This window comes from Luteimicrobium sp. NPDC057192, from assembly GCF_042670205.1.
GTDB lineage: Bacteria > Actinomycetota > Actinomycetes > Actinomycetales > Cellulomonadaceae > Luteimicrobium.
Genome location: NZ_JBHUWD010000001.1, coordinates 1 through 54860 on the forward strand (window position 1 = coordinate 1; position 54860 = coordinate 54860).

Genomic DNA, 54860 nt, shown 5'->3' on the forward strand with positions numbered 1-54860 from the left:
GGGGCTCCTCCTCCCGCCCGACGACGCCGCTCCGGCCCGCGACGCGCACGTCCCGCGCGCCGTGGCAGGGTGGGCGGGTGCGCTACGTCGTCGTCGGAGCGGGCGCGATCGGTGGCACGATCGCCGCGCGCCTCGCCCAGCACTCGCCCACCCGTCCGCCCCTCGTCGTCGCGCGCGGTGCGCACGCCGACGCGATCGAACGCTCCGGCCTGCGGCTGCGCTCCCCCGACGACGACGTCACCGTCCGCGTCGACCTCGCCCGCACCCCCGCCGAGGCCCGCCTGCGCACCGACGACGTGCTCGTCCTCGCGACCAAGACCCATCAGGCGACGGCCGCCCTCCAGGCCTGGGTCGACGCGCCGGTGCACCCCGCGGACGACGCCCCGGACGCCGCGCCCGTCGGCACCGCGGGCGAGCTGCTCCCCGTCGTCACGACGACCAACGGCGTCGCGGCCGAACGCATGGCGCTGCGCCTCTTCCGCCGGGTCGTCGGCGCGTGCGTGTGGCTCCCCGCCACCCACCTCGACCCCGGCGAGGTCGCGGTGCGCATCGCCCCGCAGTCGGGGACCTTCATCCTCGGCTCGTACCCGCCCGGGCCGCCGCCCGACGACGTCGCCCCCGTCCTCGACGCGCTCACCCGGGACTGGACCGCGGCGACGTTCGGGATCCACGTCGTCGACGACGTCATGCGTTGGAAGCACCGCAAGCTCCTGCAGAACCTCGCGAACGCGCTCCAGGCGCTGCTCGGGGCGGACGGCGCGATCGGGCCCATCGGCCCGCTCGCGTCGCGGCTGGTCGCGGAGGCGGAGGACGTGTACCTCGCGTCGGGCATCACGTGGGCGACCGAGGCCGAGGAGGACGCGTGGCGCGGGACCGTCTTCGACGTGCGCCCCGTCCCTGGACTGCCGGGCGTCGTCGGGGGCTCGTCGTGGCAGTCCGTCGCGCGGGGCGACGGGTCGATCGAGACCGACTACCTCAACGGCGAGATCGTCCTGCTCGCGCGCCTCGCCGGCGTCGACGCGCCGCTCAACGCCGCCGTCCAGCGGCTCGCGCGACAGGCCGCCGTCGCGCGCCGACCGCCCGGCTCGACGTCGGTCGACGAGCTCGTGCGCGCCCTCGACCGCGCCGAAGCGGGCGCGGGCCGATGACTTCCGGCTGCCCCGCCGGTCTCCACCTGCGACGACGACGGAAGGACAGCAGCACATGGGAACCGTGACCTGCGGGATGGCGGTGTCGCTCGACGGGTACGTCGCGGCGCCGGACCAGAGCCTCGAGAGCCCGATCGGCGTGAACGGCGTCGAGAAGCTCATGAAGCCGTGGATGTTCGACGAGGCCGGGCAGCACGACGCAGAGATCGCGTCCTTGACGAGCGCGGGCGCGTACGTGATGGGGCGCAACATGTACGGGCCGGTCCGCGGCGGCTGGGACGACGACGAGCGCTTCGCCGACTGGCGCGGCTGGTGGGGCGAGGAACCGCCGTACCACGCACCGGTGTTCGTGCTGACGCACCACCCGCACGAGAGCATCGAGATGGAGGGCGGGACGACCTTCCACTTCGTCACGGAAGGCATCGAGGCCGCGCTGCAGCGGGCCCAGTGCGCGGCCAGCGACCGGCCCGTCGACGTGTCGGGCGGGGGGTCGACCGTCAACCAGTTCCTCGCGGCGGGTCTGATCGACGAGCTCTGGCTGCACCTCGTGCCGCGCACGCTCGGTGGCGGCACGCGGCTCTTCGAGGACGTCGGCCCGCTCGAGCTCGAGCTCCTCGAGTCGCGCGTGACGCCGTCGGTGAGCCACCTGCGGTACCGCGTGCTCCGCTGAGCCAACCGGCCGCGAGATACCGAGTCCCGACCGAGATACCGATGCAGACGCGGTATCTCGGGCGTCTCTCGGTATCTCGACGCGACCGGCGGTGGGCGCGGGGTCTAGCGTCGGTCGGGTGACGTCCAAGCATCCCGCTCTCGACGAGCCGGAGCCGTTCGCGGACGACCGCGAGCTCCTCCTCGGCTGGCTCGCGTTCCATCGCGACGCCCTCGCGCGCAGCTGCGCCGACCTCACGCCCGACCAGCTCGTCGAGCAGTCCGTGCCGCCGTCGGACCTCTCGCTGCTGGGCCTCGTCCGGCACCTGACCGAGATGGAGCACTGGTACCTCGAGGGCACGCTCGGACCGGTGGCCATCGAGCCGCTCTACTGCCCCGAGGACGACCCGGACGGCGACATCCTCGGCATCGATGCGTCGATGGTCGAACCGTCCCTGGCCCGCTGGCGCGAGCAGCAGGCGACCGTCGATGCGCTCCTCGCCCGGCACAGCCTGGATGACCCGACGCGCACCGGCACCCGGTCCGTCCGGTGGTGCGTCGTCAAGGTGCTGGGCGAGTACGCCCGCCACAACGGCCACGCCGATCTCCTGCGCGAGAGGATCGACGGAGCCGTCGGCGAGTAGGCCTCAGCCGGCGGCGTCGAACTCCGCCCGAGCCTCGTCGACCTCAGCGAGGTGCTCGTCGGACCAGCCGGCGAGCGCCGCGAACACGGGGGCGAGGCTCGCGCCGAGCGGGCTGATCTCGTACTCGACGCGGGGCGGGATCTCCGCGTGGTAGGTCCGCACCACGAGTCCGTCGCGCTCCATCTGGCGGAGCCGCTGCGTGAGCACCTTGGGGGTGATGGTGCCGATGCTGCGCTGCAGCTCGACGAAGCGCTGACGTCCGAAGGTGTCGAGCGCCCAGAGGATCGGGGTCGTCCAGCGCGAGAAGACGAGGTCCACGACGGGGCTGATCGGGCACCCACCCGGGGGTGCGGCCGGCGGGGCGGGTGCCGGTGTGGGTGCGGCCGGCGGGGCGGGTGCCGGTGTGGGTGCGGTCGGCGAGGTGCTCACGGGTCCTCCCAGGAGAGTCACTATCCTCTAGGTACCTACTATCTTCACGATGCTAGCGTCTCGGGCGTCGCCCCGGAAACCCGGAGTGACCAGCCCAGACGGAGGTAGGACCATGGCACGCATCGCAGTCACCGGGGCGACGGGCAACGTCGGCGCCGCGCTCGTCCGGCTCCTCGCGGACGGCGGCCACGAGGTCGCCGCGATCTCACGACACCAGCGCCCGACCGCCGAGCCCGCGGACGACACCGTCCGCTCCTTCGTTGCGGATCTCGCCGACCCCGCCTCGCTCACGAAGGCTCTCGACGGCGTCGACGCGCTCTTCCTGCTCGTCGCGGGCGACGACGCGCACGGGGTCCTCGACGTCGCGAAGCGTTCGGGCGTCGGGCACGTCGTCCTGCTCTCCTCGCAGGGCGCGCGGACCCGCCCACGGAGCTACCCGCACCCGGTCGCGTTCGAGGACGCGGTGCGCACGTCCGGCCTCGGCTGGACGATCCTGCGGCCGAGCGGGTTCGCCACCAACGCGTTCCAGTGGGTCCCCGGCGTCCGGTCCGCGCGGACTGTCGAGGCGCCGTTCGTGGACGTCGCGCTCCCGGTGGTCGACCCGGCCGACCTCGCGGCGGTCGTGGCGCGCGTCCTCTCGGACGTCGTCGGAGGCGCGGGGGCGCACGACGGAGCCGCCTACACCCTGACCGGTCCGGCAGCGATCTCGCCGCGCGACCAGGCCGCGGCGATCGGTCTCGCGATCGGCGACGCCGTCCGCGTCGTGGAGCTGGACCGGGACGAGGCGCTCGCACGTATGTCGGCCGTCATGCCGCCGGCGGTCGCGGACGCCACCCTCGACCTCCTCGGCCGTCCCACCGCCGACGAGGCCGCCGTCAGCACCGACGTCGGACGGCTGCTCGGCCGCCCGGCGTCGTCGTTCGCGGAGTGGGCGACCCGGAACGCCCCGGCCTTCCGCTGACCCTTCACGAGATACCGAGATTCGCTCGAGATACCGAGGCAGACTCGGCATCTCGGGCGGATCTCGGTATGTCGGCGGGTGGGTTCGCGACCCACGCACGATGATGGGGCGCATGGCTGCACGCACGGCGTCCCGCTGGTCCCTGTGGTCGCAGGACAGCGTCCTGTCGATCGCCTCCCGCGGCTCCGTCCTGTCGATCGGGTCCGTCGGGTCGTGCGCGTCGGTCGCGTCGGTGGGGTCGTTCGCGTCGTCGTCCTCGATCGGCTCGGCGATGTCGTTCCTGTCGATCGGGTCGTTCCAGTCGTCCGCGTCGGTGCTGTCCGGGCAGTCGAACCGGTCGATCCTGTCGTGGCGGTCGATCCTCGCGGTCATGGGCCGACGTGAGCAGGGCGCGCTCCGCGGGACCTCGGGCGTCGTCGTCGCCGGGATCGCCGTCACGACGGCGGCCACGCTGGCCGCCGTCCTCGTCCCCCTGCTCCGGCGCACCGCGGGGCCGGCGCGTCCCGGCCGCCGCTTCGACCCGGAGGCCCACGCGCTGCGATGAGCCCGCCGCCTCCGCCGGGTCTCATCCTGTACGGCCGCCCGTCCGGGTGGTACGACGAAGGAGCGGCCGCGACCAGGAGGTCCTCATGTCCGAGTCCGACGCGGGCCGGCTGTTCGTCGGCGGGCTGCCCGCCGCCTACGAGCAGCTCCTCGTCCCGCTGTTCTTCGAGCCCTACGCGGACGACCTCGTCGCGCGCGCGAACGCCCGGCGCCCGTCGGCCGTCCTCGAGCTCGCGGCCGGCACGGGCGTCGTGACGCGACGCCTCGCCGCTGCGCTGCCCGCCGGTTGCACGCTCGTCGCGACCGACCTCAACGCCGGGATGATCGACGTCGCGCGGGGCCTCGCACCCACCCGCCCCGACGGCGCGCCGCCCGTGGACTGGCGGGTCGCCGACGCACAGGACCTCCCCTTCCCCGACGGCTCGTTCGACTTGGTCCTGTGCCAGTTCGGGGTGATGTTCTTCCCGGACCGCGTCGCGTCGTACGCCGAGGCGGCGCGGGTCCTCCGGCCCGGCGGCGCCTACCTGCTGAGCGCCTGGGGGCCGGTCGGGGCGAACGCCGTCGCGCAGGCCGTCGACGAGGCCTATCGGCGGGTCCTGCCCGACGCCGACCCGAACGTCATCACACGCGTCGCCCACGGGTACCACGACGCCGACCGGCTCCGGCAGGACCTCGAGGCCGGAGGGTTCGTGGTCGACGCCGTCGAGACGCTCCGGTTCGAGGGCACAGCCCCCTCGCCGCAGGCCGCCGCCATCACGATCCCCCGCGGCTCGCCGCTGCGCGCCCAGCTCGAGCCCTACGGCACGCAGGTCCGGGAGGACGTCGAGGCGGCGGCGACCGCGCTCCTCGCGGAGCGGTTCGGCGACGGTCCGCTCCGCGCCCCGATGACCGCCCTCGTCGCGACCGCGTCGCGCCCCTGACCCTCCCCCGAACCGAGCCGACGAACGGATCGACACCATGGCCCGCCTGCGGTACCTCATGCTGATGTCCCTCGACGGCTACGCGGTGGACGCCCACGGCCGCTTCGACTGGGCCGCCCCCGACGAGGAGGTCCACCAGGCGGTGAACGACACGAGCCGCGACGTCGGGACCTACCTGTACGGGCGGCGCATGTACGAGACGATGGCGGTCTGGCAGACGATGGCCCCCGACGAGCCGGCGCCCGGCGAGCCCGAGGAGGACTCGGCCGCCGTCCGCGACTTCGCCCGCCTGTGGCGCGCCGCCGACAAGGTCGTCTACTCGGCCTCGCTCGACGACGTCGCCACCCCGCGCACGGACCTCGTCGACCGCTTCGACCCCGGCGAGGTGCGGGCGCTCGTCGACGCGGCCGAACGGGACGTCGCGGTCAGCGGCCCGACCCTCGCGGCCACGGCGTTCGCGGCCGGCCTCGTCGACGCGGTGCAGCTCTTCGTGGTGCCGGTGAGCGTCGGCGGCGGGCTGCCCGCCCTGCCCCCTGACCAGCGCGTCGACCTGCGCCTGACGGGGACGCGGCGGTTCGCGTCGGGCGTCGTGCAGCTCGATCACGACGTCGTCCGCGCCTGATCCCCGCCTGGTCCGAGGGGAAATCCGGGCCACGCCTCGCGCCGTCGTGAGGCACACTGGACGGGCCGGTCGCACCGCGACCGAGGACACCGACGGACGAGGAGCGAGCGGATGCAGGGCGTCACCGCAGGTTGCGGGGTGGCCGCGACGGCCTGCTCGGGCAGTCTCCCGGCCCGCCCCGTGCGCTGACCTCCGGCCGTCTCGGCCACCCGGTCACGGGCGCACGACGCGGGCCGTGTCGTCGCCCTCTTGCGCTCCCGCCGCCCGGACTCCGCGGGCCGGTGAGGTGAGCGCTGCCGCCCGACCGGAAAGCCACTTCCATGCACCCTCTGACCGAGAAGCAGATCCGCGCGTCCTTCGTGAACGCGTCGCGCCGCGAGGCCACCCAGGCCACGCTTCCCGAGCTGGCCGCCCTCGACTGGGACCGCCTCGACTACCTGGGCTGGGTCGACCGCAAGGCGCCGCTGCTCGCGTATGCCGTCGTCCCGGGCACCGCGCCCGACGACGACGCCCCCACCGGTGTGCTGCTGCGCGCCACCGACCCGGCGCTGCGGACCCGGCGTAGCGGCGTCTGCGCGTGGTGCGAGGACGTCGTCCACACCGACGACGTCTCGCTCTACGTCGCGCGGCGCGCCGGCGCCGCGGGGCGCCGCGGCAACACCGTCGGCACGCTGCTCTGCACGGAGTTCCTGTGCTCGCGCAACGTGCGCCGCCGTCCGACGCTCGCCGAGACGGGCCGCGACGACGCCGATCTCCGCGCCGCGGTGATCGAGCGACGGATCCAGGGCTTGCGCGAGCGCTCGGCGCGGTTCGTGGCCGAGGTGCTCCGCACCGCGTGATCGACCGGCACGGCCGCCGGGGACGTCACCGGCGGCCGTGTCGCGGTGCAGGTCAAGCGGTTGCTCGCTAGCGTGCTGCTGTGGACGACAGCGACGCGACGGGCCCCGCCGAGGCACCCGAGGAGCGCCGCGCGCGGCTGCGCGAGACCATCACCGTGATCGTGCTGTCGGTCACGGCGATCCTCACGGCGTGGAGCGGGTTCGAGGCGAGCAAGTGGGGCGGCGCGATGTCGATCGCGTTCTCGCAGGCGTCGTCGGCGCGGATCGAGGCGTCGCGCGACGCGTCCGAGGCGAGCGCCGCGAAGCAGATCGACGTGTCGACGTTCGCCCTGTTCGTGCAGGCCTACTCCACGGGCAACACCCAGCTCGAGACCTTTGCCGAGAACCGGATGGCGGACCGCTTCAAGCCGGCGTTCCAGGAGTGGCTCGCGGCGAAGCCGCTCAAGAACCCGGACGCCCCGAAGACGCCCTTCGAGCTGCCGTCTTACGTCCCGCCCGGGCAGAAGGAGGCGGTCGCCGCGGACAAGCGCGCGGACGTGCTCTTCCAGGTCGCGCTCCGCAACAACCAGCGCGGCGACAACTACACGATCCTCACCGTCCTGTTCGCCCTGGTCCTGTTCTTCGCGGCTTTCTCGGGACGGTTCAAGGCCGTCCGCACCCAGTGGACGATGCTCGGCGGTGCGCTCGTGCTGCTGACCGTCGGCGTGGTCCTGCTGGCCTCGTACCCGAAGCTCGTGTAGCCGTCCCGTCCAGATAGACAGGCTTGACTGGACAGTTAAGCCTGTCGAGTTCTACGGTGGACCCATGCCCACCGAGAACCTCCCCACGCCCGCGCGCACCGCGGCGGACGACGCCGCGCGCACCGCGCGCGAGCTGCGCTCCGCCGTCGGGCAGCTGCGCAGGCGACTGCTCGAGACGGCGGACAACCACCAGCTCACCCCCTCGCAGACCACGCTGCTCAGCCGCCTCGGCAAGCACGGCCCCGCGACGGCGAGCGCGCTCGCGACCGCAGAGCGCGTGCGGCCGCAGTCGGTCGCCGCGACGCTCGGCGTCCTCGAGGAGCGCGGCTACGTGGTCCGCACCCCCGACCCCGACGACGGCCGCCGTCAGGTCGTCTCGCTCACCCCCGCCGGCCAGGAGGTCTTCGAGGGGCGCCGTCAGGCCGGCCACGAGTGGCTCACCCGGGCCCTGAGCGACCGGCTCGACGCCGACGAGCGCCGCACCCTCGCCGAGGCCATCGCCCTCATGGAGAGACTGACCCGCTCGTGACCTCCCTGCTCCACCGCGCCCCGCACGCACACGTCGCTCCCGCGGATCGCTTCGACCGCCGGCTCATCGCGCCGATGATCCTGGGGTCGATCCTCAACCCCATCAACTCGTCGATGCTGGCCGTCGCGCTCGTGCCGATCGCGACCGCGTTCGGCGTGGCCTCGTCGCAGACGGCGTGGCTCGTGACCGCGCTCTACCTCGCGACGGCCGTCGGGCAGCCGGTGGTCGGGCGGCTCATCGACATGTTCGGCCCGCGCACCCTGTTCCTCGCCGGGACCGGCCTCGTGGGCGTCGCGGGGATCCTCGGCGCCGTCGCGCCGAACCTCGGCGTGCTGATCCTCGCGCGCGTGCTGCTCGGGTTCGGCACGTGCGCCGGCTACCCGGCGTCGATGTACCTCATCCGCACCGAGGCCCGGCGCACCGGGCACGCGAGCCCCAACGGCGTCCTGTCCGCGCTCACGATCTCCAACCAGGTGATCGCCGTGATCGGCCCGACGCTCGGCGGGTTCCTCGTCTCGGGCGCCGGGTGGCGCTCGGTGTTCACGGTCAACATCCCACTGTCGGCCGCGTGCGTCGTGCTGGGTGCGCTCTGGCTCCCCCGCGGGCTCGGTTCCGCCGACGACGGCGCACCCGCCGCTCCCGGCCGCCGCGGTTCCGGCGGGATCGACCTCCCCGGGATGGTGCTCTTCTCGGGCGCGCTCGTCGCGCTCATGTTCTTCGTGATGGCGCCGCACGTCTCCGACGCGTGGCTGCTCGGCGTGGCCGCCGTCGTCGGGGCGGGCTTCGCGTGGCGCGAGCTGCGCACGGCCGTGCCCTTCGTCGACCTGCGGGTGCTCGGGGGCAACGTCCCCCAGCTCGCGACGTACGCCCGGCAGTTCCTCGCCGCGACCGTCCAGTACTCGCTGCTCTACGGGTTCACGCAGTGGCTCGAGGCGGGCCGCGGGCTCAGCGCGTCGCAGGCCGGGCTGTTGCTCATGCCCATGTTCGCGTCGGCGATCGTCGTCACGGCGATCACAGGCCGGCGAAGCGCGGTGCGCGGCAAGCTCGTCGCGGGCGGCATCTTCCAGGTGCTCGTGTGCGGCGCGCTCCTCCTCGTGGCGGGCGACACCCCGATCTGGTTCCTCGTCGCCATCGGGCTCGTGTTCGGCCTGCCGCAGGGGCTCAACGGCCTCGCCAACCAGAACGCCCTCTACCACCAGGCCGAGCCCGCCCGGATGGCGTCCGCCGCCGGGCTCCTGCGCACCTTCGCCTACGTGGGCGCGCTCGCGTCGTCGGCCGCGACCGCCGCGTTCTTCGGCGAGCGAGCGACCACGGGCGGCCTGCACGACCTCGCCTGGTTCACGCTCGGCTGCGGCGTCGTGTTCCTCGTCCTGACGCTCGTCGACCGGTCGCTCGCCCGCATCGGGCGCGCGACGACGAGCGCGGCCTCCTGATCTTTCCCGCTGTCACACCCGCTCCACCGAAAGGCATCACCCGCATGTCCGTCTCCACGCTCGACCCGAAGTCCGCGCTCGTCGTCATCGACCTGCAGAACGGGATCGCGTCCATGTCGACGCAGCCGCACGCGTCCGACGACATCATCGACCGCACCGTCCGCCTCGCCGAGGCCTTCCGCGCCCGCGACCTGCCCGTCGTCCTGGTCCGCGTCAGCTTCTCCGGGCCCGACGCCGTCCCCGGCCGGACCGAGGTCGCGCGCAACGCCGGCCCCGCCGCCCCCCGCGCCGAGGGCTGGGACCAGATCGTCGACGTGCTCGCGCCCCTCGCCGACGCCGTCGTCACCAAGCACAACTGGGGCGCGTTCCACGGCACCGACCTCGACGTCCAGCTGCGCCGCCGCGGCGTCACGCAGATCGTCCTCACGGGCATCGCCACGAGCATCGGCGTCGAGTCGACCGCGCGCGCCGCGCACGAGCACGGCTACCACGTCGCGCTCGTGACGGACGCGATGGGCGACGCCTCGGCCGAGGCGCACGCCAACAGCGTCGCGCGCATCTTCCCGCGCCTCGGCGAGACCGGGACGACCGACGAGGTGCTCAGGCTCCTCGGCTGAGCGTGCGGCCGCTCAGCGGCCCGCGAGGATGTCGTCGGCGTTGTCGGCGATCCAGCCCATGAGCGGGAGCAGGAGCGCGACGAGCTCTCGGCCCCGGTCGGTGAGCGAGTAGTCGACGCGCGGCGGGACGCTCGGGGTCACGGCACGGTCCACGACGCCGTCGGCCTCGAGCGTCCGCAGCGTCTGCGCGAGCATCTTCTCGCTGATGCCCTCGACGACGCGGCGCAGCTCGCCCCAGCGCATCGAGCGCTCCGACAGGGCGACCAGGAGCAGGACGCCCCACCGGCTGGTCACGTGGTCGAGGACGATCCGGCTGGGGCACGCGGCAGCGAGCTTGCCATCCGTGAGGAGCCGGTCCAGGACGCTGACCTCGTTGCTTACCGTCACGTCTGTACCTTACGCCAAAGTGGGTACCGGAATCCGGGAAGGTGCCCACGGCAGCGGCGGTTGCTCCGGACGAGACACCCACCCACCGAGAGGAACGTCATGTCGATCGTCGTCACCGGAGCCACCGGCCACCTGGGCCGCCTCGCCGTCGAAGGGCTCGTCGCCGCCGGCACCGACCCGTCCACCGTGGTCGCCGCCGGGCGCAACCCCGAGCGCCTCGCGACCCTCGCCGGCGAGCTGGGCGTCCGGACCGCGCTGATCGACTACGCCGACCCCGCGAGCCTCGAGACCGCGTTCGCCGACGCCGACGTGCTGCTGTTCGTGTCCGGCAGCGAGGTGGGCCAGCGCGTCGCCCAGCACCAGGCCGTGGTCGACGCCGCCGTGGCCGCCGGCGTCGGGCGCGTCGTCTACACGAGCGCCCCGCACGCCGACACGAGCGAGCTCGTCCTGGCGCCGGAGCACAAGGCCACCGAGGAGGCGCTGCGCGCGTCCGGCCTCACGTGGACGTTCCTCCGCAACAACTGGTACACGGAGAACTACGCCGGGACGCTGCAGCAGGCCCGCGCGACCGGCGAGGTCGTGACGAGCACCGGCGACGGCCGGGTCGCGAGCGCGACCCGGGCCGACTACGCGGCAGGCGCCGTCGCGGCCGTCCTCGGCTCGGGGCACGAGAACCGCGTCTACGAGCTCTCGGGCGACGTCGCGTGGAGCTTCGACGAGTTCGCCGCGACGGCCTCCGAGGTGCTGGGCACGCCCGTCACCCATCGGAGCGTCAGCGCCGACGAGCAGCTCGCGCTCCTGCGTTCCGCCGGGCTCGACGAGGGGACCGCCGGCTTCGTCGTCGCGCTCGACCAGGGCATCGCGCGCGGCGACCTCGCCGACGCGACCGACGACCTGCGCACTCTGATCGGCCGCCCGACGACGCCTCTCGCCGACGCCCTCCGCGCCCTCCTCTGAGCACCCTCTCGCCGAGGTAGACCGGCATCCGGCATACCTCGCGAGGTAGACCGGCATCCCGCATACCTCGCGAGATAGACCGGCATCCCGCATACCTCGCGGGGTAGACCGGCATCCCGCATACCTCGCGAGGTAGACCGGCATCCCGCATACCTCGCGAGATAGACCGGCATCCCGCATACCTCGCGAGATAGACCGGCATCCGGCATACCTCGCGAGCTAGCCCGGCATCCGGGGTACTTCGCAGACGGGGTGGGGTCGCGCGGACCTCAGGCTCGGGCAGCACGCGCGCTGCCCGAGCCTGCGCCCGCTGTGGTGACGTCTCGCCAGGTCAGGGAACCGTGTGGCCCGCGGCGCGGAACATCTCGTACCACTCCGCGCGCGTGAGCGGGATCTCGGAGCCGAGTGCTGCGTCGGCGACGCGCTGCGGCGTCGTCGTGCCGAGGACGACCTGCATCTGCGCGGGGTGACGGGTGATCCAGGCGGTCGCGATGGCGATGGCCGGGACGTCGTACTGCGCGGCCAGCCGGTCGATCACGGCGTTGAGCTCGGGGTAGTCCTCCGAGCCCAGGAACACACCGTTGAAGAAGCGCGCCTGGAACGGCGACCAGGCCTGCAGGGTGATCCCGTGGAGGCGGCAGTAGTCGACGATCCCGTTGTCGCGGCTGATCGACTGGTCGAGGTCCCCCATGTTCATGGCGACGCCCTGCGCGACGATCGGCGCGTGCGTGACGGACAGCTGGACCTGGTTCGCGACGATCGGCTGCGTCACCGAGCGGCGCAGCAGGTCGATCTGGCCCGGCGTGTGGTTCGAGACGCCGAACGCCTTGACCTTGCCCGCGGCGTGGAGCTCGTCGAATGCGCGGGCGACCTCGTCGGGCTCGACGAGGGCGTCGGGGCGGTGCAGCAGCAGGATGTCGATGTAGTCGGTCTGCAGGGCGCGCAGCGACCCCTCGGCCGACTCGACGATGTGCTCGTACGAGAAGTCGAAGTACGGCCCGTCGGGGACGATGCCGCACTTGGTCTGCAGGACGATCTCGGCGCGCTCCGACGGCGTGAGCGCGAGCGCCTCGGCGAACCGCTCCTCGCAGCGGTGCAGCGCGCCACCGTAGATGTCGGCGTGGTCGAAGAAGTCGATGCCGGCGTCGCGCGCGGTGCGCACGAGGGTGCGGATCTCGTCGTCGGTCTTGTCGGCGATGCGCATCATGCCGGCGACGACGTTCGGCGCCGTGATCTCGGTGCCGGGCAGGGTGAAGGTCTTCATGGGGTGGGGATCCTCGCTGATCGGGGTGGGGGGGTCGGGGGCTGCGGTCAGGCGGCGGCGCTCAGCCGCGCCACCTCGTCGGCCGTGAGGACGAGGTCCGCGGCCTGGGCGGAGTCCTGGATGCTCGCGGGACGCGAGGCGCCGGGGATCGGCACGACGACGGGCGCGAGCGCGAGCTCCCAGGCGAGCGCCACCCGGAACGGGCTGACGCCGCGGGAGGCCGCGATCTCCTGGAACGGAGCGTAGGCGTCGTCGAGGTCGCCCGCGCGCGCGAACGTGATGCCGCCGAGGGGACTCCACGGCAGGAACGCGATCCCGAGCTCGGCGCACAGCTCGAGCTCCGGCAGCGACGAGCGGAAGCGCGGGGAGAACTGGTTCTGCACCGACACCAGGCGACCGCCGAGCACCTCGTTGGCCTCGCGGATCTGGTCCGGGTTCGCGTTCGAGATTCCGGCCATCTCGATGACGCCCTCGTCCAGGAGCTCGCGCAGGGCGCCGACCGAGTCCGCGTAGGGGACGGCCGGGTCGGGGCGGTGGAACTGGTAGAGGCCGATGGCGTCGACGCCGAGCCGCCGCGCCGACGCCTTGGCGGCCTCCTTGAGGTAGGCGGGGTCGCCGTTCTGCGTCCAGCTCCCGTCGCCGGGGCGGAGGTGCCCGCCCTTGGTCGCGACGAGGACGGCGGACGTGTCGCCACCGTGGGTGCGCAGGGCCCGGGCGACGAGCTCCTCGTTGTGGCCGATCTCGTCCGCGTCACGGTGGTAGGAGTCGGCGGTGTCGATGAAGGTGACGCCGGCGTCGAGCGCGGCGTGGATCGTCGCGATCGCGCGGTCCTCGTCAGGACGGCCCTCGATCGACATGGGCATGCCGCCGAGGCCGACCGCGGAGACGGAGCGGTGTCCGATGGTGCGCTGCTGCATGATCGCGAGCCTACGGACGGCGTAACCTAGAAGTCCAACAACTAGCAGTGATGCGATTCAGAAGACGGGGCGATCAATGGATCTGCGGCAGATGGAGTACCTGGTCGCGCTCGCCGACGAGCAGCAGTTCACGCGGGCCGCCGCGCTCTGCGGTGTCTCGCAGTCCGGGCTCTCCGCTGCCGTCCGCAGCCTGGAGGACGAGCTCGGCACCCCGCTCTTCACCCGCACGACGCGACGGGTCGAGCCCACCGACGCCGGCCTCGCTCTCCTCCCCCACGCCCGCGCGATGCTCGCGGCGTCGACGGCGGCGCGCGACGCCGTCGTGCGGGTGACGCGGCAGGTGACCGGGACCGTCCGGGTCGGGGCCGAGCAGTGCCTCGCGGTCGTCGACCCGCCCGCGCTGCTCGAGCGTTTCCACGAGCGCTACCCGCACGTCGAGATCCACTTCACGCAGGACGGCTCGCACGACCTCCTCGCCCAGCTCCGCGCGGACGAGCTCGACGTCGCGTTCGTCGCGACGGCCGACCACCTCGGGGCGCTCGAGCGGACGCCCATCGCGAGCGAGCCGATCGTGCTGCTCGCGCCGTCGGACCACCCGCTCGCGGCCCGCGGCCGCATCGACTGGCCCGACCTCGACGGGCTGGACTTCGTCGACTTCCAGCGGTCCTGGGGGGTGCGGCCGCTCAACGACGCAGCGTGCGAGTCCCACGGGGTGCGGCGCCGCGTGCGGTGCACCGTCAACGACATCCACACGCTGCTCGACCTCGTCCACCGCGGCCTCGGGGTCGCGCTCGTCCCCCGCCAGATCGGCGCCAAGCCGCAGGCCGAGGGGCTCGCCGTGCTGCGCCTGCCCGACGACACGACCCCCCGCTGGCAGGTCTCGGCCGTCACGGGCACCTCGGACCATGCGGTCGCGCTCGCGCCGCGGCTCCTGGAGCTCCTCGACCGCCCGGCCGTCGTCGCCGCGGCATAGAGGCACTGAGCGCCGAGAGCATGAAGGGTGGACAGGCTGCCGGACTTCGACTGGACAGATTGCGGGACTCTCAGCGGTCCGCGAGCTCGAGCTCGGCGATCCCGCCGAGGTCGATCCGTTGCCCGCCGGGCGTCGCGACGTAGCGGAGCAGCACCGCCTCGCACGACGGGCACCGCCCGACGACGCCCGGCCCGTGCGCCCAGACCATGAGCGCCGCGAACGGGCCGGCGTCCCCGCACGCGCGGCACCGGACGAGCGCCGTCGTGATCTCGGGCACGAACACGCCCGCGAGCGCCCCCGCGACGGCGTTCCCGTCGACGTGCCCGTCGCTCGGGTCGAGGGGGCTGGGCTCCTCGACGAGCGTCCCGTCCTGGGTCATGGTGATCCCTTCCGTCGACGCCGGTCAGTCGCCCGCGGGCCCGAAGCGCTCGGCGCGGATCGCGGCGGGGTCGTGCCCGAGCGCGAGCAGCATGCGCGTCACGGCCTCGACGAACCCCGTCGGCCCGCACACGTAGCAGACCGGCCGCAGCTCGGGCGGCCAGCCGTGCGCGGCGACGTCCTGCAGGCCGATCCGGCGTGCCTCGCGCGCGGCGTCGAGCGGGGCCGCGCGCGTGTAGAAGACCTGGGCCTCGACGCCGTCGGCCCGTCCACGGACACCCGTGAGCTCGTCGGTGAACATCGCGTCGTCGGGGGTGCGGACCGAGCAGAGCAGCCGGAACGGGGTTCGGTTCCCCGCACCTCGGCGCGCGCGGACCATCGCGACGAGCGGCACGATGCCCGAGCCGCCCGCGATCAGCAGGACCGGCGCCGCGTCGGCGAACCCCGGCTCCCACACGAACCAGCCCCCGACCGGCCCGCGGACCTCGATCCTCTGCCCCGGCTCGAACCCGTCGACCAGGTAGGGCGAGACCTCGCCGCCCGGCACCCTCTGGACGGTCACCGCGACCCGCTCCGGGGCGGCCGGGTCGAGCGGGGTCGAGAGCGAGTAGGCGCGCTCGGCGGTGTACCCGTCGGCGGCGGTGAGGCGCAGGTCGACGTGCTGGCCCGCGAGGTGGCCCGGCCAGTCGGGGACGTCGAGCTCGAGCGTCCGCGCGGTCGCGCTCTCCGCGTGCGCGGAGGCGAGCGTCGCGACCCGCCAGCCGCGCGTCGTCGCGAACCGCTCCCCCAGGCGCGCGGGCGCGGGCGTGCCCGCCGTCCCCAGCTCCACCCCGCCCGACGACGTCACGGTCAGTCCCCCTGGTAGCGCTGCTCGCGCCACGGGTCGCCGTAGTCGTGGTACCCGAGCTGCTCCCAGAACCCCCGCTGCTCGTCGCGCAGGAGCTGGATCGAGCGGACCCACTTCGCCGACTTCCACAGGTACAGGTGCGGGACCAGCAGGCGGGCCGGCCCGCCGTGCACGGGAGCCAGCGGGGCGCCGCCGTACGTGTGGGCGATCCACGCCTTGCCGCCCAGGAGGTCGGCGACGGGCAGGTTGGTCGTGTACCCGCCGTAGCAGCCGACGAGCGCGTACTGGGCGCTCGACGTCACGTCGGCGAGCAGCACGTCGAGGCTCACGCCCCGCCAGCTCGTCCCGAACTTCGACCACCGGGTCACGCAGTGCAGGTCGACCTGCGGGTCCTCCTGCGGGAGGCGCTGGAGGTCGTCCCAGGACCAGCGCCAGTCGGCGCCGTCCTCGTTGCGGATGACGAGCTCCCACGACTCGAGGGGCACGCGCGGGGTCGGGCCCGCGGACAGCACGGGGAAGTCGGTGACCTGGTACTGGCCGGGCGGCAGCGCCACGCCGGTCGGTCGCGGTCGTCCCTGGAAACCCGGGGTGAGGGTCATGGGTTCACGGTAGAGGCGGCGGTCGCGACCCGCCAGACCGCCGTCAGTGCAGCGCGTACTTGAGGGCCACGACGAGCAGCCCGAAGCACCCGCCGACGAGGATCTCGCCCACGAGCGACCAGCCCCGGGCCCCGGCACGCCACGCAGCCAACCCGCCGACGGCGACCAGCAGCCCGCCCGTGACCCACAGCGCGATCCAGGCGGCGGTCTCGCCGTCGGCGCCGAGCGCGCGGGCGAGGAACAGCACGACGATCGGTGGGGCGGCACCGATCAGGACCGCCCAGTTCTCGCCCAAGGCGTGCACCACGCGCTGCCCCGTCGAGTGCTCACGGTCGGTGAACCGACCGCCGACCGCGTCGACGTAGACGTGCGCCAGCCAGTACACGAGGGCGACGATGGCGGTCACCACGACGACACGGTCGCCCTGCGGCGCGTGGACGCTCGCCACGGCCAGCACGGAACCCGCGACGACGGCGCCGTAGAGCATCTCGGGCACCTGGGTGACCGAGAACGATCGCTCCACCGGGCCCGCGGCCATGGAGCCAGGGTACGACGACGGCCCCCTTGACGTCGGCCCGGGCTGACGTGGGCGGGTCTTCGTAGACTGCCGGGGTCCGGTGTCGGCGCGACGGTGCCGGCGCACCGCACGGACCACGACGCACCGGCCGGACAAGGGGGGCGAGACGTGCGCGGCACCACGCCGGACCGTTCACGGGCGAGCTGGGCGCTCGTGGCCGTGAGCCTCGGCTTCGCGGTGGTCCAGCTCGACGTCAGCGTGGTCAACGTCGCGATCGAGCCCATCGGCTCCGACCTCGGCGGGTCCTTGAGCGACCTGCAATGGGTCGTCGACGCGTACACGATCACGTTCGCCGGGCTGATCCTCAGCGCCGGCTCGCTCGGGGACAGGGTCGGCGCCAAGCGCGTCTTCCTGGCGGGCTTCGCGCTGTTCACGCTGGCGTCGGTCGGGTGCGGCGTCGCCCCGAGCCTCGGGCTGCTCGTGCTGGCCCGCGCCGTCCAAGGGGTCGGCGCGGCCGTGCTCGTCCCGTGCTCGCTCGCCCTGCTCAACCACGCGTACCCCGCCGCCGCCGACCGCGCCCGAGCGGTGGGCCTGTGGGCTGCCGGCGCGAGCGTCGCCCTGTCGGCGGGCCCCCTCGTCGGAGGCGTGCTCACGGCCACCGTCGGCTGGCGCGCGGTGTTCCTCATCAACTTCCCGCTGGGCCTCCTCGGCATCGTGCTCGCCACGCGATACGCCGCCGAGACCACACGCACCCCGACGCGGTCTCTCGACCTGCACGGGCAGCTGGCAGGCCTCGTCACGCTCGTGGCCGTGTCCGCGGCGACGATCGAGGGCGGACGGACCTCGTTCACCGAACCTGTCGTGGTCGGCAGCTACGCGCTCGCCGCGCTCGCTGGGGCGGCGTTCGTCCGGAACGAGCGCCGGGCGACCGACCCGATGCTTCCGCTGGCGCTGTTCCGCGTGCGTTCCTTCGCCGTGCCGGTCGGCATCGGATTCGTGATCAACGTGGCGTTCTACGGGCTCATCTTCGTGCTGAGCCTCTATTTCCAGGAGGCGCGCGGGCTGTCCGTGCTGCAGACCGGGCTCGCGTTCGCACCGACGACGCTGGCGGTGCTCGTCGGCAACCTGTCGGCCGGTCGGCTGACGGCTGCGCTCGGGGCGCGTCGCGTCCTCGCGGGCGGGGGCGCGCTCGTCGCGGTCAGCGTCGCCGGGCTTCTCGTCGTCGCCGCCGGCACGCCGTACGCAGCGCTGGTGGTCCAGCTCGTCGTGCTCGGCCTCGGACTGGGCGTGATCGTCCCCGCGATGACGACGCAGGCCCTCGGCAGCGTCGAGCCGGCCCGGTCGGGCATGGCGTCCGGGGCGCTCAACACCGCCCGCCAGACGGGCAGCGTCGTCGGGGTCGCGGTCTTCGGTGCGCTGGCCGCGGGCGGTCTCGTCCACGGCGTGCGGGCGGCGCTCGCGATCTCGTGCGCCCTCGGCCTGGCCGTGGTCGCGCTCGCCGGGGCCCTCGACCGCTCCTGAGCGGCAGCGTCCGCAACTTTCGGTTTTATGGCGCAACCTTGCGCTCGAGGCGTGCGCGCGTCACCATACCCAGAAGCGCGGCGCCGACGGAGCACCGCGCCAATGAGACGCAAGGGAGCGTTCATGCAGATCCGCAGTCGCCGACGGAGAGCCGTCGAAACTTTCGGACGCGGAGCGGCGGCAACCGTCGCGGCCGCGGCACTCGGGCTCGGGGCGCTCGCCGTCCCCGCCCACGCGGCGGACGCCGACCCGGCGCCCGTCCTCAGCACCACCTTCGACGACGGCACCGTCGCCCCCTGGACCCAGCACGGCGGGGCGAAGCTCGCCGTCGTCGACAGCCCGGACGGCAGCGGCAAGTCGCTCGAGCTCACGAACCGCACGGCCGGCTACGACGGCGTCGCGGTCGACCTGACGAAGATCCTCACGCCCGGCGTCGCCTACACGGTGACGTTCGAGGCTCGCCTCGCCGACGCCGCGCAGCCCGCCGACAGCGTCCACTTCACCGTCGACGACGGGAGCTACACGTGGGTGTCGGGCGCGAAGGAGCTCGCCGCCGACGCCTGGACGACGGTCACCGGCACCTACACGCTCGCGGCCGGCGCGGCCAAGGCCACGATGTACCTCGACGACGGCGCGGGCTCGGGCCCCTACGCCGACCTCCTCGTCGACGACCTCACCATCACCGGCCCCGGGGGAAGCGGTGGTGGGGACGATGGCTGCACCTACCCCACGTCGGACACCGTCATCAGCTCGGGCTTCGAGGACGGCTCCACCGACGGGTGGACCGCGCGCGACGACGGCCACGGCACGGCGACCGTCGCGGTCGCGGACGGCGGCCACGACAGCGACCACGCGCTCGCGGTGACCGGCCGCCAGACCCAGGGCCAGGGCGTCGGCCACGACGTGACGTGCCTGCTCGAGCCGGGCGCCACCTACGAGCTGGGCGGCTGGGTCCGCTTCGCCGACGGGCAGCCGACCGACGACGTCTGGCTGAGCATCGCCAACACCGTCGACGGGTCGACCACGTACTCGACGCTCGGCCAGTTCACCGGGATCTCGAACAGCGGCTGGACGCACGTGACCCAGAAGTTCACGATGCCCGCGACGAGCGACTCGGCGCTGCTCTACGTCGAGACGAAGTACTACTCGGACGGGTCGGCGGGCAACACGTCCGACCTGCTGCTCGACGACCTCACCGTCACCGCGCCCGCGGCCCAGCCCATCCAGGACATCACGCCGATCAAGGACACGCTGCCGTTCCCCGTGGGCGCGGCGGTCTCGAGCGCCCAGCTCGGCGGCGGGGCCGGCGAGCTCCTGGCCAAGCACTTCGACCAGGTGACCCCCGAGAACACGATGAAGCCCGAGGGCTGGTACGACGCAGACCACCACTTCGTCACCACCAACGCCGACGCCGACGCGCTCATGCAGTTCGCGCAGCAGAACGGCACGCGCGTCTACGGGCACACGCTCGTCTGGTACCAGCAGACGCCCGACTGGTTCTTCCAGGACGACGCCGGGAACTGGCTCGAGGACGCCACCGGCGACCAGCTCGCCGCCAACCAGCAGCTCATGCGCGACCGGCTGAAGACCCACATCGACGACGTCGCGCGGTACCTCAGCGACAAGTTCGGGAAGTTCGGCTCGTCGACCAACCCGCTCGTGTCGTTCGACGTGGTCAACGAGGTCGTGTCCGACAACGCCGGCGACCCCGAGGGCCCGCGCCAGAGCCACTGGTACAAGCTCCTCGGCGAGTCGTACATCGAGGACGCGTTCAAGGACGCCGACCAGGCGTTCAACCACACCTACGCCGCCGACGGCGCCGACCGCCCGGTCTCGCTGTTCATCAACGACTACAACACGGAGCAGACGGGCAAGCGCGAGCGCCTGCTGAACCTCGTGAACCGGCTGATCGCCCACGACGTCCCCGTGGACGGCGTCGGGCACCAGTTCCACGTGACGATGGCGACGCCCGTCTCCACGCTGAAGGACGCGATCGAGGCGTTCAAGGGGCTCGAGAGCCCGAACGGCCACCCCCTGTACGAGGCGGTCACCGAGCTCGACGTGCCGACGGGAACCCCCGTCACGCAGGCCAAGCTCGTGGACCAGGGCTACTACTACAAGGGCATCTTCGACATGCTGCGGTCCGAGGCCGCGGACGGTGCCGACATCTTCTCGGCGACCGTCTGGGGTCTCCTCGACGGACAGAGCTGGCGCGCCGACTCGGGCGCCCCACTCCTGTTCGACGACGACCTCCAGGCCAAGCCCGCCTACTACGGCGTGACCGACCAGGACCTGCCCGCCAAGGCGCTCTCGGCCGTGGTGTTCCAGCAGGCCGCCGACGACGTCGACGCGACCGACCCGCAGGCGGCCACCGACAGCCAGTGGGACCGGCTGCCGCTGCACCTCGTGGGCGACGACGCGGGCTTCCAGCTCCGCTGGTCCGGCGACCACCTCACGGCGTACGTGTCGTCGAAGGACGCGACCGTCGACGCCGGCGACAAGGCGACGTTCACGTGGGCCGCGAACGCCTCGGGCGCGAGCAAGGCGACGGTGACCGTCGGGCGCGACGGCACGGTCACCGGGACCGGGGTCACCGCGGCGGTCTCCTCGATCTCGACCGGCTGGGAGGCCGTCGTCAACCTGCCCGCGGACCCGGCGCTGACGTCGTCGAGCACGCCCGGGTTCGACGTGACCGTCACCGACGGCACCACGACGACCGGGTGGAACACGCCCGGCACGCTGGGGTCGCTCACGCTCGTCGAGCCGCTGTCCTTCACGACCGTCCCGGAGGCCGCCACGGCCCCGACGATCGACGGCACGGTGGACACGGTCTGGGACACGGCGTCGACGGTGACCACGAGCAAGCGGATCTCCGGTGCGGCGGACGGCGCGCAGGCGACCGTCCACCAGCTCTGGAAGGACCACTACCTGTACGTGCTCGCGGAGGTCACGGACCCGACGATCGACGTCTCGTCGCCCAACGCGTACGAGCAGGACTCGGTGGAGATCTTCACCGACCCGGGCAATGCGAAGAGCGCCTCGTACGTCGGCGAGGACGCGCAGATGCGCATCAACGTCGACAACGTGGTGTCGTTCGGGACGGGCGACGAGGCCGCTCAGGCCGCGCGGCTCACGAGCGCGACCGCGCGGACCGCCACCGGGTACGTCGTCGAGGCGCGGATCGACCTCGGCGACGCCGCCGGAGCGCACACGTTCCAGGGTCTCGACTACTCGGTCAACGACGGCACCGCGGGGGCACGCACGGCCAACTTCGCCTGGGCCGAGCCGACCGGCACCGCGTACCAGACCACCGCCCGCTGGGGTGTCGCGGAGCTCGTGCCGGCCGCGCCGAGCGTCGTCGCACCGGTCGTGACGACGCAGCCCGACGACGCGGACGGGCGGGTCGGCAAGTACGTGACCTTCACCGCCAGCGCGACGGGAACCCCAGCGCCCACGATCACCTGGCAGCAGCTCGCGCCGGGCTCGAAGAGCTGGACGACCCTCGCCGGCGAGCACGGGGAGACGCTCCGCGTCCACGCCGTCCCGCCCGTCGACGGCGCCCGCTACCGCGCGGTCTTCACCAACGAGGCGGGGTCCGTGACCTCGGACGCCGCCACGCTGACCGTCGTCAAGAACGGCAAGGGGCAGTGACGGTGGTGCACTGACCGAGACCCTTTCCGAGCCACGGCCCCCGCAGGTGCGTCTGCGGGGGCCGTGGTGCGTCCGGACGACGACCGCGGGAGGCTGGAGACATGACCGCCGGTGGCATGCCGGGCACCTCCGCGCCGGCGCGAGACCTCGCGGGGGCGTGCGCCGTCGTCGTCGGGGCGAACGGGCTCATCGGGAACGCCGTCGCGCGGCGGCTCGTCGAGGCCGGGGCACGCGTGACGCTCGCCGCGCGGGACGGCGATGCGCTCGAGGCGTTGCGGTCGTCCCTGTCGGCGGCCGGCGGTCCGGGCGGTGCTCCGGGTCAGGTCGTGGCGGTCGCGCTGGACGTCCGCGACGACGACGCGGTCCGCGACGCCGTCCGCGGTGCCGCAGGACCCGACGGGCTGTCCGTCGCGGTCAACAACGTCGGGGTCTCGCACCGCCCGACGCCGCTCGGCGACCTGCCGCTCGACGAGGTCGACCGCGTGCTCGCCGTGAGCCTGCGGGGCGTCGTCGTCGCCATGCGGGCCGAGCTCGCAGTCCTCGCGGACGGCGGCGCGATCGTCAACGTGGCGTCGTCCGCGGGCGTCGCGGGTGCGCCCGGGATGTCCGCGTACGTCGCGGCCAAGCACGGCGTCGTCGGGCTGACGAAGACCGCCGCGATCGACTACGCCGCGCGCGGCATCCGCGTGAACGCCGTCGCGCCCGGACCCATCGAGTCCGGGCCGATCATGGCGCAGCCCCCCGAGGTACGGGCGCGCGTCGGCAGCTTCGTGCCGCTCCGGCGGATGGGCACCGCCGACGAGGTCGCCGACGCCGTCGTGTGGCTCGCCTCCCCCGCCGCGTCGTACATCACGGGGACCGTGCTCCGCGTCGACGGCGGCAAGGGGGCGGGCGGCGCCTGACTCGGCGGCGTGGCACCTCGCCGAGATCGAGGGTTTTCCGTCGAGATCGAGCCTCCGTCCCTCGATCTCGGCGAGAACCGCTCGATCTCGACGCGGAGGGCGTCGGCGCGAGTCAACCGCGGAGCGCCTCGACGTCGATCCCCTCCAGACGCTCCGGGTCGGCGAGGACGTCGATCGCGACGATCCGCCCGTCCACGACGGTGAACGCCATGACGAACTGCGCCGTCGACTGCGGTGCCACGACGACGCCCGCAGCGCCGTTGACCAGCGCGGGGTACGGGAGCTGCGGCATGCTCGCCGCCGCGATGACGGCCTGGCTCGTGACCTCGGCGGGCCCCCGCAGGACCATCGACATCGCCGGACGCGCACGGCCGCCGTCGGACGTGAGGACGACGTCCGGGTGCAGGATCGCCATGAGTCCGTCGAGGTCGCCCCCGCGCGCGGCCGCGAAGAACGCGTCGACGACCTGACGCTGGGCGCGGAGGTCGGGGTCGGGCTCGGTCGGGCGCTGCTGGACGCGCCGGCGCGCGCGGCTCGCGAGCTGTCGCACCGCCTCGGGCGAGCGGTCGAGCATCGTCGCGATCTCGTCGAACGGCACGGCGAACATGTCGTGCAGGACGAACGCCAGCCGCTCCGCGGGCCCGAGCGTCTCGAGCACGACCAGCAGCGCCAGCCCGACATGGTCCGCGAGGACCGCCTCGTGCTCGGGGTCCTGACCCGACGCGGGCTCGACGATCGGCTCGGGGACGTGCACCTCGAACGGGTCCTCACGACGCGTCCGCCGGGAGCGCAGCGCGTTGAGGCAGACCCGCGTCACCACCGTCGTGAGCCACCCGTCGACGTTGGTGATCTCCCTCGCCTCGTCGTCCGTGACCGGGCCGTCCGAGCCGTCCGCGGGGCTCGTGCCCGCGACCCGGAGCCACGCGTCCTGCAGGGCGTCGTCAGCGTCGGGGAGCGAGCCGAGCAGGCGGAACGCCACCGCCCGCAGGCGGGGACGCTGCTCCTCGAACCGGTTGAGCAGGTCGGTGCTGGTCGTCATGTCACGTTCCTTCTCTCTCGCGTGTCAGGACCCTGACACGCCGCAGCAACGCGGTGTGACAGCCCACCGAAGGAGATCGTCATGACCCGCACCGGCTCCACCGACCGTCCCACAGTCCTCGTCACCGGCGGCACCGGCACGCTGGGCAGGCTCGTCGTCGAGCGGCTCCGAGCCGCCGGCCGTCCCGTCCGCGTCCTGGCCCGTCACCTGCCCGACGACGACGCCGCTCCCGGCCAGCAGGGCTCCCGCCCGGCGGGGGTCGAGTACGTCGCGGGCGACCTGGCCAACGGCGAGGGCGTCGCCGCGGCACTCGCGGGGGTGGGCGTCGTCGTGCACTGCGCCGGCAGCGCCACCGGGGACGACGCCAAGACGCGCACGCTCGTCGACGCGGCCGTCGACGCCGGGGTCGAGCACCTCGTCCACATCTCGGTGGTCGGGGTCGACAGGATCCCCGTCCAGTCGCGGATCGACCGGGCGCAGTTCGGCTACTTCGAGGCGAAGCGCCTCTCGGAGGACATCGTGACCTCGTCGGGGCTGCCCTGGACGATCCTGCGTGCGACCCAGTTCCACGACTTCGTCGTCGACCTCACCGACCAGCTCGGGAAGATGCCCGTCGTCCCCGTGTTCGCGGGCGTGAGCTTCCAGCCCGTCGACGCGCGCGACGTCGCCGACCGCCTCACCGAGCTCGCACTCGGCGAGCCGCAGGGCCTCGTCGACGAGCTGGGCGGCCCGGCCACCTACCCGATGACCGAGCTGGTCCGCGGCTACCTGCACGCGACCGGGCGGCACCGCATCGTCCTCCCGATGCACAACCCCGGCAAGGCGGCCGCGGCCTACCGTGCGGGCGCGAACCTCACCCCCGCGCACGCGACCGGCACCCGCACGTGGGAGGACTTCCTCGCCGAGCGCTCCAGCGAGCGCGCGGCGGCATGACGGCCGGTCCGGACTGCCGAGCTCGAGCGTTTCCGTCGAGTACGAGGCTCTGACCCTCGATCTCGGCAAGAACGCTCGAGCTCGGCGCTCAGTCGTCCTCGTCGCCGACCCGGACCACCTCGACCTCGGCGCCCGGCATCGCCGCGGACAGACCTCGCGCGAACTCGGCCAGGTCCAGCCCAGGAGCACCCGGCGGGGACGGGCGGACGGTCCCTGGGTAGCCGTCCTCCTCGGCTCGGCCGGCGATCGCGGACCTCATCGCGGGGAGGCCGTAGTCCCGGATCGCGTCGACGACCACGTCGGCGACGGCCCGAGGGTCGGCATCTCGAGTCACCGTCCACCACTGATCGACCCGCGGTGGGAGCAGGTGGCCGATTCTCACCTGCCAGGCACCCGGCGTCGACGCGTGCTGGTTCGCGGAGGGACGGGCTCCACGCCATGACTGCTCCCTCGCGAGCTCAGCCCACGCGGCCTTCGGCACCACCGAGAGGTTCATCGTGAACTTGACCGCCTCACGCGAGCTGGAATCGCTCTTCTGGATCCCGATCTGCGCGAAGTGGTCGTCGTCGGGGAGCGTGTACGCCTGCCCGCTCCCCCTGAGCCCGAGGCGCCGCAGCTCGGGCGCGACCCGGTCGCGGAGGATCGCCCGGAAGTGCTCCTGCGCGGTGGGCGGCGTCGGTTCCATGCGCCGATGATGCACCGACCCGCCGACGCCCGCCGACGGCGGCTCAACCCGCGGGCGCTGCCGAGTACGAGGCTTTCCGTCGAGGACGAGCGGCGGGCCCGCGTCCTCGGTGACCACGCTCGTACTCGGCGTGAACGCACCCGGCTAGAGCCAGCGGCCTTCCTTCATGAGAGTTCGCCCGGCGAGCTCGTTCGCCTCGCGCCACGCCTGCACGGTCACGGGCCGGACGGCGAGGTACGCGTACTCCTGCGGCTCCTCGCGGGGGTCGAACCCGGTGGCGGAAGCGAACGCGGCAGCGGTGGCGTCGTCGGGCACGACCGGGCTCACCTCGCCACCGACGAGCACCACGTCCCGCGTGGCGCCGAACGCGAGCCGCACGCTCCCGGACCGGACGAGGTTCTGCGCCGTCGGCGACGACGCCACCGTGGACAGCAGGAACGTCTCGCCGTCCCACAGGTAGGACAGCGGGGTGAGGTACGGGGCGCCGTCGGGGGAGGCGCTGGAGACCCAGCAGTCGACGTCGCGCGCGAACCGGGCGAGGGTGTCGGCGCGGCGGACGTCGCGCGGGCGCGGGGCAGGGACGGTCATGGGGCTCCTTGAAGACGAAGGGACGACGTCAGTCGGCGAAGTAGAGGTGGGCGTGCGTGCGGCAGCCCGGGTTGAAAGGCGCGGCGCACCGGGAGCAGGCGTCGGACGCGCGGTACTCGGGCGTCGTCATGACGTGCCCGCAGACCCCGCACAGGGCGGACGGCTCGTCCCACGCGGACCGCGGCCGGGGCCGGGCGGGGTGGTCGGCGTCGTCCTCGTGGCACTCGAAGCACGGGTACCAGACGGCGCAGCACCAGAACCGCAGCGCGACGACGTCGAGCGGCGACGACCAGTGGATGCAGCGGGTCTCGTCGTCGACGACGGCCCCACGCACGGGCGGCAGCGGGACCCGCGCCACGCCCGCGTGCCTACGTGCTTCCGCCATGCCGACCGACGCTACCCGACCTCACGTCGAGAGCGGGGCGAGCGCAGGGCTCCGTCCACCAAGGACCCAGGGAGCGCGCACCACCGGAGCGACCCGGTCGAGGACGTCCCGATCCGACGCTCGTCGCGAGCGCCTGCTGCGTCGGCTCGACGGCACGCAGATCGGCGAACCGCTCACCGACTCCGGGCTGATCCCTGAGACCGGGCGCCCAGCGTCGTCCGCGCACGGACGACGCCGTCGAGCAGGCGTCCCGGCCGGGCCGGCCCCGGTCACGTCGCTCCGCTGCCCTCCTGGGGCGCGCCGGCGAGCTCCAGGCTGACCAGGTGCTTGGTGGCGCGGGTCTGGGCGACGTAGAGGTCGCGCAGACCCGCGTCGCCGGCCGCGCGGATGCCGGCCGGGTCGACGATGACGACCGTGTCGAACTCCAGTCCGCGGGCGTCGGGCGCGGGGACGACGGTGGTGCCGGTCCCCTCCAGCGCGGTCTCCACGGCCCGCGCACGACCGGCCGCGACGACGACGCCGACCAGCTCGCCCGGCCGCTCCACCGCGAGCTCGGCGACGAGCTCGGAGAGCCGGGCCCCGACGTCGTCGGCGGGGACGGTCAGGACGCGCGGCCGCTCGCCGTGCCGGAGGGACCGAGAGAGCCGCTGGTCCGGGGCGATCTCGGCGAGGAGCGGCTCGGTCGACTCCAGGATCTCCGCGGTGGTGCGGTAGTTGATCGTGAGCCTGTGGTGCGCGAACCCGTCGCCCACGAACGCGCTGAGCTCGTCCCAGGAGCGGACGGTCGTCGTCGGGCCCGCCTGGGCGAGGTCGCCCACGATCGTCATGGAACGGCCCGGGCAGCGGCGCACCAACGCCCGCCACTGCATCTCCGAGAGCAGCTGCGCCTCGTCGACGACGACGTGCCCGTAGACGGCCTCGGGCAGCCCGTCGACGAGCGCGCGGGCCTCGTCCAGGAGCGCGAGGTCGGCGCTGCTCCAGCCCTCGCCGGCGCTCGCGGCCAGCAGGGCGACGTCGTCGGGGGTGCCGGGGAGGGCCGCCGCCAGCGCGGCCGGGTCGCCCAGGAAGCCGCGGACGACGTCGGCCGCGCGGAGCCGCGGCCAGACCTGATCGATCGCCCGGTCGACGGCCGGGTCGTCGAGGAGCTGGTCGCGGATCGCGTCCCAGTCGATGCCCAAGCCGTCCGCGGGGGCGTCGTGCCGGGAGTCCTTCCCCGCGATGCGGTCGAGGTCGATGCCCAGCGCCTCGAGCTCGTCCTCGAAGTCGGTGACCTCCTGCGCGGTGCGCCGCTCAAGCTCGTTCACCAGGTCGTCGACGACGTGCTCGACGAACCGCGCGCGGGCGCGGTTGTGCCCTACCCCGCCCTCGAGCGCGCGGCGCCGTGCGACGTCGACGAGGGCGGCGTCGAGGACGACCGTCTCCCCGGTGGCCGTCAGCTCGAGCGGGACGCCGTCCGGCTCGTGCCGCTGCACCCAGCGCGCCAGGCCGTCGGCGCAGGCAGCGCGCCCCTTGAGCCGCGCGACCCGGTCGGGCTCGTCACGGGTTGCCTCGACGCCGACGACGTCCGGCATGGTCGCGAGCCGTACGTCGTTCTCGCCGAGCGAGGGCAGCACGTCGGCGATGTAGGTGAGGAACCGCTGGTTCGGCCCGAACACGAGCACACCGCGGTCCGCGATGGAGGGGAACGCGTAGAGGACGTACGCCGCCCGGTGCAGGGCGACGATCGTCTTGCCCGTCCCGGGCCCGCCGTCGACGACCATGACGCCCCGGTGGGGAGACCGGACGATCGCGTCCTGCTCGGCCTGGAGCGTCGCCGCCGCCTCGTTCATGCGGCCCGTCCGGGCGGCGCTCAGCGCGGAGACGAGCGGCCCGTCGCCGACGACGTCCGCCTCGGTGGGTGCGGTGCCGTCGAGGACCTCGTCGGTGAGCTCGACGACCGTGCGCCCGTCGAGGCGCAGGTGCCGACGCCTCCGCACCCCGAGCGGCGCCGCGAGGGTCGCCGCATAGAAGGGCCGCGCGGCGTCGGCCCGCCAGTCGACCAGCAGCACCTCACCGGACTCCGTGCGCAGCCCGACCCGTCCGACGTGCCACGAACCGCCCGCGCCGTCGATGCGCCCGAAGCACAGCGACTGCTCCGCCGCCCGCAGCCGTCCGACGCTCCCCGCAAGCTGCGCGACCTCCAGGTCCCTCGCGTAGAGGTCGCTCCTCTCCCCGACCGACGCGGCCATCGCGCGCTCCTGCGCCGCGAGCTTCGCACCCACCTCCGCGTCGAGACGCGCGTACATCGCGTCGATCGACCGCTGCTCCTCCGCTACCTGCCCGACCCTGCCGAACTGTTCGCCCATGCCCCGTCTTCCGTCGCGGAAGGTCCACCATGGACTGCGCCCGGGGGAAAGACAACGTTGATCTTCGGCGGATTCTGTGGCCTCGTGACGGTCAGGAGCGGGCCGGGTCGGTCGCCTTCCCGTCGAGCCAGAGGGTCTCGGACGCGTCGGCGTGCGAGCCCGACGTCCCGACGTGCTTGGCGCTGATCGTCGGGCCGTTCTTCACGACGTGGACGATCGCCATCCCGTGCCCGCGGCCCAGGTCGTACTCTTCCTTGAGCCACTCGAGGACGACGCCGGCCTTCACGGACGGGTCGTCGTAGCCGCGCGCGATCGCCTCGTCGACGATCTCGCGAGGCGTCTTGCCGGTCTTCGTCTCGACGGCGTCGAGGTAGGCCTGGAATGACATGGGTGGATCCTCTGCTCGGGTCGGGCCACGCGGTGCGCGTCGCCGCTTCACCTGGTCCGACCTGCGTCGTCGCCTCAACTCATCGCTGCGACGACGTGCCGGCTCGAGGCCGTGCCTTCTCGACGACGGAGCGCTACGCGACCGGCCGACCTCCGACGACGGTCTCCCGCACCAGCGGTACGCCCGGCCGGTAGGCGAGGTGCACGGCCGACGGCGCGTCGAGCACCGCGTAGTCCGCGCGCGCGCCGACGCGCAGGTGCCCGACGTCGTCCCGGCGCAAGGACGCCGCTCCCCCGGCCGTCGCGGACCAGAGCGCCTCGCGCGGCGTCAGCCGCAGCTCGCGCACGCCGAGCGCGACCACGAACGGCATCGACGACGTGTAGCTGCTGCCCGGGTTGCAGTCGGTCGCGAGCGCGACGGTGACGCCGGCGTCCACCAGGCGGCGCGCGTCGGGGTAGGGCGCGCGGCTCGAGAACTCGACGCCCGGGAGCAGCCCGGCGACGGTCCCGCTGGAGGCGAGCGCGTCGACGTCCGCGTCGGTGAGGTAGGTGCAGTGGTCGGCGGACGCGGCCCCGACCTCGCACGCGACCTGCACCCCCGGCCCGTACCCGAGCTGGTTCGCGTGGACGCGCGGCGCGAGACCTGTGGCGATCCCGGCCCGCAGGACGGCGCGCGCGGCGTCCGCGTCGAACGCGCCCTTCTCGCAGAACACGTCGACCCAGCGGGCGTGCGGCGCGCACGCGTCGAGCATCGGGCCGGTGACGAGGTCGACGTACTCGGCCACGTCGCTCCCCGACGGCACGACGTGCGCCCCGAGGTACGTGGTCTCGTCGGTGTGGCGGCGCGCGATCCGGAGGGCGCGCTCCTCGTCGTGGACCGTGAGGCCGTAGCCGCTCTTGATCTCGACGGTCGTCGTGCCCTGGCGGTGCATCTCGGACAGGTGCCGCCGGACGCCGGCGTCGAGCTCGTGGTCGGCGGCCGCGCGGGTCGCGTCGACCGTCGTGCGGATGCCGCCCGCCCGGTACGGCTCGCCGGCCATGCGGGCCTCGAACTCGGCGGACCTGTCCCCCGCGAACACGAGGTGCGTGTGCGAGTCGACGAAGCCGGGGATCACTGCGGCGCCGCCGACGTCGTCGCGCTCGTCCGCGTCGGGAGCGTCCGCGGCCGCGCCCCACCAGGCGATCCGTCCGTCCTCGACGACGAACGCCGCGCCCGCGAGCACGGGCCGCTCGGCGTCCCAGGTGGTGAGCTCACCGATCCCGGTCACGAGGCGCGCGGTCACACGCGCTCCCAGATCGCGTCGACCGCGGCGGCCAGGTCGGCGGCCACGCGGCCCGGGTCGAGGTCCGGCGGCGGGACGACGTCGGTGGCGGTCGCGGCCCACAGCGGCTCGGTCGCGCCCGCGGTCCGGACGGAGCCCGTGGCGAGCTCGAACGCGTCGGCGCCCGCCGCGAGCACGGGGTCGAAGCCCAGCGAGGCGTACCCGTCGGTCGTCGCCGCGCGGCGCAGCGCGTCCGCCGACCACGACCCGCGGCGCCCGCTCGCCAGCCTCTCGTGCAGCTCCACCGAACGCGCCTCCACGAACGGGTCGATGACCGTGTTGCTGTCCGACCCCAGCGTGGCCCGCACCCCTGCGTCCCGCAGCGCGACGCTCGGGCCGATCCCGTCCGCGAGCTCGGCCTCCGTCGTCGGGCACAGGCAGACCGTGGCACCGGACGCGCCCAGGGTCGCGACGTCGTCGGGCGTGAGGTGTGTGGCGTGGACGGCGGTGGTGCGCGGGGACCAGACGCCCGCGTCCGCCAGCAGCGCGACGGGCGTGCGGCCCGTGGCCGCGAGGCACGCGGCGTTCTCGGCGGGCTGTTCGGACACGTGGACGTGCAGGGGCGCGTCGGACAGCGCCCCCGCGACCGTGGCCAGGTCGGCCTCGGGCACGGCCCGCACGGAATGGATCGCCGCCCCCACGACGACGGCGCCCGCCTCCGCGTACCGCGCCGCCAGGTCCCGGGTCCGCTCCGCCCAGGCGTCGACGGTGCCGTCGGAGAACCGGCGCTGCACGGGGTGGAGCGGCTCGTCGTCGAAGCCGGCGCGCAGGTAGCAGGTGTCGAGCAGGCAGAGCCGCATGCCGACGTCGTGGGCGGCGTCGACGAGCGCGTCGGCCATCGCGTGCCGGTCCGCGTAGGGCGTGCCGCCGGGGGCGTGGTGCACGTAGTGGAACTCGCCGACCGCGCCGATGCCCGCGAGGCGCATCTCGGCGTAGGTCGCGCGGGCGAGGGCGTGCAGGAGGTCCGGATCGAGGACGCCCGCGACCGCGTACATGCGGTCGCGCCAGGCCCAGAACGTGTCGCCGCCGACCTCGCGCCCGCGCAGCGCGCGGTGGAACACGTGGCTGTGGCAGTTCGCGAAGGCGGCGTGCTTCATCCGGCCAGCTCCCGGACCACAGCGGCGAGCGCCTCGACGCCCGCCTCGCAGTCGGCGGCGTCGGCGTGCTCGGACGGCGCGTGGGAGACGCCGGTCGGGTTGCGGACGAACAGCATCGCGGTGGGGAGGCGCGCGGCCAGGATCCCAGCGTCGTGGCCGGCGCCCGTCGGCAGGACGGGCGCGTCGAGGAGCCCGGCGAGCCGGTCCCGGAGCGGGACGTCGAACGTCACGGCACCCGTGACGGACTCGGCCGACGCGTCGACGGTCGTGCCGTCGTCGGCCGCCGCGGACCGGGCCGACGCCACGATCCCCTCGACGAGCCGCTCGAGCTCGCCCTCGTCCGCGGCGCGGGCGTCGAGCCAGGCCGTGACGCGCGACGGGATCGCGTTCGTCCCGTTGGGCGCGACCGCGAGGCGGCCGAAGGTCGCGCGCGCGTCGCCCGCGAGGCGTCGGGCCGCGAGCGCCGTCGCCGCGTACGTGAGCATGGGGTCCAAGCGGTCGCCCATGGGGGTCGCGCCGGCGTGGTTGGCCTCGCCGCAGAAGTCGAGGCGCCAGCGGCCGTGCGGCCAGATCGCGGTCGCGACGCCGACGGCCGCGTCGTCGTGGACGAGCCCGCGGCCCTGCTCGACGTGCAGCTCGACGAACTGCCCGACGCCGGCCAGCCAGTCGGCGGGTCCGGCGGCGCGGGGGTCGCGGCCCTGGGCGCGCATGGCGTCGGCGAGGGTGGTGCCGTCGTCGTCGCGGAGGGCGAGGGCCCGCTCGGGCGTGGTCGCGCCGCTGGCGAGGCGCGACCCGAGGCAGGCGACGCCGAATCGCGCACCCTCCTCGTCGGCGAAGCTCCCGATGACCACCGGCCGGGCGGGCTCGAACCCGGCGGCCCGGAGCCGGTCGACCGCCGCGAACGACGACGCGACGCCGAGCGGACCGTCGAACGCGCCGCCGTCGGGCACGGAGTCGAGGTGCGAGCCGATGAGGAGCGCGTCGTCGCCGGGGCTGCCCGACCAGCGACCCCAGACGGCGAGCCGGTTCCCGTTGCCGTCCTCGACGACCTCGAGCCCGCGCGCGGCGGCCTGGCCGTCGAACCAGTCGCGGAGCGTGAGGTCCTCGGTGGTCCACGCGAACCGCCGGTACCCGCCGGAGCGGGCGCGGCCGACGTCGGCGATGCCGTCGAGCAACGCCGTGGCGGTCGCCGGGGCCGGGCGGATCGCGGGTTCCGGGCGGGTCGCGGGTTCCGGGCGGGTCGCCACGGGCTCAGCCCTCCGTCATCGGGACGCGGAGCCCGCGCTCGCGCGCGACCTCCACCGCCCGCTCGTACCCGGCGTCGACGTGACGCATCACCCCGGTGCCGGGGTCGTTGACGAGCACGCGCGCGATCTTCTCGGCCGCGAGGTCGGTGCCGTCGGCGACGATCACCTGGCCGGCGTGGATGGACCGCCCGATCCCGACGCCGCCGCCGTGGTGGATCGACACCCAGGTCGCGCCCGACGCGGTGTTGAGGAGCGCGTTGAGGAGCGGCCAGTCGGCGATCGCGTCGGAGCCGTCGGCCATGGCCTCGGTCTCGCGGTACGGGGAGGCGACGGAGCCGGAGTCGAGGTGGTCGCGGCCGATCACGACGGGCGCGGACAGCTCGCCCGACGCCACCATCTCGTTGAACCGCAGCCCAGCGAGGTGCCGCTCCTGGTAGCCGAGCCAGCAGATCCGGGCCGGCAGGCCCTCGAAGTGGACCTTCTCCCCGGCCTGCGTGATCCAGCGGCACAGGTGCTCGTCGTCCGGGAAGAGGTCGAGGATCGCGCGGTCCGTCGCGGCGATGTCCGCGGGGTCGCCCGAGAGCGCGGCCCACCGGAACGGGCCCTTGCCCTCGCAGAACAGCGGCCGGATGTACGCGGGGACGAACCCGGGGAACGCGAACGCCCGGTCGTACCCGCCGAGCCGCGCCTCCTCCCGGATCGAGTTGCCGTAGTCGAAGACCTCGGCACCCGCGTCCTGGAACCCGACCATCGCGGCGACGTGCCGGGCCATCGACGCCCGCGCGCGCTCGGTGAAGGCCTCGGGGTCGCGCGAGGCCTCGTCCTTCCACTCCTCGACCTTGGTGCCCACGGGCAGGTAGGCGAGGGGGTCGTGGGCGCTGGTCTGGTCCGTGACGACGTCGATCGGGAGCCCGTCCGCGAGCGCCCGCGGGAAGACCTCGGCCGCGTTCCCGACGAGCCCGACCGACAGCGCACGTCCCTCCGCCTTGGCCCGGAGCACCTGGGCGACGGCGTCGTCGTAGGAGTCCGTGGCGCCGTCGAGGTAGCCGTGCTCGACGCGGCGGCGCAGGCGGGCCTCGTCGACGTCGACGATCAGCACGACGCCGCCGTTCATGGTGACCGCGAGCGGCTGCGCGCCGCCCATGCCGCCGCACCCGGCGGTGAGGGTCAGCGTCCCGGCGAGGCTGCCGCCGAACCGCTTGCGCGCGACGGCGCCGAACGTCTCGTAGGTGCCCTGGAGGATTCCCTGGGTGCCGATGTAGATCCACGACCCGGCCGTCATCTGCCCGTACATCGTGAGGCCCTCGGCCTCGAGTCGGCGGAACTCGGGCCAGGTCGCCCAGTCGCCCACGAGGTTCGAGTTCGCGATGAGGACGCGCGGCGCCCAGGCGTGCGTCCGGAAGACGCCGACCGGCTTGCCGGACTGCACCAGGAGGGTCTCGTCGTCGTCGAGGGTGCGCAGGGTGCGGACGATCGCGTCGAACGCCTCCCAGCTGCGCGCGGCGCGGCCGGTCCCGCCGTAGACGACGAGGTCCTCGGGGCGCTCCGCGACCTCGGGGTCGAGGTTGTTCATGAGCATGCGGAGCGGCGCCTCGGTCTGCCAGGACTTGGCGGACAGCGTGGTGCCGCGCGGGGCGCGGACGGGCGGGTGCGTCATGAGGTGTGCTCCGTTCCGGTCGGGTTTCCCGTGGGTGCTGGTCCGGTGGGTGCTGCGGCCGCCGTCGGGAGGCCGGCGGCCGCGAATGCGGCGGCGACGAGCTCGCCCGAGCGGACGAGATCGGTCGTGGCGTCGATCTCGGGGGCGAGGAAGCGGTCGGGACCGGGTCCGAGGGCCACCTGGCGTAGCCGCGCGATCGCGGCGCCCGTCGCGCGGCCGGGCCGCAGCGGGGATCGCAGCTCGATCCCGCGGGCGGCGGTGAGGATCTCGATCGCGAGGACCCGGGTGAGCCCGTCGACGGCGCGGCGCAGCTTGCGCGCCGCGGACCACCCCATCGAAACGTGGTCCTCCTGGAGCGCGCTCGACGGGATCGAGTCGACGCTCGCGGGGACGGCGAGGCGCTTGAGCTCGGACACGATCGCGGCCTGCGTGTACTGGGCGATCATGAGGCCGGAGTCGACGCCGGGGTCGTCGGCGAGGAAGGGCGGCAGCCCGCGGTTGCGCGCGACGTCGAGGAAACGGTCGGTCCGGCGCTCGCTCATGCTGGCGACGTCGGCGACGGGGATCGCGAGGAAGTCCAGCACATAGGCGAGCGGGGCGCCGTGGAAGTTGCCGTGCGACTCGACGCGGCCGTCGGGGAGGACGGACGGGTTGTCGATGGCGGCTTCGAGCTCGCGGCCGGCGACCGAGCGCGCGTGCGCGATGGTGTCGCGGAGGCCGCCCGCGACCTGCGGGGAGCACCGGAGCGAGTAGGCGTCCTGCACGACGCCGTCGCCGTGGCGGTGGCTCGCGACAATCGGCGACCCGGCGAGCAGTGCGCGCAGGTGGGCGGCCGAGACTGATTGGCCGGCCTGGGGCCGCAGCGCCTGGAGGTCGGCGGCGAAGACGCGGTCCGTGCCGAGCTGGCCCTCCACGGAAAGGGCCGCGGCGAGGTCGGCGGTGTCGGCGAGCCGGTCGAGGTCGTGCAGCGCGAGGAGGAGCATCCCGAGCATGCCGTCGGTCCCGTTGATGAGGGCCAGGCCCTCCTTCTCGGCGAGCTCGACGGGCACCAGGCCGTGGTCGGCGAGAGCCTCCGCCGCGGGGCGGAGGACGCCGTCGTCGACGACGTCCCCCTCCCCCATCAGCGCGAGCGCGCAGTGCGCGAGGGGCGCGAGGTCGCCCGAGCAGCCCAGGCTGCCGTGCTCGTGGACGACGGGCACGAGGCCGCTGCTGAGCAGGGCGGCGTACGCGTCGGCAGTCTCGAGCCGGACGCCGGTGCGGCCGGTCGCGAGCGTCGAGAGCCGGAGGAGCATGAGCGCGCGGACGACCTCGTCCTCGACGCGCGGCCCCGTACCAGCCGCGTGCGAGCGGATGAGGCTGCGCTGCAGCCGGGCGCGGTCGGCGGGCGCGATGTGCCGGGTTGCGAGGGCGCCGAACCCGGTCGAGACGCCGTAGACGGGCTCGTCGCTCGCCGCCAGGCGGTCGACGACGGCGCGTGAGGCCGCGACCGCCTCACGGGCGTCGGGGGCGAGGGCGACGGGGACGCCCTCACGGGCGACGGCGACCACGTCGGCGGGATCGAGAGGGCCCGTGCCGACGAGCACGGTCCGGGTAGCAACGGTTTCCACAGCACCATGGAAACGCGCGGAAGCGTGCGGATCCCAGGCATCGGAGAGTGATCAAGTCTCGGATCCGAGACAACAGAGCAGCGCGCAGAGGTCCAAGAGCTCATAGCCCGCTCGCCGCACGTCCCAGTGCGGGTCGTTCGCGGCATGGGGGACTGTCGGCACCGCGGACGGCATATCGAGATGACCGCGGGGCCGGCCCGAGGCCTCAGCGTCGCGCCGCGCGTACCTGGGCCGCGAGGTCCACCATGTCCTCTTCGGTCAGCAGAAATGGCGCGACGCAGTACTCGAAGTAGTCGCGCTGCTCGCGTGGGGTCCACTCGTCCCAACGCGCCGAGGCTGCTACCCGCCGGACCACGACCCGACGCTCGGCAGTGCGGCCGGACCACTCTCGCCACCTCCGCCACCCGGCAGCTCGGCGCACGTCCCCCGCCCGGTCACAGTCGTCGATCAGCGCAGCGAGCACCTTAGATGACGCCTGCGCGAGGAACGGGCTGCCGAAGTACGGTCCTGGCACGTCGTCGTTCTCGTCGAACTTCAACCGGACAAGTGAGGCAAGCGTCGCTTCACACTCCTGAATGCTGAGCTCAATACCCATAGTCACCTTCACACCCAGATGGTTTGCTGCCAGCACACGCAGCCGCGGTGAGCACCTTCTCCACGAAGCCGGCACCCATGAGGCCCTCCTTTGGACCCTGCTCGACCGCGCCAGAAGGAATCTCCTCTACCCGGACCAGCCTGTTCGGGTCGTCGTCGTCATAGGTGACCTTGAGCGATCGCCCGGTCAGCTCCTCATAGCGAACGAATGCTGGCATCGGCAAGGCATCCCGGTCCCAGTCCCGATCTCGTCCGAGTAGGCGCCACCTACCCTGCTTCAAGCCCAGGTGACCGAACTTCCCCACCAAGACAGCGTCATCCGGCGCAAGCCCCTGCGCTTCAGTAAGGGATGGGAGCTCGTCGCGCCACGGACCGAAGAAGTACCCGAACAGGACGCCGTCTCTGTTCGCTCGAGCCACCAGGCCTAGCGCGAAGCCGCCATCACGTAGCGGAACCGCGAACCAGTGACCCTCTCGATAGTTGACTCTCGCCATCTCGACCCAATCCAATCCATTGGAGGAAGTCCGAAGGGGACTGCATATACAAGTCTCGGCACGCGCTGAAGGGCCCAGCGCAAGAGATTCTTGCAGCCGTCCTTGGTGCCCTGGGCGGCGACAGGTCCGCCGCACGGTTGTGGTCCGGCACCTTGCGGTGGCAACCAGCTAATCGGAACCGAGTTGCACACCCTCCACCACGCCCGCTGAAGCGAAAAGCCCGGCGGACACGCCATGCACGGTCGCGCCAAGATCGTCACGCGTCGCCGTCAGACCGCAGACTCAAGCCCATCTAGGACCGACTCGAGCCGCTGGCCGATTAGCTGAATGCCTTCGACCACAACCCGGGCTGGCTCCATGAACTCGAGCACGACGGCTGAGCCGTCCTCGGCATAGGTAACTGTGACACCCGCTTCTACAAACTGGTCCGACTCGCCACTCAGAGGCGCGCGACGGAAGGATCGCCAAGTGCCCAATGCCCGCCGCACCTCGGCCCTGTCAGCGCCGACGCCGACGATATCAGTCGCAGCATTGCTGACGATGACGAAATCCATGCTCTCTCACGATCCGCCCATGGGACCAAAGACGCACAATCGCGGGCCGACGGGCAAGTCAACTCAGCATGAGACCGATCCCAAGACACCGAAGGGCGAGGCGATCGCCACGGTCACGACGCCCTTACGGCGCGCCAGTGTCCTGCTCGCCGTCCAGGAAGCTGCCTGTTGCGACGAGCTTGTTGCCCTCGAAGAGTTTCACCGATGTGGCGCCGATAAAGGTGGCCCCCGTGTGTTCGGGAGACAGGAGCCTGATCCGGACCTCGACCTCCTCACCAAGAGGAAGGACATCGAGACCGGCGCTGCTCTCGATCACACAGGAGGACTGGAACTGTCCGAGCGCGATCTGGGACCGCACCCCGGAGACCGGCGCGGACAGCCGACCCCCTTCCTCGGTCGTACGGTATCTGATCCGAGCAGGGCGCACCTCGGTAAAGTCAGAACGCACGCTCGATCCCTCTGAGGCCGGCGTGGACCGGGTCACTCTGCATTCCGGGCTGCGTGGAGTCGACGCCGTTCCTGTTCGCGGGTCAGAGCGCACGTCCGCCTGCGCTGGCCGCGGACTGATCGCATCCGCAGGGCAGCCTTCGCGTGCGGGCGCCTCTCCCTCATCGGACAGTCGCAACCAGAAGCCCGCGCCCATGGGCTTCCAATTGAACCGGTCGAGTTCCTTCAACGAGCGTTCGAGCCAGCGCGTGGCTGAACCCGTCCAGTCCTCAAACCCGCTCTCTCCCAGGTCACCTGGGACCAACAGCCCTTCGCGATACACGTGATCCAACAGGCGTCGGACTGCTGCACGCCCCGCAGCAGAGAGATCACCATGAGCGCCTTCCCAAGTCACCTCGTCCAGCGAGATCCAGTCATCGAGACCCGCCCAAAGAAGGGCGCGGATCGCCGCGTCGTCACTTCCCAAGATGCAAGCACTCTCCTAGCGAACGCACATTTATTGGCACACGTACGCACCACCACCCCCATAAGGCGTGGCCCAGGGCGTTCGCACGAGAGCCGGCAGATCAGGATGGTCACACCAATTATCTGCCCAGATATTTCGCTGACAAGAGCAGCTTTCTGGCACTCTCAGATTAAACGTCAGATCAGGTCACAGCTGTGTTGTTTGGGGCCTACCGTCTGTGTGGGCATCAAAGGTCAGCACCCGTGGCTCCCCACGCGCGACTATGGAGAGGTGCCCCGTCCTGTGCCTGCCGCGACCGCGACGCTCCGCGTCCTGCGGTACCTGTCGACGCGCCCGTCGCCGGTCCCGGCCGCCGCGATCGCATCCCACCTCGACCTCCCCCGCTCGACGACCTACCACCTGCTCACGGCCATGGCCGCGGAGTCGTTCGTCGTGCACTACCCGGAGGACCGGACGTGGGGCGTCGGGCTCGCGGCGTGGGAGGTCGGGCAGGGCTACAGCCGTCAGGAGGGACTCGCCCGCCTGGCGCGGCTGCCGCTCGCCCGGCTCGTCGACGAGGTCGGGCACTCGTCGCACCTCGCCGTGCTGCACGGGTCGGACGTCGTCTACATCCTCGAGGAGCGCGCACCCGGACGACCGCCGCTCGTCACGGACGTGGGGGTGCGGCTGCCGGCGCACCTCACGGCGTCGGGGCGCGCCGTCCTCGCGGCCCTGCCCGCGTCCCAGGTGCGCGCGCTCTACCCCGACCGCTCGGCGTTCACGGACCGCACCGGCCTCGGCCCGACGACGCCGGCCCAGCTCCGCGCCGTCCTCGTCGACACCCGGCGCCGCGGGTACGCCGTGGAGGACGGCGAGGTCACGCTCGGCTTCCGGTCCGTCGCCGTCGTGGTCGACTCGCCCGACGTGCGGGCCGCCGTCGCCGTGACCTGGGAGGGCCGGCAGGAGGTCGACACCGAGCGGATCGTCGGCGCGCTGCAGCGCACGGCGGAGAAGGTCGCCGACCGGCTCCGTTGACCCCGGCGTCTCGCTCAACCGTCGAGCGTCGCCCGATCCCACGCCTTGGCCAGGGCAGGAAGAACCTCGGACAGCCACACGAGCTCGTACGAGATTCGGTCAGGCTCGCGCTCCTGAAGGTCGTCGAGAGAGAACGACACCTGGCCGATCGTCAGCTCCGGCGGGTCCTCAAGGACCTCGTTCCGGGCGTCGTGCGGAACGCTCCAGAAGTAGTCGAACTCCGTGACTTCGACCTCGTCACCGACCTCGGCTCGCAACGCGGCGAGCAGGTGGTTCGTAACCGCTTCAAGCTGCTTCAGGTCGACGACGACGCCCCGCGTGGACGGCATGGAAACTTCCCTCCTCGAGCCTCGAGGGCTCCGCGTTCCTGGCTGGTTCTCCGACGGCCAGAGGCACAACCAGCCACCAGATCTTCGACCCCTACTAGTGCACGGCCAAGTTGATTGAGTGACGCCCGGCGGACCTCTCCAACCAGACACGTTGTCATGCGAGCCGCCCGAATCCGAGTCCGACCCCCGAACGCGAGCTGCGGTCACGCTTGGTCGACGCCCGTCGAGACGGCGCGGACGGGCGGGAGGACGTTGTCGGAGCCGGTCCGCGGGGCGAGCTGCGTCACGGCGCGCGGCATCGGTCCGACGACCACCACCGTCGTGGACGACCCCGCAGTCACCGCGGCGAACGACGCGACGGACGGGACGTCGTCGGGCAGGGGGACGGTGTGCGCTCCGGCGTCGAGCCGTACGTCGAGCACGCGGAGGGACGCGCTCGTGGGCTCGGGCGGCGTCATGGACACGGCCCACGACGCCTCGACGACGACGTCCGCGGGGGCCTCGAGGGTGAACGCGAGCGCCCGGGTGTCGGGGTCGTAGTCGACGGCTGCGCCTGGCGACATGGCGGCGCGGACCTGCGCGGCGATGAGCCCCGCGATCCCCGCGAGCCCCTGCACGACCGTGACCCGCGGGTTGAGCGCAGTGACGTCGCGGCGGAGCTGCTCCTTGGCGTCGGCGGGGACCATCCCACCGAACACGAGGACGTCGACAGCGCGCGCGTCGTAGTCGTCGAGGACGCTGCCGAACTGGTTGGTGGCGTCGGCGTCGAAGCCGTCGGCGCGGAGGGCGTCGACGGCGCCCTCGAGCACGCTCGGGCTGCGGCCGACGACGAGGACGCGTGCCCCCGCGCTCGGGGATGAGGTGGTCATGGGTCCGGCCTTCCGTCGTGATGTTGGCCCTTCCAACATTCCCTACCGTAGCGAGTGTTGGCGCCACCCACAAGAGCTAGGCTCGACCCGTGACCACCCACCACGGCGCCGCTGACACCCCTGCGCGACTCGAGACCCGCGCGACCTGGCGCGTCAGCCGGATGCACGCCCGGGTGTCGCACCTTCTCGGCGTCGCGTTCGGCGCGCACGGCAACGGCCTGCGCAGCTACCACTACCGCCTCCTCGCGGCGCTCGAGCAGTGGGGCGACATGAGCCAGGCCGACCTGGGCCGGCGCACCGGGATCGACCGCAGCGACGTGACCGGCGCGCTCGGAGACCTCGAACCCCGCGGGCTCGTCGTCCGCTCCCCCGACCCGACCCACGGGCGCCGCAAGATCGTCGCCATCACGCCCGACGGCGTCGCGCGGCTCGGCGAGCTCGACGTCGTGATCGACGGGGTGCAGGAGGAGTTCCTCGCCCCCCTCACCCCGGCGCAGCGGCGCGAGTTCCTCGACCTCGCCGCCCGCCTCGCGGACAGCGCACCCGCCGGCGACGCCTGACCAGTCACCGATCGCCCGCCGAGATCGAGGGTTCGGCGCCGAACACGAGGCCGGCGCCCTCGATCTCGACGGAAAGCCCTCGATCTCGGCGACCTGGCCCCTTGCGCCACGCGCCGTCGCACCCGAAGGTCGAGACGTGCCGCTGACGCTTGACGACCTCAACCGCGCCACCCTCGCCCGCCAGCTCCTGCTCGCGCGCGAGCCGGTCACCGTCCCCGAAGCGGTCCGCCGGATCGGCGCGCTCCAGGCCCAGGAGCCCGCGTCCCCGTACGTCGCGCTGTGGAACCGGGTCGACGGCTTCGACCCAGCCGCCCTCGACGCCGCGTTCGCGGACGGCTCGGTGGTGCGCGCCACGCTCATGCGGATCACGTTCCACGCCGTCCACGCCGACGACTGGGCACCGTTCCACCGCGCCGTCACCGATCCCCTCCGGCGCTCGCGCCTCGGCGACCGCCGCTTCCTCCCCGCCGGCCTGACCATCCCCGAGGCGAACGCGCTCCGCGACGTGCTGCTCGCGTTCACCGACGAGCCCCGCACCCAGGACGAGATCCTCGCGTTCCTCACGGACCACCTCGCCGACCCGGAACGCGCCAAGGCGGCCTGGTGGGCGCTGCGCACCTTCGCGCCGCTCCGGTACGTCCCGACCGGCCCGCCGTGGTCCTACGACCCCCGGCGCCGCACCCTCCACGCCCTCGCTCCCACCGCCGTGGACGCGATACCGCCCGGCGACGACCCCGCCGTCGTGCACCTCCTGCGCCGCTACCTCGCGGCGTTCGGGCCGGCGTCGGAGGCGGACTTCGGGCAGTTCACGATGCTCCGGCGCCCGTTCACCGGGCCGGCGCTCGCCGCGCTGCGCCACGAGCTCGTGGAGCTCGAGGGCCCGGGCGGTGCGCTGCTCTTCGACCTGCCCGATGCCCCACGCCCGCCGGCCACGACCCCGGCGCCCCCGCGCCTCCTCGGGATGTGGGACGACGTCCTGCTCGCGCACCGCGACCGCACGCGCCTCCTCCCGGCCGGGTACGCGGCGCACGTCCTGCGGCGCAACGGCGACGCGCTCGCGACGCTCCTCGTGGACGGGCGGGTCGCCGGGGTGTGGCGCACCGTCGCGGACGGGATCGAGGCGACCGCGTTCCACCCCCTGCCCGACGACGTCTGGGCAGCCCTCGACACCGAGGCCCGGAGCCTCCGCGCGCTGCTCGCGGACCGGCAGCCGCTCGTCTTCGGGCGCTACGAGCACTGGTGGCCCACGCTGCCAGCGGCGCAGGTCCGGTTGCTCGGTACCTGACGACGCCCGAGGATCGAGCGCATGGCTGACGAGCGGACGGCGGTCGTGGTGGGGGCCGGGATCGGCGGGCTGACCGCCGCGGTCGCCCTCGGACGACGCGGCTGGGACGTGACGGTCCTCGAGCGGGCGACCTCGCTCGATCCGGTCGGCGCGGGGATCGCCCTCGCCCCGAACGCGGTGCGCGCGCTCGACAGCCTCGGCCTCGGCGACCCTGTCCGTGACCTCGCGGCCCTCCAGGGGCCGGTGGGCCTGCGCCGCCCCGACGGGCGGTGGCTCGTGCGCGGCGACGCGTCGATGGTCGGACCCGAGCCCACGGTGCTGCTCCACCGCTCGCAGCTCGTCGACCTCCTCCGGCACGCCCTGCCCGACGACGCCGTGCGCCTGGCCGTCACCGTCACCCGGGTGGACCCCGGCGGCCCGGGCGAGCGGGCGACGGTGCGGACCGCGGGCCCGGACGACGGCGCTCGGGCCGAGCTCGCCGCGGACGTCGTCGTCGCGGCCGACGGCATCGACTCGCCGATCCGCACCGCCCTGTTTCCCGGCCACGCCGGGCCGGCCTACTCCGGCGCGACCGCCTGGCGGTTCGTCACCCCGGAACCCGTCCCGGTGGAACCGGCCGAGACGTGGGGGCGCGGGTCCGTCGTCGGGCTGACGCCCCTCGCTGACGGCCGGATCTACTGCTACCTCACCGCGACCCTGCCCGAGGGCACGCGGTTCCAGGACGAGGTCGGCGAACTGCAGCGCCGGTTCGGGCACTGGCACGACCCGCTGCGCGCTCTCCTCGACGACCTCGACCCCACGACCCTGCTCCACCACGATCTGCGCTGGCTCAAGGAGCCGCTCCCCCGCTACGACGTCGGGCGCGTCGCGCTCCTGGGCGACGCCGCGCATGCCATGACGCCCAACCTCGGGCAGGGCGGGGCACAGGCGATCGAGGACGCGGTCGTCCTGGCGGCAAGCCTGCGGGGCACGCCGTCGGGCGGGGAGCTCGTCTCCCCCGCGCTCGCCGCGTACACCGCGGCGCGCAAGGGCCGGACGCAGCGGGTCGCGCGCGCGTCCGCTCAGGTCGGCGCGGCGACGACGTGGCGCGCGCCCCTGCTCGTGCAGGCGCGCGACCTGGCGATGCGCGCCGTCGGGCGCTGGGTGCTGCCGCGGGCGGCGCAGCGGCTCGACTGGATCCTCGACTGGCGCCCGCCCGTCGCGTGACCGCCTCGGCCCCGGGTGCGTAGAGACGCGGACCGATCGACCGTGGAGCGATGACCGACGCATCGACTTCCCTCTCCGCCGTCGTCCTCGTGGGCACGCTCAAGCCCTCCCCCGCGCCGTCGAGCGCGGAGCTCCTCGGCCACCAGGTCCTGGCCGCCCTCGAACCGCACGGGGCGCGAGGCGACGTCGTCCGGCTCGTGGACCACGACGTCAAGCCCGGCGTCGAGACCGACATGGGCGACGGCGACGCGTGGCCGGCGATCCGCGAGCAGATCCTCGCGGCCGACATCCTGGTGCTCGCGACGCCGATCTGGCTGGGTCAGCCCTCGAGCGTCACGAAGCGCGCGCTCGAACGCCTGGACGCCGAGCTCTCCGAGACCGACGACGAGGGCCGGCTCCTCACCTACGGCAAGGTCGCGCTGGTCGCCGTCGTCGGGAACGAGGACGGCGCCCACCACGTCAGCGCGGAGCTCTTCCAGGCGCTCGACGACGTCGGCTTCACGATCCCTGCCGCCGCCGTCACGTACTGGGTGGGTCCCGCGATGGGGTCGACGGACTTCCAGGACCTCGACGAGACGCCCGAGAGCACCGCCGCAGCGACGAAGACCGCCGCCGCGAACGCCGCCCATCTGGCCCGGCTGCTGCGGGAGTCGCCCTACCCGGCGTCCTGAGCGGGCTCCGGGTCGCGGCCGGAGGCTGACACGGGCTCGGCCTCCGGGGCCGGACCGGGGTCGCGCGCGCCCGGATCGCCCGACAGCCACCGCAGCCAGCCCGCGCCGGGGTCGGGCTCGAGCACGAGCGTCCTCAGCAGGAGCGTGAGCGGGATCGCGAGGATCGCCCCGAGCGGCCCGATCACGAACGTCCAGAACACCACCGACGCGAAGCTCAGCGTGAGACTCAGGTTCACGGTGTCCGCGACGAACTTCGGCTGCACCAGCACCTGCAGCACGACGTTGACCACGCAGTAGATCGCGACCACCGCGAGCGCCAGCGGCCACCCGCCGACGACGAGCGCCAGCACCGCCGGCGGCACCAGGCCGAGGACGAACCCGATGTTCGGGATGAAGTTGGTGACGAACGCGAGGATCGCCCAGACGGCCGGCGCCGGGATGTCGAGGAGCCACAGCGCGAGGCCGTCGACGATCGCGACGACCGCACCGAAGCTCGCGTTGACGACGAAGTAGCGCCGCACTCCGTCGTTGAACGCCGTCGCACGGTCGATCACGGGGCCGCGCGTCGCGCCGAACAGGCCGCGCGCGTGGCTGTACCGGGCGGCGTCGGCGGCCATGAAGATCACGTAGGCCAGCACGAAGAAGAACGCGCCGGCCACCGAGACGGCCGTCCCGCTGATCTTCGTGCCGATGGAGAGCAGCTTCGACGGGTCGAGCCAGCGGGCGGCGTCGTCCGCGGTGGAGGCCTGGAGCCCGAGGTCCGTGAGCCGGTCGGTGAGGTCGGTCGCGGCGCGTCGCAGATCGTCCACGTGCTGCGCGACGAGGTCGCCGAACTGGATGCCTGCGTACACGAGCATGGCGAGCAGGATCGCGAGGATCACGTACGCCGCGACGATCACGACCGTGTTCGCGAGCCACGAGGGCCAGCCCCGCCGCACCAGCGGCGCGCGCAGGGGCAGGACGATGATGACGATCACGGCGCCCAGGGCGATCGGCCCGAAGACGCCGCGCGCCGCGTGCACCCCGGCGAGCGCGACGACGGCCGCGGCGACGGTGAGGAGGATGCGGGTCGACGGGGCGAGGCCGCGGTGGGTGTGCTCCATCGGACGCCTGCTCCTGACCGTCGGTGGCTGTCGAGCGGCCATCCTCCCGCCGAAGGCCCGGCGGCGCACGGGCGACCCGCCGGGAGGCCGGTGCCGAATCGTGACCCACCGGTGCTGGGCGGCGCCTGTGCGCGGCGGCACGATGGATCTGTGGCCACCCGACGACGCGGCACCGCCCTCCGGTCCGTGCTCGCGCTCGCCGTCGGCGCCGTGCTGATCTCCGGGTGCGACACCGTGGTGGGCGTCGAACGGCCCACTCTGACCCCCGTGCCCGACGCCGTCGCCCAGCACGGCGTGACCTGCCCGCTCCCCGACAACGGCAGCGGCGTGCCGACCCCCGCCCTGCCCGAGCCCGGGCGCGTGCCCGACGGGTTCGTGCCCGTCGCCGCCGTCGAGTGCCCGGTCATGCCGAGCGTGACCGACGCCGAGGGCGTGTGGTCCGCCGTCGAGCAGGTCCGCTACACGGGCGACCTCACGGTGCTTCTCGCGGCGCTCGCGGAGCCCGACGATCGCCCGCGCGTGAACCAGGCGTGCGCGGCGATGCTCGTGATCGCCCCGCCGCTCTGGCTCGTGGACGCGACCGGCCGCGCGGTGCTCGTCCGTCGTCCGGTCGACGTCTGCCACGAGCCCCAGGGCGGCGTCGACGCCGCGCTCCGGCAGCTCACGGTCGAGTCCCGGAAGACGACGAAGGTCGCGCTCCTCACCCCGCGCACGGCGCCCGCCGAGCTGCTGTCGCCGGCGGCAGGCTGAGGCGGGTGCGCGACGGCACCGTGGGCGGCTCACGCCGCACCCGGTCGCCTCGCGGGGAAGGCGTGCCGGCGGCCGGCGACGACGACGAGGAGCGCGGGCACCAGGAGGAGCAGCACGCTCCACGGGAACGAGGTGGGGCCCATGCCGTCGAGCAGGATGCCACCGACCGCGCCACCGACGGCCATGAACGAGTTCCAGGTGGTCACCAGCAGGGCCTGGCCTCGGTCGCCACCCGCGTCCGTGACGGCGGTCTGCAGCAGGGTGGCCACCCCGCCCCAGCCCAACCCCCACAGGACCATCGACGTGTACACGGCGATCTCGCTGTCGGCGACGAGCACCAGCATCACCGCCGCAACGATGAACAGCGCCACGGAGACCAGCGTCAGCTGCCGCAGCCTGCGGTCGACCAACGCGCCCGTGACGAAGATGCTCACCATGGACGCGGTGCCGAACACCAGCAGGACGAGGTCGCGCCTGCCCCCCATGTCGTACGCGTCGAGGAAGCTGGCGATGTAGGTGTAGAGGATGTTGTGGGCGAGCACGTAGGCGGCCACCACGAACAGCACCGGCACGACGCCGGGCAGCTGGAGAGCCTGCAGGATGGGCTGCCGCTTCCCCGCCTTCTGCCCGGGGGCGTCGGGCACCGACACGCCGATCCACGCGAGCAGCAGGACGGAGATCAGGGCCACGACGCCGAAGGTCGGTCGCCAGCCGAACAGCCCCCCGAGGAAGGTGCCGACCGGGATACCCAGGGAGAGCGCCAGCGGGATACCCGCCATGGTGACCGCGATCGCCCGCCCCTGCAGATGTGGCGGTGCCAGCCTGCGCGCGTACCCGACGAGCTCGGCCCAGACGGCTGCGGCCGCCACGCCGGCGAACAACCGGGAGGTCATGGTCAGGGGGTAGCTGGAGGACAGCGCGGTGACGATGTTGGCGAAGGCGAAGACAGCCACGGCGAGCAGCATCAGACGCTTGCGTCGCCATCCCGACGTGGCCGCGGACAGCGGGATCGCCGCGACACCGGTCGCGATGGCATAGACGGTCAGCAGCTGGCCCGCCGCCGACTCGCTGACGGACAGGTCGCGGGCCATCTCGGGCAGGACACCGGCAGGTAGGGCCTCGGTGAGGATGCTCATGAACGCGGCGGTGCCGAGCGCCAGGAGCGGGGACCAGGAGAGCTTCTGACGTGCGTCCTCGTGACGGGGTGCGGAGGCGAGCGACTCGATCTGCGACGTGGTCATGCCCTATGCTCAAACCCTGACATCGATGTGAAGGTCAAGGCGACCGAGAGGTGGCGTGGATCACATGCTGATCGGAGAGCTGGCAGACCGCACCGGCACGTCTCGCCGCTTGCTGCGCTACTACGAGGAGCAGGGGCTGCTCAGCTCCAGCCGGTCTCCCAACGGCTACCGGGCCTACGCCGAGTCCTGCGTGGACCGCGTGCTCCAGGTGCGCGGCCTGCTCGACGCAGGGCTGCCGACCCGGGTCATCAAGGAGATCCTGCCGTGCATGGACTCCCCACGCGCCACCCGGATCTCCGGAGCCACCGACGACACCATCGCGACCCTGGAGCGCGAGCGCGACCGGATGACCGACCGCATTCGCTGCCTCGAGCGCAATCGCGACGCCATCGCCGGCTACCTGGACGCCGTCCGGGAGGCCCGGGGCACAGCCCGACCCCTCGCGTCGACGCCGGCCGAGGCTCCCGCGCTCGCCTGAGCGGCCGCCTCGAGCGTGCCGGCACGCTAGCGGTCGCGATCCTCGTCTTCGACCAGCCGCTTGAGGGCGGCCAGACGACGGTCCCATGCGGCGCCGACGGCCTCGAGGGCGCGCGCGGTCTCCGTGAGCCGCGCGCCGAGCGCCCGGTACCGCACCTCACGGCCCACCCGCACCGGCTCGACGAGCCCGGCGTCGGCGAGGACCGTCAGGTGCTTGGCGATCGCCTGGCGCGTCACGGGCAGGCGCTCCGCGAGCGCCGACGCCGACAGGTCGGACTGCCCGAGGAGCTGGAGGATCGTCCACCGGGTGTCGTCGCCGAGGGCGTTGAACACGGGGACGACGCTCCCGAGGGCCGGGGACCCGCCGCTCACGAGGCCTGGCTCCCCGCGTCGGCGCGTGTGCCCTCGGCGAATGCGACGAGCTTGTCGAGCTGGACGGTCCAGCCCTCGCGGTTGCCGCGCATCGAGGCGGCCGGGTCGGCGAGGCGCTCGAACCCGGTCTCGACGACGGTGAGGATCGTGGCGTCGCCGTCGGCCGCGAGCGTGAAGCGGACCTGGGTCGAGTTGTCGGGCGCGAGCGGGAGGCCCGGCGAGCCCCACGTGTACGCGAAGACGTGCGGCTCGTCGTGCTCGTCGACGCGCAGGGGGACGTCGCCGTAGCCCTCGAACGTGAAGGTCCCCTCCCCGCCGGGATGCGCGTCGGGCAGGCTCGCGCGCTCCGGGAACCACTGGGAGATGAGGCCCTCCTGCGTGAGGGCCGCCCAGACGCGCTCGCGCGGCGCCTCGATGCGGATGGTGCGGGTGACCTGGAAGGCCTCGTCGTCGACGACGGCGGGTTCGTTCGTGGTGGTCATGGTGTTCCTCTCGCTGGGTCGCCGGGGCGGGGTGCCGCGGGCGGGGAAGCTGCAACTACAGAGTTGCACGCACCACGCCTGTTAAGCAACCCTTAGGTTGCAAGTCGGCACGCCCGCCGTCAGCTCGCCTCGCGCCGCGTGAGCCGCAGCACCGGGATGACGCGCGTCGTCTTCGCCTCGTAGGAGCGGAAGCCCTCCGAGCGCTCCTTGAACCGCTCCCACGCCGCGTCCCGCTCCGCCCCCTCGAGCCGGACCGCGTGCACGGCGACCGTGCCGTCGTCGGGCGTCTCGATCTCGACGTCCGGGTGGGCGAGGAGGTTGTGGAACCACGCCGGGTTCTCCGGCGCCCCGCCCTTGGACGCCGCGACGAACCAGCTGTCGTCGGACTCGCGGATCGCCGCGACCGGGCTCACGCGTTCGGTGCCGGTCTTCGCGCCCCGGTGGTGGAGCAGCACCAGGCCGCGCCCGAAGTTCGTCACGGTGCCGCCCGTGGCACGGAACTCGTCGATGATTCCCTTGTTCCAGTCGCTCATGGCGCCAGTCTCGCCCCGGGCACCCACCGTCGCCGGGGACGGAGGGTGCCCGGCGCGTCGGTCAGGCCGCAGCGGGCGGCAGGTCGACCGGGTACGGCTGGTCGACGTCGGCCGAGGCGCTCACGGCCGCCCACAGGCGGTCCGAGGCGAGCAGCCGCTCGTCCTGGGCGACGGACATCGCGGACGCGAGCGCGCCGAGGGGCAGGTGCTCCGGGACGTCGTCGTGCTTCGCGACGCGGACGAGGATCCCCGCCGCGCGCTCGGGGTCGCCCGGGAAGCTCGCGGGGTCGCGCACGGCCGCGCCGACCGTCGCCGCGTACTCCTCGGGGATGTCGTGGACGGTCATCGAGGAGCCGGCCCAGTCGGTGCGGAAGCCGCTCGGCTCGACGACGAGGACCTTGACGCCGAACGGCGCGGTCTCGGTCCGCAGCACGCGGCTGAAGCCGTCGATCGCGAACTTGGCCGCCTGGTACGACGCGATGCCGGCCGACCCGCCGACGCGCCCGCCCACCGAGGAGAACTGGATGACGAGGCCGCCGCCCTGCTCGCGCAGGAGCGGGATCGCCGCCTTGGACACGTGGTAGACGCCCCAGAAGTTCGTCTCGAACTGCTCGCGGACGTCGGCGTCGTCCGCGGTCTCGATGGGCGACACGTTGGCGTAGCCGGCGTTGTTGACGATCACGTCGACGCGCCCGAAGGCCTCGCGGGCCTCCGCGAGCGCCGCGCGGACCGCGTCGGGGTCGGTGACGTCGAGGGCGATCGGGCGGACCCGGTCGCCGTACTCGGCGACGAGGTCGGCGAGGGACTCGGGGCGGCGGGCCGTCGCTGCGACGGTGTCGCCGGCCTCGAGGGCCGCGCGGACGAGGGCGCGGCCGAAGCCGCGCGAGGAACCGGTGATGAACCATGTCTGCTGCATGACAGTTAGTACAACACCGTTCTCTTAATAGCGCAACCGTGTTGCGCTAGACTGCTCGCGTGACGTCGACCACCTTCCAGCGTGCGCGCAGCGCCGAGGCCAAGCGGGCCCGTGAGGCCGCGATCCTCGACGCCGCGCGCCACCTCGCGTCCGAGCGCGGCATCCGCGAGATCACGCTCACCGACGTCGCGGACGCCGTCGGGATGCACAAGTCCGCGCTCCTGCGGTACTTCGAGACGCGCGAGGAGATCTTCCTGCGGCTCACCGCCGACGGCTGGCGCGAGTGGGGCCCTGCGCTGCGCGCCGAGCTCGCGCGCGACGACAGCCCGACGCCGTCGTCGGTCGCGAGCGCCTACGCGCGCACGCTCGCCGCGCGCGGCCCGTTCTGCGACCTGCTCGCGCACGCGCCGCTCAACCTCGAGCGCAACGTCTCGGTCGAGGCCGTGCGCACGTTCAAGCTCGTCACCCACGACGAGCTCGAGCAGATCGTCGCGGCCACCCGGACCGCGCTCCCGGCGCTCCCCGAAGCCGCCGCGACCGACGTCGTCGCGACCGCGGTCGCCCTCGCCGGGGCGTTCTGGCAGATCGCAACCCCGGGCGAGGAGGTCCTCGCGCTCTACCGCAGCGACCCGCGCCTGGGGCATGCGCTCGTCGACGTCGAGCCGCGCCTCGCCGGCATCCTCACCCGCCTGCTGCGCGGTTCGCTGCCCGGGCACGACGACGGCCCGGCCGGGGGCTGAGCACCCACCCCGACCGGGCCGTCCGTCCGATGGCCGTCAGGCCGTGGCGACCGCGAACACGTGCAGGTCGCCGCCGCTGACCGTCTCCGGCAGCGTGACGCTCTGCAGCTGCTTGCCGGCCTGCAGGGCGATGGGGGCGGACGCGAAGATGTCCGTCACCACCGGGTCCTTGCCCTGGCCCGCCTGGTCGCGGTAGGCCGTCTTCAGCGCGATGACGTTCCCGAACTGCGGGGAGCCGCCACCGCCACCGAGGGTCCAGTCGCTGAACCCGAGGGTGGCCTGCTGCGTCGTGCCGTCCGTGTAGGTGAGAGTCACCGTGCCGGACGCCTGGCCCTCGCTCGCGCTCCCGAGGAACGAGAGCTTGGTCGCGCCCTGCGACGTCGCGCTCAGGTCGAGGACCTGGTCGCCGCCCCCCGCCACGACGTTGTCGGGCGAGCCCGGTGCCACGTCCGGCCAGACGAAGTCGAACCCGTTCGCCGACACCGTGCCGCCCGGCGTCGCACCGGCCGCCGCGAGCGCCGGCGCCGAGTAGCTCCAGCCCTCGCCGTCGAAGTTCGCCTTCGGGTCGTCGTCCGAGGCGGAGATGCCGCGGTTGTTGACGTACCAGCTCAGCGTGCCCTTCGTCCCGACCGTCACCGTGATCGGTGCCGCGGCGATGCGCGTCCCGTCCTGCGCCGTCGCCGTGACGGGGAGCGTGTAGACGCCGGGCTCGGCGTCCTTCGCCGCCGTCACGGTGACGTCCGCCGTGACCGACCCGGAGCTCGGCACGGTGACCGTGCTCTTCGCCGGGGAGATGGTCAGACCGTCCGCGCTCGCCACGCTCCAGGCGACCTGCACCTGGCGGCCGGTCATGGTCGAGAGCTTGAGCGACGTCGTCGCCGACGTGCCCGGCTCGACCTTGACCGACGGATCGGTCGCCCGCACGAAGGCCGGGATCTCGCCGTCGCGGAACGACGGCGGAGCCTCGTGCGCCGCAGCGCCCCACGAGGTGTCGGGCGTCGACGACAGCGTGTAGTCGAGCTCGCCGCCGCCGGTCGCGATCTTCGCCGGCACCCAGGGCCGGTTCGAGGGCGCACCCTTGACCTTGAGGTTCGCGACGTACTTCGCGCTCGCCGACGCCTCCGGCGCGTTGACCGTGATGGTCTTGCCGGAGCCCGTGTGCACGACGGCCCGCGGGAACAGCGGCGCGGTGAGGACGAGGTCCGCACGCGTCGGGTTCTGCGGGTACATGCCGAGCGCCGACCACACGTACCAGGACGACATGGTCCCCGCGTCGTCGTTGCCGGGGATGCCGCCGGGCTTCGTCGTCCAGAGCTGGTCCATCTCGGCGCGGACCGTCTCCTGCGTCTTGTACGGCGCGCCGACGTAGTCGTAGAGGTACGGCGCGTTGATGTCGGGCTCGTTGGTCGCGTCGTACTTGGTGTCGTCCCTGGCGGAGAGGTCGAACGTGCCGTCGGCGTTCCGGAAGAAGCCGTCGAGCCGGTCGACCATGGCCTGGTTGCCGCCCAGCGCGGACGCGAGGCCCGCGATGTCCGAGTAGACCATCCAGGTGTAGCGCGCGCTCGACCCCTCGACGAAGCCGGAGCCGGTCGACGGGCTGAAGCTCGCGCCCGCCCAGGTGCCGTCGGCGGAACGGTTGCGCATGTAGCCGCCGTCCGCGGTGGCGTCGGGGTCGAACACGTTGGTCCAGCCGCCCGAACGGTCACGGAACGTCGCCGCGGTCCGCTGGTCGCCCAGGGCGGCGGAGAGCTCGGCGATGCCGGCGTCGGCCGCCGCGTCCTCGAGGGTCTCGGCCGCGCCGCCCCAGCAGTGGCAGTCGTCCGCGGGGACGTACCCGATCTTCAGGTACTGGTCGAGAGCCGGCCGCTGGCCGACGCACTCGACGTTGCAGCCCGCGCTGCTGGCGTCGTTCGCGGTCGGGACGGTCGCCGCGGTGACGAGGGACTCGAGCGAGCCCTTGACGTCGAAGTCCCGCGCGCCGAACGCGTACATGCCCGCGAGCGCCGCGGCCGACGGGTCGCCGGACATGACGCTCGTCTTCATGTTCTCGAGGAGCCACCGGTCCCACTCGCCGCCCCGCTGGTCGGCGTAGTTCTTGAGGGACTGGGCGTAGTCGCTCGCCACCTGCGGGTTGAGCAGCGCGAGGAGCTGCACCTGGCCGCGGTACTGGTCCCAGCCGGAGAACGTGCCGTACTGCTGGTCCTGGTACTTCTTCGTGACGCTGTGGACCTTGCGGTCGCCGCCGAGGTACCGGCCGTCGACGTCGCTGGTCAGCGTCGGCTCGAGCATCGCGTGGTAGAGCGCGGTGTAGAACGTCGTGCGCTGGGCGTCGGTGCCGCCGCCGACCTGCGCGGCGTTCAGCGCCTTGTCCCACTGCGCCACCGCGGCGTCGCGGGTCTGGTCGAACGTCTGCGCGGCCGGGTTCTCGGCCTGGAGGTTGAGCTCCGCGTTCTCGGGGCTCACGTACGAGATCGCGACCTTGACCTGGACCTTGTCGGTCCCCGCGGGGAACGTCACGTACGCGCCCGAGCCCTTGCCGGCGACGGGGTTGCCGCTCGACGAGTAGCCCGTCCCGCCCGACGCCGACGTCGAGCCGGGCGTGAGGGTGCCGTCCTTCCAGGTCCCCTCCGACGCGAACGCGGTGTCGAAGTGGGCGGTGAAGTAGAGGGTGTAGCCGTCGTGGCGGTTGTTGCCGCTCTGCGGGCCGCAGAAGTTCCCGGCGGAGATCGAGCCGGTGACGACGTGGTTCTGGGTGTCGACCTTGACGGTCGCGTCGGCGCTGCCGGACTCCGCGTTCGACGTGCGGAACAGCATGCTCGCGGACTTGCCTGCGGGGTAGCCGAACTCGCCGGTGCCCGTGCGCGCCGTCGTCGTGAGGCTCGCGCTGGCACCGCTGTCGAGGGTGACGGCGTAGGACCCGGCCGTCGCCTTCTCGTTCGCGTGCGAGAACGTGCTCGCGTAGGTGGCGTCCTTGGTGTCCGCGCTGGGCGACGAGGTCACGTCGCCCACGACCGGCATGATCGGGATGTCGCCGTTAGCGCCCGAGCAGCCCACCCCGTTGAGGTGCGTGAGGCTGAAGCCGCGGATGCGGGTCGCGTCGTAGCGGTAGCCGCCGGGCGCCGGGTTGGACGCCTGGTTTCCGGTCGAGGTCTGCGGGCTCCAGGCCAGCATGCCGAACGGCACGACGGCGCCCGGGTAGGTGTTGCCGGCGTTCGACGTCCCGATGATCGGGTCGACGTACGTCGCGGGGTCGGTGACGAGCGGCGGGGTGGGGCTCTTCGCCGCCTGCGCCGGTAATGCCGTGAAGGCCCCGGTGAGCAGCGCTGCGGCTGCTCCGGAGGCTGCGAGGACGCGCCATGCGCGACGTCCCGGCAAGGGGTGGTGCACCATCGTCGGTCTCCTGCCCTTCGTGCGGTGAGGTGTTGACGCACTACGGGCCTGACATCGCTGGCTGACAGCGTTGTCCAAGCCTCTAGGTG

General features: G+C 73.3%; 58 protein-coding genes. 26 read left to right on the forward strand and 32 right to left on the reverse strand.

What is annotated here, in order from left to right; translation table 11 throughout:
• The 3 genes from ACFT5B_RS00005 to ACFT5B_RS00015 form a co-directional block, all read left to right on the forward strand.
• Positions 1-1148, forward strand: a 1148-nt coding sequence (locus ACFT5B_RS00005; protein WP_386795915.1) for a ketopantoate reductase family protein, incomplete at its 5' end; no start/stop codon positions are given.
• A 55-nt stretch (positions 1149-1203) separates the two neighbouring features.
• Positions 1204-1818, forward strand: coding sequence for a dihydrofolate reductase family protein (locus tag ACFT5B_RS00010; protein WP_386795916.1), 615 nt, complete (start codon positions 1204-1206; stop codon positions 1816-1818).
• A gap of 118 nt (positions 1819-1936) precedes the next feature.
• Positions 1937-2440: a DinB family protein gene (locus ACFT5B_RS00015; RefSeq protein ID WP_386795917.1), complete on the forward strand. Its 504-nt coding sequence runs from the start codon at positions 1937-1939 to the stop codon at positions 2438-2440.
• Between the two features lie 3 nt (positions 2441-2443).
• On the opposite strand, the gene ACFT5B_RS00020 is transcribed toward ACFT5B_RS00015, so the two are convergent.
• On the reverse strand, positions 2444-2758 hold the full coding sequence (locus ACFT5B_RS00020; RefSeq protein ID WP_386795918.1) for a winged helix-turn-helix transcriptional regulator: 315 nt from the start codon (positions 2756-2758) through the stop codon (positions 2444-2446).
• Between the two features lie 223 nt (positions 2759-2981).
• Here ACFT5B_RS00020 and ACFT5B_RS00025 point away from each other — a divergent pair, with 223 nt between their 5' ends.
• From ACFT5B_RS00025 to ACFT5B_RS00065, 9 genes are all read left to right on the forward strand, one after another.
• Positions 2982-3830, forward strand: a complete 849-nt coding sequence (locus ACFT5B_RS00025) for an NAD(P)H-binding protein (RefSeq protein WP_386795919.1) — start codon at positions 2982-2984, stop codon at positions 3828-3830.
• Between the two features lie 112 nt (positions 3831-3942).
• The gene (locus ACFT5B_RS00030; RefSeq protein ID WP_386795920.1) at positions 3943-4374 is read left to right on the forward strand and encodes a hypothetical protein; all 432 of its coding nucleotides are present in this window, start codon (positions 3943-3945) and stop codon (positions 4372-4374) included.
• Between the two features lie 85 nt (positions 4375-4459).
• Complete coding sequence (locus ACFT5B_RS00035) at positions 4460-5293, forward strand: class I SAM-dependent methyltransferase (RefSeq protein WP_386795921.1); 834 nt, start codon at positions 4460-4462, stop codon at positions 5291-5293.
• A gap of 37 nt (positions 5294-5330) precedes the next feature.
• Positions 5331-5915, forward strand: a complete 585-nt coding sequence (locus ACFT5B_RS00040) for a dihydrofolate reductase family protein (protein WP_386795922.1) — start codon at positions 5331-5333, stop codon at positions 5913-5915.
• Positions 5916-6235: 320 nt separating this feature from the next.
• Complete coding sequence (locus ACFT5B_RS00045; RefSeq protein WP_386795923.1) at positions 6236-6754, forward strand: FBP domain-containing protein; 519 nt, start codon at positions 6236-6238, stop codon at positions 6752-6754.
• An 80-nt stretch (positions 6755-6834) separates the two neighbouring features.
• Positions 6835-7494 carry a hypothetical protein gene (locus ACFT5B_RS00050; RefSeq protein ID WP_386795924.1) on the forward strand — a complete coding sequence of 220 codons (660 nt, stop codon included), beginning with the start codon at positions 6835-6837 and terminating at the stop codon, positions 7492-7494.
• A 64-nt stretch (positions 7495-7558) separates the two neighbouring features.
• The gene (locus ACFT5B_RS00055) at positions 7559-8023 is read left to right on the forward strand and encodes a MarR family winged helix-turn-helix transcriptional regulator (RefSeq protein WP_386795925.1); all 465 of its coding nucleotides are present in this window, start codon (positions 7559-7561) and stop codon (positions 8021-8023) included.
• Positions 8020-9456: an MFS transporter gene (locus ACFT5B_RS00060; protein ID WP_386795926.1), complete on the forward strand. Its 1437-nt coding sequence runs from the start codon at positions 8020-8022 to the stop codon at positions 9454-9456. The genes ACFT5B_RS00055 and ACFT5B_RS00060 overlap by 4 nt, the downstream gene beginning before the upstream one ends.
• Positions 9457-9500: 44 nt before the next feature.
• Complete coding sequence (locus ACFT5B_RS00065; RefSeq protein WP_386795927.1) at positions 9501-10073, forward strand: isochorismatase family protein; 573 nt, start codon at positions 9501-9503, stop codon at positions 10071-10073.
• Between the two features lie 12 nt (positions 10074-10085).
• Here ACFT5B_RS00065 and ACFT5B_RS00070 read toward each other — a convergent pair whose 3' ends face one another.
• Entirely contained in the window at positions 10086-10460 is a 375-nt protein-coding gene (locus ACFT5B_RS00070) for a winged helix-turn-helix transcriptional regulator (RefSeq protein ID WP_386795928.1), read from the reverse strand.
• 99 nt (positions 10461-10559) lie between these two features.
• On the opposite strand from ACFT5B_RS00070, the gene ACFT5B_RS00075 reads away from it, so the two are divergent.
• On the forward strand, positions 10560-11417 hold the full coding sequence (locus ACFT5B_RS00075) for an SDR family oxidoreductase (RefSeq protein ID WP_386795929.1): 858 nt from the start codon (positions 10560-10562) through the stop codon (positions 11415-11417).
• 331 nt (positions 11418-11748) lie between these two features.
• Here ACFT5B_RS00075 and ACFT5B_RS00080 read toward each other — a convergent pair whose 3' ends face one another.
• On the reverse strand, positions 11749-12681 hold the full coding sequence (locus tag ACFT5B_RS00080) for an aldo/keto reductase family oxidoreductase (protein WP_386795930.1): 933 nt from the start codon (positions 12679-12681) through the stop codon (positions 11749-11751).
• Between the two features lie 47 nt (positions 12682-12728).
• Entirely contained in the window at positions 12729-13598 is an 870-nt protein-coding gene (locus ACFT5B_RS00085; RefSeq protein ID WP_386795931.1) for an aldo/keto reductase, read from the reverse strand.
• A gap of 76 nt (positions 13599-13674) precedes the next feature.
• On the opposite strand from ACFT5B_RS00085, the gene ACFT5B_RS00090 reads away from it, so the two are divergent.
• A complete protein-coding gene (locus ACFT5B_RS00090; RefSeq protein WP_386795932.1) occupies positions 13675-14571 on the forward strand; it encodes a LysR family transcriptional regulator in 897 nt (298 codons plus the stop codon).
• A 70-nt stretch (positions 14572-14641) separates the two neighbouring features.
• Here ACFT5B_RS00090 and ACFT5B_RS00095 read toward each other — a convergent pair whose 3' ends face one another.
• The 4 genes from ACFT5B_RS00095 to ACFT5B_RS00110 are packed head-to-tail and all read right to left on the reverse strand — an operon-like array spanning position 14642 to position 16933.
• Positions 14642-14950 carry a DUF6510 family protein gene (locus ACFT5B_RS00095; RefSeq protein WP_386795933.1) on the reverse strand — a complete coding sequence of 103 codons (309 nt, stop codon included), beginning with the start codon at positions 14948-14950 and terminating at the stop codon, positions 14642-14644.
• A 24-nt stretch (positions 14951-14974) separates the two neighbouring features.
• Positions 14975-15796 carry a ferredoxin reductase gene (locus tag ACFT5B_RS00100; protein ID WP_386795934.1) on the reverse strand — a complete coding sequence of 274 codons (822 nt, stop codon included), beginning with the start codon at positions 15794-15796 and terminating at the stop codon, positions 14975-14977.
• A 2-nt stretch (positions 15797-15798) separates the two neighbouring features.
• Positions 15799-16395 carry a molybdopterin-dependent oxidoreductase gene (locus tag ACFT5B_RS00105; RefSeq protein ID WP_386795935.1) on the reverse strand — a complete coding sequence of 199 codons (597 nt, stop codon included), beginning with the start codon at positions 16393-16395 and terminating at the stop codon, positions 15799-15801.
• Between the two features lie 43 nt (positions 16396-16438).
• Positions 16439-16933: a hypothetical protein gene (locus ACFT5B_RS00110; protein WP_386795936.1), complete on the reverse strand. Its 495-nt coding sequence runs from the start codon at positions 16931-16933 to the stop codon at positions 16439-16441.
• A gap of 147 nt (positions 16934-17080) precedes the next feature.
• On the opposite strand from ACFT5B_RS00110, the gene ACFT5B_RS00115 reads away from it, so the two are divergent.
• The 3 genes from ACFT5B_RS00115 (at position 17081) to ACFT5B_RS00125 (ending at position 22986) form a co-directional block, all read left to right on the forward strand.
• Positions 17081-18433 (forward strand): MFS transporter, encoded by a 1353-nt coding sequence (locus ACFT5B_RS00115; protein WP_386795937.1) that lies wholly within the window; start codon positions 17081-17083, stop codon positions 18431-18433.
• 123 nt (positions 18434-18556) lie between these two features.
• The gene (locus tag ACFT5B_RS00120) at positions 18557-22084 is read left to right on the forward strand and encodes an endo-1,4-beta-xylanase (RefSeq protein ID WP_386795938.1); all 3528 of its coding nucleotides are present in this window, start codon (positions 18557-18559) and stop codon (positions 22082-22084) included.
• A 101-nt stretch (positions 22085-22185) separates the two neighbouring features.
• Positions 22186-22986 (forward strand): SDR family NAD(P)-dependent oxidoreductase, encoded by an 801-nt coding sequence (locus ACFT5B_RS00125; RefSeq protein WP_386795939.1) that lies wholly within the window; start codon positions 22186-22188, stop codon positions 22984-22986.
• A gap of 112 nt (positions 22987-23098) precedes the next feature.
• Here the strand turns inward: ACFT5B_RS00125 and ACFT5B_RS00130 are convergent, their stop codons facing one another.
• Positions 23099-24025, reverse strand: coding sequence for a sigma-70 family RNA polymerase sigma factor (locus tag ACFT5B_RS00130; RefSeq protein ID WP_386795940.1), 927 nt, complete (start codon positions 24023-24025; stop codon positions 23099-23101).
• A gap of 81 nt (positions 24026-24106) precedes the next feature.
• On the opposite strand from ACFT5B_RS00130, the gene ACFT5B_RS00135 reads away from it, so the two are divergent.
• Entirely contained in the window at positions 24107-24958 is an 852-nt protein-coding gene (locus ACFT5B_RS00135) for an SDR family oxidoreductase (protein ID WP_386795941.1), read from the forward strand.
• Between the two features lie 88 nt (positions 24959-25046).
• Here the strand turns inward: ACFT5B_RS00135 and ACFT5B_RS00140 are convergent, their stop codons facing one another.
• The 14 genes from ACFT5B_RS00140 to ACFT5B_RS00205 form a co-directional block, all read right to left on the reverse strand.
• Complete coding sequence (locus ACFT5B_RS00140) at positions 25047-25643, reverse strand: DUF4304 domain-containing protein (RefSeq protein ID WP_386795942.1); 597 nt, start codon at positions 25641-25643, stop codon at positions 25047-25049.
• 144 nt (positions 25644-25787) lie between these two features.
• A complete protein-coding gene (locus tag ACFT5B_RS00145; RefSeq protein WP_386795943.1) occupies positions 25788-26231 on the reverse strand; it encodes a pyridoxamine 5'-phosphate oxidase family protein in 444 nt (147 codons plus the stop codon).
• A gap of 28 nt (positions 26232-26259) precedes the next feature.
• Positions 26260-26616 (reverse strand): CHY zinc finger protein, encoded by a 357-nt coding sequence (locus tag ACFT5B_RS00150; protein ID WP_386795944.1) that lies wholly within the window; start codon positions 26614-26616, stop codon positions 26260-26262.
• Positions 26617-26885: 269 nt separating this feature from the next.
• Positions 26886-28961 (reverse strand): HelD family protein, encoded by a 2076-nt coding sequence (locus ACFT5B_RS00155; RefSeq protein WP_386795945.1) that lies wholly within the window; start codon positions 28959-28961, stop codon positions 26886-26888.
• Between the two features lie 91 nt (positions 28962-29052).
• On the reverse strand, positions 29053-29349 hold the full coding sequence (locus ACFT5B_RS00160; RefSeq protein WP_386795946.1) for a DUF4287 domain-containing protein: 297 nt from the start codon (positions 29347-29349) through the stop codon (positions 29053-29055).
• Between the two features lie 133 nt (positions 29350-29482).
• A complete protein-coding gene (gene hutI / locus ACFT5B_RS00165) occupies positions 29483-30631 on the reverse strand; it encodes an imidazolonepropionase (protein ID WP_386795947.1) in 1149 nt (382 codons plus the stop codon).
• Entirely contained in the window at positions 30628-31767 is a 1140-nt protein-coding gene (locus ACFT5B_RS00170) for a formimidoylglutamate deiminase (protein WP_386795948.1), read from the reverse strand. Before ACFT5B_RS00170 ends, hutI begins: the two co-directional genes overlap by 4 nt.
• The gene (locus ACFT5B_RS00175; RefSeq protein ID WP_386795949.1) at positions 31764-33014 is read right to left on the reverse strand and encodes an allantoate amidohydrolase; all 1251 of its coding nucleotides are present in this window, start codon (positions 33012-33014) and stop codon (positions 31764-31766) included. The genes ACFT5B_RS00170 and ACFT5B_RS00175 overlap by 4 nt, the downstream gene beginning before the upstream one ends.
• A 4-nt stretch (positions 33015-33018) precedes the next feature.
• Positions 33019-34671 (reverse strand): urocanate hydratase, encoded by a 1653-nt coding sequence (gene hutU / locus ACFT5B_RS00180; protein WP_386795950.1) that lies wholly within the window; start codon positions 34669-34671, stop codon positions 33019-33021.
• Positions 34668-36278: a histidine ammonia-lyase gene (gene hutH, locus ACFT5B_RS00185; protein ID WP_386795951.1), complete on the reverse strand. Its 1611-nt coding sequence runs from the start codon at positions 36276-36278 to the stop codon at positions 34668-34670. Before hutH ends, hutU begins: the two co-directional genes overlap by 4 nt.
• A 205-nt stretch (positions 36279-36483) precedes the next feature.
• Positions 36484-36885, reverse strand: coding sequence for a hypothetical protein (locus ACFT5B_RS00190; RefSeq protein WP_386795952.1), 402 nt, complete (start codon positions 36883-36885; stop codon positions 36484-36486).
• A complete protein-coding gene (locus ACFT5B_RS00195; RefSeq protein WP_386795953.1) occupies positions 36863-37366 on the reverse strand; it encodes an Imm26 family immunity protein in 504 nt (167 codons plus the stop codon). Before ACFT5B_RS00195 ends, ACFT5B_RS00190 begins: the two co-directional genes overlap by 23 nt.
• Before the next feature lie 269 nt (positions 37367-37635).
• A complete protein-coding gene (locus ACFT5B_RS00200; protein WP_386795954.1) occupies positions 37636-37920 on the reverse strand; it encodes a hypothetical protein in 285 nt (94 codons plus the stop codon).
• Between the two features lie 124 nt (positions 37921-38044).
• A complete protein-coding gene (locus tag ACFT5B_RS00205; RefSeq protein WP_386795955.1) occupies positions 38045-38833 on the reverse strand; it encodes a hypothetical protein in 789 nt (262 codons plus the stop codon).
• 270 nt (positions 38834-39103) lie between these two features.
• Between ACFT5B_RS00205 and ACFT5B_RS00210 the strand changes: the two genes are divergently transcribed.
• A complete protein-coding gene (locus tag ACFT5B_RS00210; RefSeq protein WP_386795956.1) occupies positions 39104-39847 on the forward strand; it encodes an IclR family transcriptional regulator in 744 nt (247 codons plus the stop codon).
• A 14-nt stretch (positions 39848-39861) separates the two neighbouring features.
• Here ACFT5B_RS00210 and ACFT5B_RS00215 read toward each other — a convergent pair whose 3' ends face one another.
• Together ACFT5B_RS00215 and ACFT5B_RS00220 are read right to left on the reverse strand one after the other, a co-directional pair.
• A complete protein-coding gene (locus ACFT5B_RS00215) occupies positions 39862-40176 on the reverse strand; it encodes a hypothetical protein (protein ID WP_386795957.1) in 315 nt (104 codons plus the stop codon).
• Positions 40177-40379: 203 nt separating this feature from the next.
• The gene (locus ACFT5B_RS00220) at positions 40380-41045 is read right to left on the reverse strand and encodes a hypothetical protein (RefSeq protein ID WP_386795958.1); all 666 of its coding nucleotides are present in this window, start codon (positions 41043-41045) and stop codon (positions 40380-40382) included.
• A gap of 89 nt (positions 41046-41134) precedes the next feature.
• On the opposite strand from ACFT5B_RS00220, the gene ACFT5B_RS00225 reads away from it, so the two are divergent.
• From ACFT5B_RS00225 to ACFT5B_RS00240, 4 genes are all read left to right on the forward strand, one after another.
• Positions 41135-41605, forward strand: coding sequence for a MarR family winged helix-turn-helix transcriptional regulator (locus ACFT5B_RS00225; RefSeq protein WP_386795959.1), 471 nt, complete (start codon positions 41135-41137; stop codon positions 41603-41605).
• A gap of 136 nt (positions 41606-41741) precedes the next feature.
• Entirely contained in the window at positions 41742-42890 is a 1149-nt protein-coding gene (locus tag ACFT5B_RS00230; RefSeq protein ID WP_386795960.1) for a winged helix DNA-binding domain-containing protein, read from the forward strand.
• Positions 42891-42911: 21 nt separating this feature from the next.
• The gene (locus ACFT5B_RS00235) at positions 42912-44096 is read left to right on the forward strand and encodes an FAD-dependent monooxygenase (RefSeq protein WP_386795961.1); all 1185 of its coding nucleotides are present in this window, start codon (positions 42912-42914) and stop codon (positions 44094-44096) included.
• 50 nt (positions 44097-44146) lie between these two features.
• A complete protein-coding gene (locus tag ACFT5B_RS00240; RefSeq protein WP_386795962.1) occupies positions 44147-44767 on the forward strand; it encodes a flavodoxin family protein in 621 nt (206 codons plus the stop codon).
• On the opposite strand, the gene ACFT5B_RS00245 is transcribed toward ACFT5B_RS00240, so the two are convergent.
• Positions 44752-45870 carry an AI-2E family transporter gene (locus ACFT5B_RS00245; RefSeq protein ID WP_386795963.1) on the reverse strand — a complete coding sequence of 373 codons (1119 nt, stop codon included), beginning with the start codon at positions 45868-45870 and terminating at the stop codon, positions 44752-44754. The genes ACFT5B_RS00240 and ACFT5B_RS00245 overlap by 16 nt on opposite strands.
• Before the next feature lie 150 nt (positions 45871-46020).
• Here ACFT5B_RS00245 and ACFT5B_RS00250 point away from each other — a divergent pair, with 150 nt between their 5' ends.
• The gene (locus ACFT5B_RS00250; RefSeq protein ID WP_386795964.1) at positions 46021-46620 is read left to right on the forward strand and encodes a hypothetical protein; all 600 of its coding nucleotides are present in this window, start codon (positions 46021-46023) and stop codon (positions 46618-46620) included.
• 29 nt (positions 46621-46649) lie between these two features.
• Here the strand turns inward: ACFT5B_RS00250 and ACFT5B_RS00255 are convergent, their stop codons facing one another.
• The gene (locus ACFT5B_RS00255; RefSeq protein ID WP_386795965.1) at positions 46650-47861 is read right to left on the reverse strand and encodes an MFS transporter; all 1212 of its coding nucleotides are present in this window, start codon (positions 47859-47861) and stop codon (positions 46650-46652) included.
• Positions 47862-47925: 64 nt separating this feature from the next.
• Here ACFT5B_RS00255 and ACFT5B_RS00260 point away from each other — a divergent pair, with 64 nt between their 5' ends.
• The gene (locus ACFT5B_RS00260; protein ID WP_386796196.1) at positions 47926-48339 is read left to right on the forward strand and encodes a MerR family transcriptional regulator; all 414 of its coding nucleotides are present in this window, start codon (positions 47926-47928) and stop codon (positions 48337-48339) included.
• Between the two features lie 26 nt (positions 48340-48365).
• Here ACFT5B_RS00260 and ACFT5B_RS00265 read toward each other — a convergent pair whose 3' ends face one another.
• The 4 genes from ACFT5B_RS00265 to ACFT5B_RS00280 form a co-directional block, all read right to left on the reverse strand.
• Positions 48366-48710, reverse strand: a complete 345-nt coding sequence (locus ACFT5B_RS00265; RefSeq protein WP_386795966.1) for an ArsR/SmtB family transcription factor — start codon at positions 48708-48710, stop codon at positions 48366-48368.
• The gene (locus ACFT5B_RS00270; protein WP_386795967.1) at positions 48707-49192 is read right to left on the reverse strand and encodes an SRPBCC domain-containing protein; all 486 of its coding nucleotides are present in this window, start codon (positions 49190-49192) and stop codon (positions 48707-48709) included. The genes ACFT5B_RS00265 and ACFT5B_RS00270 overlap by 4 nt, the downstream gene beginning before the upstream one ends.
• 119 nt (positions 49193-49311) lie before the next feature.
• On the reverse strand, positions 49312-49725 hold the full coding sequence (locus ACFT5B_RS00275) for a nitroreductase/quinone reductase family protein (protein WP_386795968.1): 414 nt from the start codon (positions 49723-49725) through the stop codon (positions 49312-49314).
• Between the two features lie 61 nt (positions 49726-49786).
• Positions 49787-50641, reverse strand: a complete 855-nt coding sequence (locus ACFT5B_RS00280; protein WP_386795969.1) for an SDR family NAD(P)-dependent oxidoreductase — start codon at positions 50639-50641, stop codon at positions 49787-49789.
• A 59-nt stretch (positions 50642-50700) separates the two neighbouring features.
• Here ACFT5B_RS00280 and ACFT5B_RS00285 point away from each other — a divergent pair, with 59 nt between their 5' ends.
• A complete protein-coding gene (locus ACFT5B_RS00285) occupies positions 50701-51381 on the forward strand; it encodes a TetR family transcriptional regulator (protein WP_386795970.1) in 681 nt (226 codons plus the stop codon).
• A gap of 36 nt (positions 51382-51417) precedes the next feature.
• On the opposite strand, the gene ACFT5B_RS00290 is transcribed toward ACFT5B_RS00285, so the two are convergent.
• Positions 51418-54771 (reverse strand): GH92 family glycosyl hydrolase, encoded by a 3354-nt coding sequence (locus ACFT5B_RS00290; protein WP_386795971.1) that lies wholly within the window; start codon positions 54769-54771, stop codon positions 51418-51420.
• Between the last annotated feature and the right edge of the window lie 89 nt (positions 54772-54860).

Coding starts and splice junctions, on each gene's coding strand:
- ACFT5B_RS00125 (WP_386795939.1), top strand. CDS start 22,186: ATGACCGCCGGTGGCATGCCGGGCACCTCCGCGCCGGCGCGAGACCTC.
- ACFT5B_RS00150 (WP_386795944.1), bottom strand. CDS start 26,616: ATGGCGGAAGCACGTAGGCACGCGGGCGTGGCGCGGGTCCCGCTGCCG.
- ACFT5B_RS00085 (WP_386795931.1), bottom strand. CDS start 13,598: ATGCAGCAGCGCACCATCGGACACCGCTCCGTCTCCGCGGTCGGCCTC.
- ACFT5B_RS00120 (WP_386795938.1), top strand. CDS start 18,557: ATGCAGATCCGCAGTCGCCGACGGAGAGCCGTCGAAACTTTCGGACGC.
- ACFT5B_RS00105 (WP_386795935.1), bottom strand. CDS start 16,395: ATGACCCTCACCCCGGGTTTCCAGGGACGACCGCGACCGACCGGCGTG.
- ACFT5B_RS00040 (WP_386795922.1), top strand. CDS start 5,331: ATGGCCCGCCTGCGGTACCTCATGCTGATGTCCCTCGACGGCTACGCG.
- ACFT5B_RS00220 (WP_386795958.1), bottom strand. CDS start 41,045: ATGACCACCTCATCCCCGAGCGCGGGGGCACGCGTCCTCGTCGTCGGC.
- ACFT5B_RS00145 (WP_386795943.1), bottom strand. CDS start 26,231: ATGACCGTCCCTGCCCCGCGCCCGCGCGACGTCCGCCGCGCCGACACC.
- ACFT5B_RS00110 (WP_386795936.1), bottom strand. CDS start 16,933: ATGGCCGCGGGCCCGGTGGAGCGATCGTTCTCGGTCACCCAGGTGCCC.
- ACFT5B_RS00235 (WP_386795961.1), top strand. CDS start 42,912: ATGGCTGACGAGCGGACGGCGGTCGTGGTGGGGGCCGGGATCGGCGGG.
- ACFT5B_RS00135 (WP_386795941.1), top strand. CDS start 24,107: ATGACCCGCACCGGCTCCACCGACCGTCCCACAGTCCTCGTCACCGGC.
- ACFT5B_RS00290 (WP_386795971.1), bottom strand. CDS start 54,771: ATGGTGCACCACCCCTTGCCGGGACGTCGCGCATGGCGCGTCCTCGCA.
- ACFT5B_RS00065 (WP_386795927.1), top strand. CDS start 9,501: ATGTCCGTCTCCACGCTCGACCCGAAGTCCGCGCTCGTCGTCATCGAC.
- ACFT5B_RS00080 (WP_386795930.1), bottom strand. CDS start 12,681: ATGAAGACCTTCACCCTGCCCGGCACCGAGATCACGGCGCCGAACGTC.
- ACFT5B_RS00090 (WP_386795932.1), top strand. CDS start 13,675: ATGGATCTGCGGCAGATGGAGTACCTGGTCGCGCTCGCCGACGAGCAG.
- ACFT5B_RS00140 (WP_386795942.1), bottom strand. CDS start 25,643: ATGGAACCGACGCCGCCCACCGCGCAGGAGCACTTCCGGGCGATCCTC.
- ACFT5B_RS00025 (WP_386795919.1), top strand. CDS start 2,982: ATGGCACGCATCGCAGTCACCGGGGCGACGGGCAACGTCGGCGCCGCG.
- ACFT5B_RS00045 (WP_386795923.1), top strand. CDS start 6,236: ATGCACCCTCTGACCGAGAAGCAGATCCGCGCGTCCTTCGTGAACGCG.
- ACFT5B_RS00260 (WP_386796196.1), top strand. CDS start 47,926: ATGCTGATCGGAGAGCTGGCAGACCGCACCGGCACGTCTCGCCGCTTG.
- ACFT5B_RS00075 (WP_386795929.1), top strand. CDS start 10,560: ATGTCGATCGTCGTCACCGGAGCCACCGGCCACCTGGGCCGCCTCGCC.
- ACFT5B_RS00270 (WP_386795967.1), bottom strand. CDS start 49,192: ATGACCACCACGAACGAACCCGCCGTCGTCGACGACGAGGCCTTCCAG.
- ACFT5B_RS00160 (WP_386795946.1), bottom strand. CDS start 29,349: ATGTCATTCCAGGCCTACCTCGACGCCGTCGAGACGAAGACCGGCAAG.
- hutU (WP_386795950.1), bottom strand. CDS start 34,671: ATGACGCACCCGCCCGTCCGCGCCCCGCGCGGCACCACGCTGTCCGCC.
- ACFT5B_RS00255 (WP_386795965.1), bottom strand. CDS start 47,861: ATGACCACGTCGCAGATCGAGTCGCTCGCCTCCGCACCCCGTCACGAG.
- ACFT5B_RS00245 (WP_386795963.1), bottom strand. CDS start 45,870: ATGGAGCACACCCACCGCGGCCTCGCCCCGTCGACCCGCATCCTCCTC.
- ACFT5B_RS00215 (WP_386795957.1), bottom strand. CDS start 40,176: ATGCCGTCCACGCGGGGCGTCGTCGTCGACCTGAAGCAGCTTGAAGCG.
- ACFT5B_RS00035 (WP_386795921.1), top strand. CDS start 4,460: ATGTCCGAGTCCGACGCGGGCCGGCTGTTCGTCGGCGGGCTGCCCGCC.
- ACFT5B_RS00200 (WP_386795954.1), bottom strand. CDS start 37,920: ATGGATTTCGTCATCGTCAGCAATGCTGCGACTGATATCGTCGGCGTC.
- ACFT5B_RS00280 (WP_386795969.1), bottom strand. CDS start 50,641: ATGCAGCAGACATGGTTCATCACCGGTTCCTCGCGCGGCTTCGGCCGC.
- ACFT5B_RS00170 (WP_386795948.1), bottom strand. CDS start 31,767: ATGAAGCACGCCGCCTTCGCGAACTGCCACAGCCACGTGTTCCACCGC.
- ACFT5B_RS00240 (WP_386795962.1), top strand. CDS start 44,147: ATGACCGACGCATCGACTTCCCTCTCCGCCGTCGTCCTCGTGGGCACG.
- ACFT5B_RS00275 (WP_386795968.1), bottom strand. CDS start 49,725: ATGAGCGACTGGAACAAGGGAATCATCGACGAGTTCCGTGCCACGGGC.
- ACFT5B_RS00095 (WP_386795933.1), bottom strand. CDS start 14,950: ATGACCCAGGACGGGACGCTCGTCGAGGAGCCCAGCCCCCTCGACCCG.
- ACFT5B_RS00010 (WP_386795916.1), top strand. CDS start 1,204: ATGGGAACCGTGACCTGCGGGATGGCGGTGTCGCTCGACGGGTACGTC.
- ACFT5B_RS00155 (WP_386795945.1), bottom strand. CDS start 28,961: ATGGGCGAACAGTTCGGCAGGGTCGGGCAGGTAGCGGAGGAGCAGCGG.
- ACFT5B_RS00130 (WP_386795940.1), bottom strand. CDS start 24,025: ATGACGACCAGCACCGACCTGCTCAACCGGTTCGAGGAGCAGCGTCCC.
- ACFT5B_RS00055 (WP_386795925.1), top strand. CDS start 7,559: ATGCCCACCGAGAACCTCCCCACGCCCGCGCGCACCGCGGCGGACGAC.
- ACFT5B_RS00030 (WP_386795920.1), top strand. CDS start 3,943: ATGGCTGCACGCACGGCGTCCCGCTGGTCCCTGTGGTCGCAGGACAGC.
- ACFT5B_RS00195 (WP_386795953.1), bottom strand. CDS start 37,366: ATGGCGAGAGTCAACTATCGAGAGGGTCACTGGTTCGCGGTTCCGCTA.